Origin of the sequence: Geodermatophilus sp. CPCC 206100, from assembly GCF_048569675.1 — a bacterium.
Lineage (GTDB): Bacteria > Actinomycetota > Actinomycetes > Mycobacteriales > Geodermatophilaceae > Geodermatophilus.
Map to the genome: position 1 here is coordinate 54,759 of NZ_JAQISV010000020.1, position 56,922 is coordinate 111,680.

52 protein-coding genes and 1 pseudogene (2 of these 53 running past the window's edge) are annotated in these 56,922 nt (G+C 75.5%); 28 read left to right on the forward strand and 25 right to left on the reverse strand.

The window, feature by feature from the left end:
- Both PGN05_RS11440 and pdxH read right to left on the reverse strand, forming a co-directional pair.
- Positions 1-1,263, reverse strand: partial view of an MFS transporter gene (locus PGN05_RS11440; protein WP_419752663.1) — the 5' portion only. The gene continues 126 nt to the left of window position 1, outside the view; only the first 1,263 of its 1,389 coding nucleotides appear in the window; the start codon lies at positions 1,261-1,263; the stop codon falls past the left edge of the window.
- Positions 1,260-1,907, reverse strand: coding sequence for a pyridoxamine 5'-phosphate oxidase (gene pdxH / locus PGN05_RS11445; protein WP_419752664.1), 648 nt, complete (start codon positions 1,905-1,907; stop codon positions 1,260-1,262). The genes PGN05_RS11440 and pdxH overlap by 4 nt, the downstream gene beginning before the upstream one ends.
- Before the next feature lie 190 nt (positions 1,908-2,097).
- Between pdxH and PGN05_RS11450 the strand changes: the two genes are divergently transcribed.
- The 6 genes from PGN05_RS11450 (at position 2,098) to PGN05_RS11475 (ending at position 8,645) form a co-directional block, all read left to right on the forward strand.
- A complete protein-coding gene (locus PGN05_RS11450) occupies positions 2,098-3,228 on the forward strand; it encodes a citrate synthase 2 (protein ID WP_419752665.1) in 1,131 nt (376 codons plus the stop codon).
- Positions 3,229-3,272: 44 nt separating this feature from the next.
- Positions 3,273-4,385, forward strand: a complete 1,113-nt coding sequence (serC, locus tag PGN05_RS11455; RefSeq protein ID WP_419752666.1) for a phosphoserine transaminase — start codon at positions 3,273-3,275, stop codon at positions 4,383-4,385.
- A 175-nt stretch (positions 4,386-4,560) separates the two neighbouring features.
- Positions 4,561-5,466 carry a septation protein SepH gene (sepH, locus tag PGN05_RS11460; protein WP_419752667.1) on the forward strand — a complete coding sequence of 302 codons (906 nt, stop codon included), beginning with the start codon at positions 4,561-4,563 and terminating at the stop codon, positions 5,464-5,466.
- A 61-nt stretch (positions 5,467-5,527) separates the two neighbouring features.
- A complete protein-coding gene (locus PGN05_RS11465; RefSeq protein WP_419752668.1) occupies positions 5,528-6,001 on the forward strand; it encodes a general stress protein in 474 nt (157 codons plus the stop codon).
- Positions 6,002-6,087: 86 nt separating this feature from the next.
- Positions 6,088-7,821, forward strand: coding sequence for a PEP-utilizing enzyme (locus tag PGN05_RS11470; protein ID WP_419752669.1), 1,734 nt, complete (start codon positions 6,088-6,090; stop codon positions 7,819-7,821).
- Positions 7,818-8,645, forward strand: coding sequence for a PEP/pyruvate-binding domain-containing protein (locus PGN05_RS11475; RefSeq protein ID WP_419752670.1), 828 nt, complete (start codon positions 7,818-7,820; stop codon positions 8,643-8,645). The genes PGN05_RS11470 and PGN05_RS11475 overlap by 4 nt, the downstream gene beginning before the upstream one ends.
- Before the next feature lie 24 nt (positions 8,646-8,669).
- On the opposite strand, the gene PGN05_RS11480 is transcribed toward PGN05_RS11475, so the two are convergent.
- Positions 8,670-9,476: a TrmH family RNA methyltransferase gene (locus tag PGN05_RS11480; protein ID WP_419752671.1), complete on the reverse strand. Its 807-nt coding sequence runs from the start codon at positions 9,474-9,476 to the stop codon at positions 8,670-8,672.
- Between the two features lie 115 nt (positions 9,477-9,591).
- On the opposite strand from PGN05_RS11480, the gene PGN05_RS11485 reads away from it, so the two are divergent.
- From PGN05_RS11485 to PGN05_RS11500, 4 genes are all read left to right on the forward strand, one after another.
- Entirely contained in the window at positions 9,592-10,314 is a 723-nt protein-coding gene (locus tag PGN05_RS11485) for an ABC transporter ATP-binding protein (protein ID WP_419752672.1), read from the forward strand.
- Positions 10,311-11,078 carry an ABC transporter permease gene (locus PGN05_RS11490; RefSeq protein WP_419752673.1) on the forward strand — a complete coding sequence of 256 codons (768 nt, stop codon included), beginning with the start codon at positions 10,311-10,313 and terminating at the stop codon, positions 11,076-11,078. Before PGN05_RS11485 ends, PGN05_RS11490 begins: the two co-directional genes overlap by 4 nt.
- Before the next feature lie 59 nt (positions 11,079-11,137).
- On the forward strand, positions 11,138-11,698 hold the full coding sequence (locus PGN05_RS11495) for a TetR family transcriptional regulator (RefSeq protein ID WP_419752674.1): 561 nt from the start codon (positions 11,138-11,140) through the stop codon (positions 11,696-11,698).
- Between the two features lie 62 nt (positions 11,699-11,760).
- Positions 11,761-12,723 carry an aldo/keto reductase gene (locus PGN05_RS11500; protein ID WP_419752675.1) on the forward strand — a complete coding sequence of 321 codons (963 nt, stop codon included), beginning with the start codon at positions 11,761-11,763 and terminating at the stop codon, positions 12,721-12,723.
- A 7-nt stretch (positions 12,724-12,730) separates the two neighbouring features.
- Here PGN05_RS11500 and thpR read toward each other — a convergent pair whose 3' ends face one another.
- The 5 genes from thpR to PGN05_RS11525 are packed head-to-tail and all read right to left on the reverse strand — an operon-like array spanning position 12,731 to position 17,060.
- Positions 12,731-13,309, reverse strand: a complete 579-nt coding sequence (gene thpR / locus PGN05_RS11505) for an RNA 2',3'-cyclic phosphodiesterase (RefSeq protein WP_419752720.1) — start codon at positions 13,307-13,309, stop codon at positions 12,731-12,733.
- Entirely contained in the window at positions 13,306-13,707 is a 402-nt protein-coding gene (locus tag PGN05_RS11510) for a hypothetical protein (protein WP_419752676.1), read from the reverse strand. Before PGN05_RS11510 ends, thpR begins: the two co-directional genes overlap by 4 nt.
- A 35-nt stretch (positions 13,708-13,742) precedes the next feature.
- Complete coding sequence (locus PGN05_RS11515) at positions 13,743-15,053, reverse strand: MFS transporter (RefSeq protein WP_419752677.1); 1,311 nt, start codon at positions 15,051-15,053, stop codon at positions 13,743-13,745.
- Positions 15,050-15,484 carry a MarR family winged helix-turn-helix transcriptional regulator gene (locus PGN05_RS11520; protein ID WP_419752678.1) on the reverse strand — a complete coding sequence of 145 codons (435 nt, stop codon included), beginning with the start codon at positions 15,482-15,484 and terminating at the stop codon, positions 15,050-15,052. Before PGN05_RS11520 ends, PGN05_RS11515 begins: the two co-directional genes overlap by 4 nt.
- Positions 15,485-15,539: 55 nt before the next feature.
- Positions 15,540-17,060: an NCS2 family permease gene (locus PGN05_RS11525; RefSeq protein WP_419752679.1), complete on the reverse strand. Its 1,521-nt coding sequence runs from the start codon at positions 17,058-17,060 to the stop codon at positions 15,540-15,542.
- 152 nt (positions 17,061-17,212) lie between these two features.
- Between PGN05_RS11525 and PGN05_RS11530 the strand changes: the two genes are divergently transcribed.
- Entirely contained in the window at positions 17,213-17,467 is a 255-nt protein-coding gene (locus PGN05_RS11530) for a DUF2530 domain-containing protein (protein WP_419752680.1), read from the forward strand.
- Here PGN05_RS11530 and PGN05_RS11535 read toward each other — a convergent pair.
- Positions 17,460-18,281 carry a DUF3027 domain-containing protein gene (locus PGN05_RS11535; RefSeq protein ID WP_419752681.1) on the reverse strand — a complete coding sequence of 274 codons (822 nt, stop codon included), beginning with the start codon at positions 18,279-18,281 and terminating at the stop codon, positions 17,460-17,462. The two genes, PGN05_RS11530 and PGN05_RS11535, sit on opposite strands and share 8 nt — an antisense overlap.
- A gap of 83 nt (positions 18,282-18,364) precedes the next feature.
- On the opposite strand from PGN05_RS11535, the gene PGN05_RS11540 reads away from it, so the two are divergent.
- Entirely contained in the window at positions 18,365-19,924 is a 1,560-nt protein-coding gene (locus PGN05_RS11540; protein WP_419752682.1) for an MFS transporter, read from the forward strand.
- Positions 19,912-20,397, forward strand: a complete 486-nt coding sequence (locus tag PGN05_RS11545) for a DUF2771 family protein (protein ID WP_419752683.1) — start codon at positions 19,912-19,914, stop codon at positions 20,395-20,397. Before PGN05_RS11540 ends, PGN05_RS11545 begins: the two co-directional genes overlap by 13 nt.
- 262 nt (positions 20,398-20,659) lie before the next feature.
- Here the strand turns inward: PGN05_RS11545 and PGN05_RS11550 are convergent.
- Together PGN05_RS11550 and PGN05_RS11555 are read right to left on the reverse strand one after the other, a co-directional pair.
- Positions 20,660-20,845 (reverse strand): annotated as a pseudogene (locus PGN05_RS11550) (cold-shock protein); the annotation flags it as partial.
- Positions 20,846-20,968: 123 nt separating this feature from the next.
- Positions 20,969-21,538: a nucleotidyltransferase family protein gene (locus tag PGN05_RS11555; protein WP_419752684.1), complete on the reverse strand. Its 570-nt coding sequence runs from the start codon at positions 21,536-21,538 to the stop codon at positions 20,969-20,971.
- A 73-nt stretch (positions 21,539-21,611) separates the two neighbouring features.
- Here PGN05_RS11555 and PGN05_RS11560 point away from each other — a divergent pair, with 73 nt between their 5' ends.
- Positions 21,612-22,391 carry an endonuclease/exonuclease/phosphatase family protein gene (locus PGN05_RS11560; protein WP_419752685.1) on the forward strand — a complete coding sequence of 260 codons (780 nt, stop codon included), beginning with the start codon at positions 21,612-21,614 and terminating at the stop codon, positions 22,389-22,391.
- Between the two features lie 71 nt (positions 22,392-22,462).
- On the opposite strand, the gene PGN05_RS11565 is transcribed toward PGN05_RS11560, so the two are convergent.
- The 3 genes from PGN05_RS11565 to PGN05_RS11575 all read right to left on the reverse strand — a co-directional run bounded on the left by PGN05_RS11565 (position 22,463) and on the right by PGN05_RS11575 (position 25,063).
- Positions 22,463-24,121, reverse strand: a complete 1,659-nt coding sequence (locus PGN05_RS11565; protein WP_419752686.1) for an AMP-binding protein — start codon at positions 24,119-24,121, stop codon at positions 22,463-22,465.
- A 76-nt stretch (positions 24,122-24,197) separates the two neighbouring features.
- A complete protein-coding gene (locus PGN05_RS11570) occupies positions 24,198-24,452 on the reverse strand; it encodes a hypothetical protein (protein WP_419752687.1) in 255 nt (84 codons plus the stop codon).
- Positions 24,453-24,535: 83 nt separating this feature from the next.
- Positions 24,536-25,063 (reverse strand): hypothetical protein, encoded by a 528-nt coding sequence (locus PGN05_RS11575; protein ID WP_419752688.1) that lies wholly within the window; start codon positions 25,061-25,063, stop codon positions 24,536-24,538.
- A 70-nt stretch (positions 25,064-25,133) separates the two neighbouring features.
- On the opposite strand from PGN05_RS11575, the gene PGN05_RS11580 reads away from it, so the two are divergent.
- On the forward strand, positions 25,134-27,389 hold the full coding sequence (locus PGN05_RS11580; RefSeq protein WP_419752689.1) for a helicase-associated domain-containing protein: 2,256 nt from the start codon (positions 25,134-25,136) through the stop codon (positions 27,387-27,389).
- A gap of 52 nt (positions 27,390-27,441) precedes the next feature.
- A complete protein-coding gene (locus PGN05_RS11585; RefSeq protein ID WP_419752690.1) occupies positions 27,442-28,725 on the forward strand; it encodes a class I SAM-dependent methyltransferase in 1,284 nt (427 codons plus the stop codon).
- Between the two features lie 13 nt (positions 28,726-28,738).
- On the opposite strand, the gene PGN05_RS11590 is transcribed toward PGN05_RS11585, so the two are convergent.
- Positions 28,739-29,596 (reverse strand): IclR family transcriptional regulator, encoded by an 858-nt coding sequence (locus tag PGN05_RS11590; RefSeq protein WP_419752691.1) that lies wholly within the window; start codon positions 29,594-29,596, stop codon positions 28,739-28,741.
- Between PGN05_RS11590 and PGN05_RS11595 the strand changes: the two genes are divergently transcribed.
- The 4 genes from PGN05_RS11595 to PGN05_RS11610 all read left to right on the forward strand — a co-directional run bounded on the left by PGN05_RS11595 (position 29,595) and on the right by PGN05_RS11610 (position 34,620).
- Positions 29,595-30,743: a cupin domain-containing protein gene (locus tag PGN05_RS11595; protein WP_419752692.1), complete on the forward strand. Its 1,149-nt coding sequence runs from the start codon at positions 29,595-29,597 to the stop codon at positions 30,741-30,743. The genes PGN05_RS11590 and PGN05_RS11595 overlap by 2 nt on opposite strands.
- Positions 30,740-31,597, forward strand: coding sequence for a fumarylacetoacetate hydrolase family protein (locus PGN05_RS11600; RefSeq protein ID WP_419752693.1), 858 nt, complete (start codon positions 30,740-30,742; stop codon positions 31,595-31,597). Before PGN05_RS11595 ends, PGN05_RS11600 begins: the two co-directional genes overlap by 4 nt.
- The gene (locus tag PGN05_RS11605) at positions 31,594-32,829 is read left to right on the forward strand and encodes an FAD-dependent monooxygenase (RefSeq protein ID WP_419752694.1); all 1,236 of its coding nucleotides are present in this window, start codon (positions 31,594-31,596) and stop codon (positions 32,827-32,829) included. The genes PGN05_RS11600 and PGN05_RS11605 overlap by 4 nt, the downstream gene beginning before the upstream one ends.
- A gap of 108 nt (positions 32,830-32,937) precedes the next feature.
- On the forward strand, positions 32,938-34,620 hold the full coding sequence (locus PGN05_RS11610) for a DNA repair helicase XPB (RefSeq protein WP_419752695.1): 1,683 nt from the start codon (positions 32,938-32,940) through the stop codon (positions 34,618-34,620).
- 43 nt (positions 34,621-34,663) lie between these two features.
- On the opposite strand, the gene PGN05_RS11615 is transcribed toward PGN05_RS11610, so the two are convergent.
- On the reverse strand, positions 34,664-36,913 hold the full coding sequence (locus tag PGN05_RS11615) for an ATP-binding protein (protein ID WP_419752696.1): 2,250 nt from the start codon (positions 36,911-36,913) through the stop codon (positions 34,664-34,666).
- Positions 36,914-37,017: 104 nt separating this feature from the next.
- Between PGN05_RS11615 and PGN05_RS11620 the strand changes: the two genes are divergently transcribed.
- Both PGN05_RS11620 and PGN05_RS11625 read left to right on the forward strand, forming a co-directional pair.
- A complete protein-coding gene (locus tag PGN05_RS11620) occupies positions 37,018-37,335 on the forward strand; it encodes a hypothetical protein (protein ID WP_419752697.1) in 318 nt (105 codons plus the stop codon).
- Position 37,336: 1 nt separating this feature from the next.
- A complete protein-coding gene (locus tag PGN05_RS11625; RefSeq protein ID WP_419752698.1) occupies positions 37,337-38,197 on the forward strand; it encodes a CPBP family intramembrane glutamic endopeptidase in 861 nt (286 codons plus the stop codon).
- A gap of 60 nt (positions 38,198-38,257) precedes the next feature.
- Here PGN05_RS11625 and PGN05_RS11630 read toward each other — a convergent pair whose 3' ends face one another.
- The gene (locus tag PGN05_RS11630) at positions 38,258-39,457 is read right to left on the reverse strand and encodes a PLP-dependent aminotransferase family protein (protein WP_419752699.1); all 1,200 of its coding nucleotides are present in this window, start codon (positions 39,455-39,457) and stop codon (positions 38,258-38,260) included.
- 358 nt (positions 39,458-39,815) lie between these two features.
- Between PGN05_RS11630 and PGN05_RS11635 the strand changes: the two genes are divergently transcribed.
- Positions 39,816-41,609: a DEAD/DEAH box helicase gene (locus PGN05_RS11635; RefSeq protein WP_419752700.1), complete on the forward strand. Its 1,794-nt coding sequence runs from the start codon at positions 39,816-39,818 to the stop codon at positions 41,607-41,609.
- A 168-nt stretch (positions 41,610-41,777) separates the two neighbouring features.
- Here PGN05_RS11635 and PGN05_RS11640 read toward each other — a convergent pair whose 3' ends face one another.
- From PGN05_RS11640 to PGN05_RS11650, 3 genes are all read right to left on the reverse strand, one after another.
- Positions 41,778-44,780, reverse strand: coding sequence for a helix-turn-helix transcriptional regulator (locus PGN05_RS11640; protein ID WP_419752701.1), 3,003 nt, complete (start codon positions 44,778-44,780; stop codon positions 41,778-41,780).
- Between the two features lie 86 nt (positions 44,781-44,866).
- Positions 44,867-44,998, reverse strand: coding sequence for a hypothetical protein (locus tag PGN05_RS11645; protein ID WP_419752702.1), 132 nt, complete (start codon positions 44,996-44,998; stop codon positions 44,867-44,869).
- A 144-nt stretch (positions 44,999-45,142) separates the two neighbouring features.
- Positions 45,143-46,450 carry an MFS transporter gene (locus PGN05_RS11650; RefSeq protein WP_419752703.1) on the reverse strand — a complete coding sequence of 436 codons (1,308 nt, stop codon included), beginning with the start codon at positions 46,448-46,450 and terminating at the stop codon, positions 45,143-45,145.
- 312 nt (positions 46,451-46,762) lie between these two features.
- On the opposite strand from PGN05_RS11650, the gene PGN05_RS11655 reads away from it, so the two are divergent.
- Together PGN05_RS11655 and PGN05_RS11660 are read left to right on the forward strand one after the other, a co-directional pair.
- Positions 46,763-48,034, forward strand: coding sequence for an ArgE/DapE family deacylase (locus tag PGN05_RS11655; protein WP_419752704.1), 1,272 nt, complete (start codon positions 46,763-46,765; stop codon positions 48,032-48,034).
- On the forward strand, positions 48,031-48,666 hold the full coding sequence (locus PGN05_RS11660; protein WP_419752705.1) for a metal-dependent phosphohydrolase: 636 nt from the start codon (positions 48,031-48,033) through the stop codon (positions 48,664-48,666). The genes PGN05_RS11655 and PGN05_RS11660 overlap by 4 nt, the downstream gene beginning before the upstream one ends.
- On the opposite strand, the gene PGN05_RS11665 is transcribed toward PGN05_RS11660, so the two are convergent.
- Positions 48,629-48,913 carry a DUF4031 domain-containing protein gene (locus tag PGN05_RS11665; protein WP_419752706.1) on the reverse strand — a complete coding sequence of 95 codons (285 nt, stop codon included), beginning with the start codon at positions 48,911-48,913 and terminating at the stop codon, positions 48,629-48,631. The two genes, PGN05_RS11660 and PGN05_RS11665, sit on opposite strands and share 38 nt — an antisense overlap.
- Positions 48,914-49,019: 106 nt before the next feature.
- On the opposite strand from PGN05_RS11665, the gene PGN05_RS11670 reads away from it, so the two are divergent.
- A complete protein-coding gene (locus PGN05_RS11670; RefSeq protein WP_419752707.1) occupies positions 49,020-50,021 on the forward strand; it encodes a Gfo/Idh/MocA family protein in 1,002 nt (333 codons plus the stop codon).
- A gap of 89 nt (positions 50,022-50,110) precedes the next feature.
- Positions 50,111-50,890, forward strand: coding sequence for a hypothetical protein (locus PGN05_RS11675; protein WP_419752708.1), 780 nt, complete (start codon positions 50,111-50,113; stop codon positions 50,888-50,890).
- A 10-nt stretch (positions 50,891-50,900) separates the two neighbouring features.
- On the opposite strand, the gene PGN05_RS11680 is transcribed toward PGN05_RS11675, so the two are convergent.
- Complete coding sequence (locus tag PGN05_RS11680) at positions 50,901-51,686, reverse strand: DUF72 domain-containing protein (RefSeq protein WP_419752709.1); 786 nt, start codon at positions 51,684-51,686, stop codon at positions 50,901-50,903.
- A 106-nt stretch (positions 51,687-51,792) separates the two neighbouring features.
- Between PGN05_RS11680 and PGN05_RS11685 the strand changes: the two genes are divergently transcribed.
- Complete coding sequence (locus PGN05_RS11685) at positions 51,793-53,199, forward strand: glucose-6-phosphate dehydrogenase (protein ID WP_419752710.1); 1,407 nt, start codon at positions 51,793-51,795, stop codon at positions 53,197-53,199.
- A gap of 131 nt (positions 53,200-53,330) precedes the next feature.
- Here PGN05_RS11685 and groL read toward each other — a convergent pair whose 3' ends face one another.
- The 3 genes from groL to thrC form a co-directional block, all read right to left on the reverse strand.
- Positions 53,331-54,959: a chaperonin GroEL gene (gene groL, locus PGN05_RS11690; RefSeq protein ID WP_419752711.1), complete on the reverse strand. Its 1,629-nt coding sequence runs from the start codon at positions 54,957-54,959 to the stop codon at positions 53,331-53,333.
- 275 nt (positions 54,960-55,234) lie between these two features.
- Entirely contained in the window at positions 55,235-55,435 is a 201-nt protein-coding gene (locus PGN05_RS11695) for a cold-shock protein (protein WP_419752712.1), read from the reverse strand.
- A gap of 200 nt (positions 55,436-55,635) precedes the next feature.
- A protein-coding gene (thrC, locus tag PGN05_RS11700) for a threonine synthase (protein ID WP_419752713.1) crosses the window boundary here: on the reverse strand, positions 55,636-56,922 show its 3' portion. It continues 15 nt past the right edge of the window; 1,287 of the gene's 1,302 nt are visible here — the last part of the coding sequence; its start codon lies beyond the right edge, outside the window; it ends in the stop codon at positions 55,636-55,638.

Here is a 56,922-nt window from a genome sequence, read left to right on the forward strand (position 1 = left end):
CAGCGCGATGACCGCCATCACGACGACGACCACGATGCCGCCGGAGACCATCGCCGCGCTCACCGACGCGGCGCTGGCGATCGCCCCGGCCCGCAGGTCGCCCAGCCGCGGACCGCCCGTGACGACGACGATGAACACGCCCTGCATGCGGCCGCGCATGTGCTCGGGCGCGGCCAGCTGCAGCATCGAGGAGCGCAGGACGGCGGAGACCATGTCCCCCGCGCCGGCGACCGCCAGGCAGAGGACGGCCAGCCACAGCGAGGGCGCCAGGCCGAAGCCGATGATCGCCACGCCCCAGACCGCGATCGCGACCAGCACGACGGCGCCCTGCCGGTCGACCCGCGACACCCAGCCCGAGGTCAGCCCCATGAGCAGCGCACCGATGGAGACCCCGGCGTAGAGCCATCCCAGGCTGTTGGGCGAGTCGGCGTACCGGCCCTCGGACAGCTCCGGGAACACCGCCTGCGGCCAGGCGAAGCACATCGCGACGATGTCGACGACGAAGGTCATGAGCAGCACCGGCTGGGTGCGGAGGAAGACGAAGCCCTCCCCCACCCCGCGGATCGCCGCTCCCAGCCGCAGCGGACCGGCCTCCCGGCCCGGGGGCAGCGACGGCAGCCCGCGCAGCAGCAGCACGGCGACGACGAAGCCGATCGCGTCGACGGTGTAGGTGATGAACAGGTCCCCGACGGCGATCAGGACGCCGGCCAGCAGCGGCCCGACGATGACGCCGACCTGCCGGACGGTCATCGCCAGCGCGTTGGCCGCCGGCACGGCCGGCGCGCCGACCAGGGCCGGGATGACCGCGCTGCGGGCCGGCTGGTTGACCGCGGTGAAGCCCGAGACGCAGGCGGTGAGGACCCAGAGCAGCCACAGGTTGCCGCCGCCGGGCAGCAGCGCCTGGACGGCCAGCAGCGCGCTGGTCACCGCCGAGCCCACGCCGGTGACGAGCATGAGGCGGCGGCGGTCCATCGAGTCGGCGATGGCGCCGCCGAGCAGGCCGAAGACGATCAGCGGGACCAGCGCCACGATCGACGTGACGCCGACCAGCAGCGAGGACCCGGTCAGCGTGAACACCTGGAACGGAACGGCGACCAGCGTCATCTGCTGTCCGAGCATGGTCGCCGTGACACCCCAGAACAGCCGCCGGTAGTGCGGGTTGCGCAGCGGCGTGGTGTCGATGGCCCAGGCGCGGCGCGGCTGCACCGGCACCGGCTCCTCGACCGGCCCGCCACCCTCCACCGGGTCGACCGGGCTGCTCATGGAGCCAGGCGCTGGACCACCCAGCCGCCCCCCTCCTCGTCGTCCCGCACGAACCGCAGACGGTCGTGCAGCCGGTCCGTCCCGCCCTGCCAGAACTCGACCCGCTCCGGGACGACGCGGTACCCGCCCCACACCTCGGGCCGGGGCAGCCGGCCCTCCGGCGACTGTGCGTCGAGCCGGTGCAGCCGCTCGACGAGCTCGTCGCGGGAGTCGACCACGGTCGACTGCACCGAGGCGGCCGCGGCCAGCTGCGCGCCGCGGGGCCGGGGGTCCCACAGGTCGTCGGACGCCGCGGCGCCGATCCGCTCCACCCGGCCGGTCACCCGCACCTGGCGCTGCAGCGCGTGCCACGGGAAGACGAGGGCCGCGCGCGGATTGACCGCCAGCTGCGCTCCCTTGGTCGACGCGTAGCTCGTGCCGAACACGAAGCCGTACTCGTCGTAGCCCTTGACCAGGACGATCCGGGCGTCGGGGGCACCGTCGGCGTCGGCCGTGGCGACCACGACGGCGTTGGGCTCCGGGATGCCGGCGGCCACGGCGTCGCCGAACCAGCGGTCGAACTGCTCGACCCAGGTGGGGGCGAGGTCCTCCTCCCGCAGGCCCTGCCGGTCGTAGTCCCTGCGCATGCGGGAGAGGTCGGGCACGGCCCCATGCTGTCACCGGGCGACGACGGCGGCGCGAGCCGGCCGGGGCCGGCCCCCGGGGCGCGCCCGGGGTCGGCGGAGACGCCTCCGCCCCACCTGTCCTGGGCCTGTCCGCACGGCCTAGGGTCGGGTCGCAGTCGTGCGCCGGACCCGTGCGCGCACGAGTCCCGCGCGCAGAGAGGCATGCGAGATGGCTGACGACTTCACGCCCGGGCTGGAGGGCGTCATCGCCTTCGAGACCGAGATCGCGGAACCGGACAAGGACGGCGGCGCACTGCGCTACCGCGGCGTCGACATCGAGGACCTCGTCGGCAAGGTCACCTTCGGCAACGTGTGGGCGCTGCTGGTCGACGGGAAGTTCGGTCCCGGCCTGCCGCCGGCCGAACCGTTCCCCATCCCGGTGCACAGCGGCGACGTGCGGGTCGACGTGCAGGCCGCGCTGGCGATGCTGGCCCCGTTCTGGGGTTACCGCCCGCTGCTGGACATCAGCTCCGAGGAGGCCCGCGACCAGCTGGCCCGGGCCGCGGTCATGGCGCTGTCCTACGTCGCGCAGTCCGCCCGCGGCATCGGCGTCCCGGCCGTTCCGCAGTCGCGCGTCGACGAGGCCGCGACGATCGTCGAGCGGTTCATGGTCCGCTGGCGCGGCGAGCCCGACCCCCGCCACGTCGCCGCCGTCGACGCCTACTGGACGTCGGCCGCCGAGCACGGCATGAACGCCTCCACCTTCACCGCCCGGGTGATCGCCTCCACCGGGGCCGACGTCGCCGCCGCCCTCTCCGGCGCCATCGGGGCCATGTCGGGGCCGCTGCACGGCGGGGCGCCGTCCCGGGTGCTGCACATGCTCGACGGCGTGGAGGAGGCGGGGGACGCCGACACGTACGTCAAGGACCTGCTGGACAGGCACGAGCGGCTGATGGGCTTCGGCCACCGCGTCTACCGCGCCGAGGACCCGCGCGCCCGCGTCCTGCGCCGGGCCGCCGAGGAGCTGGGCGCGCCCCGGTTCGAGGCCGCCCTGGCGCTGGAGAACGCCGCGCTCAAGGAGCTGCGGGAGCGTCGTCCCGACCGGCCGATCGAGACCAACGTGGAGTTCTGGGCGGCGATCGTCCTCGACTTCGCCGAGGTGCCCAGCCACATGTTCACCTCGATGTTCACCTGTGCCCGGACCGCCGGCTGGTGCGCGCACATCCTCGAGCAGAAGAACACCGGGCGGCTGGTGCGCCCGTCTGCCCGCTACATCGGTCCCGACCCCCGCCGGCCCGACGAGGTCGAGGGCTGGGACACCATCACGACCAAGAAGATCAACGAGCCCGCGCCGGCCTGAAGCAGAGGCCCCCGTCATCCCCACGTAGAAGGCAGTTCCCCTGGATGAGCATCACCATCCCCGCCGACCTCCTGCCGGCCGACGGCCGGTTCGGCTGCGGCCCGTCGAAGGTGCGCCCCGAGGCGCTGGAGGCCCTGGCCCGCAGCGGCGCCTCCCTGCTCGGGACCTCCCACCGCCAGGCCCCGGTCAAGGGCCTGGTCCGGCAGGTGCGCGAGGGGCTGACCCAGCTGTTCGACCTGCCCGAGGGCTACGAGGTCGTCCTCGGCAACGGCGGCTCCACGGCGTTCTGGGACGCCGCGGTGCTCGGGCTGATCCGGGAGCGCAGCGCGCACGGCACCTACGGTGAGTTCTCCGCGAAGTTCGCCTCCGCGGTGGCCGAGGCACCGTTCCTCGCCGACCCGGTGATCGCCGCCGCCGACCCCGGCTCGCTGGCCCTGCCGAAGGCCGCAGCCGGCGTGGACGTCTACGCGTGGGCGCACAACGAGACGTCGACCGGCGTGATGGCGCCGGTGCAGCGGCCCGCCGGGGCCGACGACGCCCTGGTCCTCATCGACGCCACCAGCGCCGCGGGGGGCCTGCCGGTCGACGTCTCGCAGACCGACGTCTACTACTTCGCGCCGCAGAAGAACTTCGGCGGCGACGGCGGGCTGTGGATCGCGCTGATGTCCCGGGACGCCCTCGACCGGGTCGCGGAGATCAAGGCCTCGGGCCGCTGGATCCCCGGCTTCCTCGACCTGTCGATCGCCGTCGACAACTCCGGCAAGGACCAGACGTACAACACCCCGGCGGTGGCGACGCTGTTCCTGCTGGCCGACCAGATCCGGTGGCTGCTCTCCCTCGGCGGCCTGTCCGGGGCGGTGGCGCGAACGCAGGACTCCTCGACCCGGCTCTACGGCTGGGCCGAGCAGTCGCAGTTCGCGACGCCGTTCGTCGCCGACCCCGACCAGCGGTCCTACGTCGTCGGGACGATCGACCTCGACGCGGCGGTGGACGCCGCCGAGGTGGCCCGGGTGCTGCGCGCCCACGGGGTGCTGGACGTCGAGCCGTACCGGAAGCTGGGCCGCAACCAGCTCCGGGTCGGCATGTTCCCCGCTGTCGACCCCGACGACGTCAGCGCGCTGACCGCCTGCATCGACTTCGTCGTCGAGAAGCTGTGACGCAGCGGAGTGCACCGGCGCAGGTTTCCTGCGCCGGCGCACTCCGCTGGGGCCACTCCGCGCCACGCCGGGCGACCTGCCGAGCCGCTCCGCCGCGCGCGGATAGCCTCGCGCCCGGGCTGTCTCTCCCGAGCCGGTTCCCGTCCGACACGTACAGCCCCACAGGAGGTCGCCCATGCGCACGCTGCGCCTCGTGGCACTCTCCGACGACGGGCAGAGCCTCGTCCTGGCCGTGGAGGGGGAGGGCGGCGAGGAGGGCGAGCGCTTCGAGCTGCCCATCGACGAGCGGGTCCGCGCCGCCGCCCGCGGCGACGCCCGCCGCCTGGGCCAGATCGACGTGGAGATCGGCGTCACGCTCCCCCCGCGGGTGATCCAGGCGCGCATCCGCGCCGGCGAGACGCCCGAGCAGGTCGCCGCCGCCTCCGGCATCCGCGTCGAGCGGATCATGCGGTTCGCCCACCCCGTGCTCCAGGAGCGCGAGCGGGTGGCCGAGCAGGCCCGCGAGGCGCGGGTGCGGCTGTCCGAGGGCCCGCCGTCCACCCCGCTGCAGCAGTTCATGTCCGAGCGGCTGCGACTCCTCGGCGCCGACCTGGACGCCGTCCGCTGGGACGCGCACCGCTCCGCCGACGGCACCTGGCAGGTCACCGCCGCCTGGCAGGCCGGCGCGAAGTCCGGCGTCACCCGCTGGGCCTACGACATCCCGGCGCGGACCGTGACCCCGGTCGACGCCGCGACCACCGACTTCGCCGAGGGCACCCGCCTGGTCCGCGTCGTCCCGCACGTGCCCACCGAGCGACCGGCGCCGGTGTACCGCCGGCCGGTCGCCGTGGTGCCCGACGACGACGGCCTGCCCGCGCCCGCCTCGTCCCGGCTGGCCGCCGACGAGGACGACGACGCCCGCCCGGCGCCGCACCCCGACGCCGCGCCCGGCGAGCGTCGCACCGACGCCGCTCCCGATCTCGACGACATCGCCGAGCACGACACCGTCGTCCTGGGCCGCCCCGACGGCGAGGACGAGGACCCGCGGGCCCGCATCCCGGCCTGGGAGGACATCGTCTTCGGGGTCCGCCGGCACCGCTGACCCCCCGCCGGCCGGAACGCCCCCGGCGTGTCCGGCGTTGCACTCCGGGTAGGAGGTGCTCATGTCAGCGTCGGTGTCGATGCCGCTCGGCGGCGTCCAGGTGGGTTCCTACGACAGCTACGAGCAGGCCCAGGCCGCCGTCGACTACCTGTCCGACGAGCGGTTCCCGGTCGAGAACGTCACGATCATCGGCTCGGACCTCAAGCAGGTCGAGCGGGTGACCGGCCGGCTCACCTGGGGGCGGGTCCTCGCCGCCGGCGCGGCCGGGGGCGCCTGGTGGGGCCTGTTCGTGGGTCTGCTGCTCGGCATCTTCGCCGGCGACGGCAGCCAGTGGTTCGGATCGGTGCTGACCGGCCTGCTCATCGGCCTCCTGTTCGGCCTGCTGTTCGCCGCCATGGGGTACGCGGCCACCCGCGGACGCCGGGACTTCACCAGCACCAGCGCGATCGTCGCCGGCCGCTACGACGTCATGTGCAACCCGGCCCGGGCCGAGGACGCGCGGGCGCTCCTGGCCCGGTTCTCGCTGCGCGGCTGATCGACCGCCGGAAACGGCCGCACGACCCTGTTGACAGAACGGGCAGTACCGATACCGTCTCGCGCCACCCCTATCGCGGAGGCGAGATGGACGACGTCCTGGCCGAGCACCCCGCCATCCCACCCGAGGCGCCCCCGCGCCCCGGGTGGTGGCCTCCGGGACCAGGCACGTGGGTGCTGGACCCCAGTCACGTCCCCCGACCGCTGTGCCGCTTCACCGCGGCGGTGTTCCCGGAGGCGTTCATGCAGGGCTTCCGGGAGGGCTACGCCCGGTACGGCAGCCTGATCGAGGCCACCGACGCCGCCGTCGTCGCCGGCTTCCTCTACCACCGGCTGCGCCTGGTGGGGACGCCGGTCCGGAGCGGCAGCGCTCCGACGGAGGAGGGGTTCCGCCGGCTGCTGGAGGAGGTCCCCGCCGTCCAGGAGCGGGTGGCGACCGCGCGGGCGGCCCTCGCCGAGCGCCGATGGCGCGCCGACCTGGACGCGTGGGACACCGCGGTGAAGCCGGCGATGCAGGCGTTGCACCGTGCGCTCAGCGCGGTCAACGTGCGCACCGTGGACGACCCGGGGCTGAGCCACCTCGTCGACCGGTGCGCGGAGGCCCTGGCCGAGGCGTACGTCCAGCACCACCGGTTCGACGCGGCCGCGCTGCTGCCCGTCGGGGACCTCGTGGTGCAGACCGTGCGCTGGACGGGCCTGTCCCCGGCCGAGGTGCTCGGCTGCCTGGCCGGCGCGAGCCCCGTGACGGAGGGCGCCCCGGACGAGCTGGCCGAGCTCGTCGAGGCCCTCCGACAGGACGGCGACGCGGTCGCGCCCGTCCTGGACGAGTGGCTCCCCGCGGAGGAGACGCTGAGCCGGCTGCTCGGCTGGCGGGAGCCGGTGGGGCCCCGCACCGCCGCCTACCTGGGGGCCCTGGCGGCGCTCCCGGTCGACGGCCAGGACGTCGTCGCCGAGCCCGGCTCGCTCGAGGCCCCCGAGCTGGTGCTCGACCGGCTGCGCTGGGCGCTCGAACCGACGGGGCGGCCGGTCGCTGACGCCGCGGAGGAGGTCACCGCCCGGGTGCGGGCCGCGGTCCCCGCCGAGGCACGGGCGCAGTTCGACGACCTGCTCGCCGAGGCCCGGCTGGTCTACCGGCTCCGTGACGAGCGGACCGTCCACGCCGATCGGCTGCTCGGCCACGTCACCCGGGCGGCGGTGCTCGAGGCGGGCCACCGGCTGCACGGGCGGGGAGCGCTCGACCAGCCGGAGGACGCGGTCGACCTCACACCGGACGAGCTGCGGCTGCACCTCCTGGAGGGCCGGGGTCCGACGCGCGAGGAGGTGGCCGAGCGCGTCCGCTGGCGGCGGACGGCGACCTACCGCGACATGCCCGCCGTCCTCGGCCCGCCACCCAGCGGCCCGGTGCCCGCGAGCTGGCTCCCGCCCGAGGCGGCCCGCGTCCACGAGGCCGTCAGCTTCGCGATCGCCGCGATGCTGCGCGACGCCGGGCGACCGCCGGGCGACCGGACCGTCTCCGGCCTGAGCGTGAGCTCGGGCAGCTACGAGGGCACCGCCCGCGTGCTGACGGGCAGCTCCGAGCTCTCCCGCGTGCGGGCCGGGGACGTCCTCGTCACCCCCACCACCGGCCCGGCGTTCAACCTGGCCCTCCCCCGGCTCGGGGCCATCGTCACCGACCGCGGCGGGCTGCTGTCACACGCGGCGATCGTGGCCCGAGAGTTCGGCGTGCCCGCGGTCGTGGGCTGCCAGGACGCCACCACCCGCATCCCCGACGGCGCGCTGGTCCGCGTCGACGGAGCCACCGGCACAGTCACGCTCCTGTGACCCCGGGCTGGCTGCCCCTGTCCGCCGTGGAGGACGAGCACGCGTACGGCGGCAAGGCGGCCGCGCTGGGGACCGCCACGCGGGCCGGCCTCCCCGTGCCGCCCGGGGTGGCGCTGTCGGCCGACCTGGTCGCCTTCGCCACCCGCGACGAGTGCGCCGCGGACGCCGCCGGCGCGGTCCGCGCCGCCGCCCGGCACGTGCCCGGGCCGCTCGCGGTGCGCTCCTCCGTGGTGGGCGAGGACGGCGCGCGGAACAGCTTCGCCGGGCAGCACGTGACCGTCCTCAACGTCGTCCCGCCCGACGGGGTGGTCCGGGCGGTCCGCCAGGTCGCCGCCTCGGCCTGCGCGCCGTCGGCGCTCGCCTACCGCCGGGCGAGGGGCGACCACTCGGCACCGCGCTGCGGAGTGGTGCTGCACCGGCTGGTGACGCCGGTCGTGGCCGGGGCGCTGTTCTCCCGGCACCCGGTCAGCGGTGCCGACGAGCTGGTCGTCGAGGCCGGCTGGGGTCTCGGCGCGGCCGTGGTCGAGGGGCTCGTCGTCCCCGACCGGTTCCGGTTGAGCCCCGACGGCCGGCTGCTCGAGCAGGTGCTGGGCGACAAGGACCGCGCCGTCGTCCCGCAGCCGGGCGGTGGCACCACGGTCGTCGAGGTCCCGGCGGCGCAGGCCGGCCGCCCGTGCCTCGGCCCTGGGCAGCTGGGCGCGCTGGCCGAGCTGGCCCGCCGGTGCGACGAGGTCTTCGGCGGCCCCTCGGACCTGGAGTGGGCCTGGACCGCGGACGGGCCGGTCCTGCTCCAGCGCCGGCCGGTGCCCGCGCCGCCCCGCTGAGAGAGGACCCCCTGCAGCCTCGGCTCAGCGGAGCATCGCGAAGGCGACCGCCGCCGCGGCGGCCACCCCGAGCGAGTCCACGCCCGCCCGCATCGGGATCCGCGCCCGCACCCGCGCGGCCCGCTGCGCCTCCGGGCTGAGTCCCGGCCCCTCCGCGCCCAGCAGCACCGCCGTCCGCGGCGCGGCGCGCGGGTCGACCTCCCCGAGGTCGACGGCGTCGGGCGCCGGGGTGAGTGCCACGGTCAGGTAGCCGGCGTCGTGCAGCCGCGCCAGACCCCCGGGCCAGTCCGGCAGGACGGCGAACGGCAGCGCCAGCACGTGCCCCATCGACACCCGCACCGACCGGCGGTACAGGGGGTCGGCGCAGCGCGGGTCCAGCAGCAGCGCGTCCACGCCCAGCGCCACCGCGGAGCGGGCGATCGACCCCAGGTTCTCCGCGTCGTTGAGTGCCTCGAGGACGGCCAGCCGCCGTGGCGCGGCCGGATCCGGGCCGGTCAGCAGCGCGTCGACGTCGGCGGGCGGGCGCCGGTCGGCCGAGGCCAGCACCCCGCGGGTCAGCCGGAAACCGATCAACTCCGACAGCACCCACTTGTCCGCCTCGTACGCCGGGGTGCCCTCGGGCAGGTCCAGCGCGGCGACCCGGCCGGGCACCCCGAGGACCGCGCGCACGCGGTACGGCGAGGCGAGCAGCCGCTGGACCGCCGGCACGCCCTCGACGATCACCGGGCCGGTGCCGCGCTCGGTGCCCGGCCGGCGGTCGCCGGCCTTGAGGTCCCGGAAGTCGGCCACCCGCCCGTCGCCCGGGTCCATGATCGGGATCGGGGCGGCCACGGCCCGATCCTCGCAAGCCGCGGGCGGGGCGGCGTCGGCGGCCGTTGACGGGCCGAGCGCAACTCATCTAGCGTTGAGTTCATCGGGCGTTGAGTTCTCTCCCCGGGAGGCCCCCGTGACCGACGCCGTCACAGTCACCGACCTCGTCGTCCACCGCGGCTCCCGCCCGGTGCTGACCGACCTGTCCTTCGGAGTACCGCACGGGCAGGTCACCGGGCTGCTCGGGCCCAGCGGCAGCGGGAAGTCCACCCTCATGCGGGCGGTGGTCGGCGTGCAGCAGGTCCGCTCCGGCGGCGTCACCGTGCTCGGGGAGCCGGCCGGCTCGGCGACCCTGCGCCACCGCGTCGGGTACGTCACCCAGGCGCCGAGCGTCTACCCCGACCTCACCGTCCGCGAGAACGCCCGCTACTTCGCCGCCCTGTACGGCCGGGGCGCGCGCGAGGCGGACGCGGCACTGACCGACGTCGGGCTCGCCGAGGCCACCGGCCAGCTGGTCCGCGACCTGTCCGGCGGCCAGCAGGGCCGGGTGTCCCTGGCCTGCGCGCTGGTCGGCGACCCCGAGCTCCTGGTGCTGGACGAGCCCACGGTGGGCCTGGACCCGGTGCTGCGGGTGGAGTTGTGGGCCCGGTTCCACGCGCTGGCCGACGCGGGCACCACCCTGCTGGTCTCCAGCCACGTGATGGACGAGGCGGCCCGCTGCGACCGGCTGCTGCTGCTCCGCGAGGGGCGACTGCTGTTCGACGACACCCCGGAGCAGCTGCGCGCCGCGGCCGGGACGCACGACCTGGAGGAGGCGTTCCTGCACCTGGTGCGGGAGCACGAGGGGGTGCCGGCATGACCACGGCGCTGAGCCCGCGGCTGACCGCGGCGACGACCGGGCGGGTCCTGCGCCAGCTGCGGCACGACCACCGCACGGTCGGGATGATGGTGGTGCTGCCCAGCCTGCTGCTCGGGCTGCTGTACCTGCTGTGGCGGGACCTGCCGACGTTCCCCGGCCAGCCGAGCACCTTCGACCGGGTCGGCCTGACGATGCTCGGGGTCTTCCCCTTCGTCGTGATGTTCCTGGTGACCAGCATCGCCATGCTGCGCGAGCGCACCACGGGCACCCTCGAGCGGCTGCTCACCACCCCCCTGGCCCGGCTGGACCTGCTGCTGGGCTACGGCACCGCCTTCGGGCTGGCGGCGGCGGTGCAGGCGGTGGTGACGGTGACGGTCGCGACCGGCCTGTACGGGCTGGACGTCGCCGGGCCGCTGTGGACGGTGGTGGTCATCGCGGTCGTCGACGCCGTCCTCGGGGTGGCCCTGGGGCTGCTGGCCAGCGCCTTCGCGCGCAGCGAGTTCCAGGCCGTGCAGTTCATGCCGGTCGTCGTCCTCCCCCAGTTCTTCCTGTGCGGCCTGCTGGTGCCGCGGGAGCAGATGGCCGGGTGGCTGCAGGCGGTCAGCGACGTCCTGCCGCTGACCTACGCCGTCGACGCACTGCAGGAGGTCGGGCGCTCTCCGGAGCCGACGGGCACCATGTGGGTGGACGTCGCGGTCGTCGGCGGCGTCGCGGTGCTCGCCCTCGCGCTCGCGGCGGCGACCCTGCGGAGGAGGAGCGGCTGAGCCAGGCCCACCGGCGGCCACCCGGCCGCCGCCCCGGCAACCCCGGCACCCGCGAGGCCGTGCTGGCCGCGGCCCGCGCCGCCTTCGCCGAGCGCGGCTACGAGGGCGCGTCGATCCGCGGCATCGCCACCGCCGCCGGCGTCGACCCGGCGCTCGTGCACCACTACTTCGGCACCAAGGACAAGCTGTTCCTCGCCGCCGTCGAGGCCCCGGCCGACCCCGACGACTTCCTGCCCGAGGTGCTCGCGGCCGCCCCGGACGACCTCGGCGCGGCCGTCGTCGGCATGGTGCTGCGGATCTGGGACGGGCCGGCCCGCCCGGCGATCCTCGCGCTCGTGCGGTCCGCGGTGAACCACGAGTGGTCGGCCCGCCTGTTGCGCGAGTTCCTGCTCGCGAAGGTCGTCCGGCGCGTCGTCGGCTCGCTCGAGATGCCGGTCGCGGAGCGGGAGGCCCGCGGCGCGCTGGTCGCCTCGCAGGTCATGGGCCTGGTCATGGCCCGGTACGTGCTCCGGCTGGAGCCCCTGGCCTCGGCGTCCCGGGAGGACGTCGTGGCCGCCGTCGGCCCCACCGTGCAGCGCTACCTGACCGGGGACGTCGCGCTGCCCGGGCGTCCCCGCTAGACGGAACGGGGCGCGCGGGCCGGCTCTGCGGCACGGAGCGGGGACTGCCAGGGTGGGTGCCCATGGACTACACGCACCTCGGCCGCAGCGGCCTGTCGGTCTCCCGGCTCTGCCTGGGCACCATGAACTTCGGCTGGAAGACCGAGGAGCCCGACGCGCACGCGATCCTCGACCACGCGCTGGACGAGGGCGTCAACTTCGTCGACACCGCCAACTCCTACGGCTTCGACGCCGGCAAGGGGCGCACCGAGGAGGTGCTCGGCGCCTGGTTCGCCCAGGGCGGGCGGCGGCGCGAGAAGACGGTGCTGGCCACCAAGGTCTACGGGTCCATGACCGACTGGCCCAACGACACGTTCCTGTCCGCCCGCAACGTGGTGCGCTCCTGCGAGGCCTCGCTGCGGCGGATGCAGACCGACTGGATCGACCTCTACCAGTTCCACCACGTCGACCTGGCCACGCCGTGGGAGGAGATCTGGCAGGCCTGCGAGACGCTGGTCGCCCAGGGCAAGGTGCTCTACGTCGGCTCGTCCAACCACGCCGCGTGGCAGATCGCCGTGGCCAACGAGGCGGCCGCCCGGCGGCACTTCCTCGGCCTGGTCAGCGAGCAGTCGCACTACAACCTGCTCACCCGGCACGTCGAGCTCGAGGTGCTGCCGGCCGCCCAGCACTACGGCGTGGGCATCATCCCGTGGAGCCCGCTGGCCGGCGGCCTGCTGGCCGGGGTCCTCGCCTCGGAGGGCGGCGAGCGGCGCCGGGCCCGCGAGGAACGGGTGGAGCGGCACCGCCCCGCACTGCAGGCCTACGAGGACGCCTGCCGCGACTGGGGCCTGGCGCCGGCCGACGTCGGGGTGGCCTGGCTGCTGCACCAGCCCGCGGTGACCGCGCCGATCGTCGGACCCCGGACGATGGAGCAGTTCGAGGGCGCGCTCGCCGCCCTGGACCTGACCCTCGACGAGGCACAGCTCGCCCGCCTCGACGAGGTCTTCCCCGGGTACCGGCCGGCCCCCGTGGAGTACGCCTGGTGAGCGGCGGTCAGCCGACCGGCCAGGCGGCCACGCGCGCGTAGCGCGGCGCCGCCCCGAGGGTGCTCTCCAGCAGCTCCACCTCGGTCACCGGCCAGCCCGGCCCGCGGTAGCCGGCCAGCCGGTCGGGGAGGTCGCCGTCGCCGGGCCGCCCCGGCCGCCAGCGCCCCAGGGTGAGGTGGGCGCGGAACGGGCGCTCCTCCACCGGCAGTCCCAGCCCCGCCGCCGCGCGCGCGAGCCGGCCGGCCAGCGCCGCCAGCGCGTCGCCGTCCCCCGTCACGCCGGCCCAGCACACCTGCGGACGCCGGCGGGAGCCGAACCGGCCCCCGCCGGCCAGCCGCAGGGTGAGCGCCGGGGTGGCCGCCACCGCCGGCGCGGCGGCCGCGACCAGGCCGTCGACGTCCGCGGCCGGGACGCCGCCGAGGAACAGCAGGGTGAGGTGCCACCGGTCGGGCGCGGTCCACCGCGGGGCGCCGGGGGCCTCCCGGAGCGGGGCGAGGGCGCGATCGAGGTCGTCCCGGGCCGCGGGCGGCGGCGTGACCGCGAAGAACAGCCGCCGTGCCGCCGGGGGGCCCGGTGCCGCGCTCAGTCGGGCACCACCAGGCCGGCCGCGACGAGCGCTGCCTGCAGCCGCAGGCGTTCGGCGTCGCGGGCCCGCCCCGGCGGCGTGCCGGTCAGGGTGTGCGGCACCTCCAGCAGCTCCGCCGCCTCGACGAGGACGTCGTCGTAGGCCGCCTGCAGCCCGAGCCGGCGCGCCATGGGCACTCCGGCCGGCACCCGCGCCAACTGGCGGGACAGCCGCCGCAGGTCCGCGGCGACGACCTCCAGCGGACGGTGCGAGGGCCGCACCGGCTCGGGGGCGCGCCGGCGGAGGGCGGCCGGCAGCTGGGCCGACCCGAACACCACGCGCGCCAGCCAGCCGAGGAAGGCGACCGAGCCGACCACGCCGGCGACGATCCCCCCGAGGGTGAGCAGCGACGCGACCATGTCGCCTCCGCGGACGACTCGAGGAGTGGTGCGGGTCACGGTACGTCCGGGAGCCGCCCGCCCGCGCGTGGACCGACGTGGAGTGCCAGCCGCGGGGGGACGACGTGCGCCTCCACGCGCACCCGGCGGCCCCGGGCCAGCCAGGCGGCCGCCGCCAGCGCGGCGAGGACGGAGACCGCGCCGCCGAAGATGAACCCCCACGGGGCGCCCAGGTTCTCGGCCAGCCAGCCGATGACGGGGGCGCCCAGCGGGGTCCCGCCCATGAAGCAGGTGAAGTAGAGGGCCATGACCCGCCCCCGCACCTGCGGGTCGACGCCCAGCTGGACGAAGCTGTTGTTGGCCACGCTGAACACCAGGCCGGCCGCCCCGGCGGGCACCAGCGCGATCGCGAAGGCGACGTAGCCGGGCATGAGGCCGCAGGCGATGGTGAACAGCCCGAAGACGAGCGCGGCCCCGACGAGGAACCGCTGCCGGGGGCGGGCGCTGCGCCGGGTCGACAGCAGCGCACCCGCCAGCGACCCCACGGCGAAGCACGTGGAGAGCAGGCCGAACGCCTGGGCGCCCAGGTCGAAGACCTCGCGGGCCATGAGCGCGATCGTCACCTGGTAGTTGAAGGAGAACGTGCCCACCACGAAGGCCAGGGCCATCGCGAGCACCAGGTCCGGGTGTGCCCAGGTGTAGGTCAGCCCCTCGCGCAGCTGGCCCTTGGCCCGGGCCACCGGCGGGCTCGGGTGCAGCTCCCCGGGACGCATGGCCAGCAGCGCGGCGATGGTGAACGCGAAGCTCGCCGCGTTGAGGAAGAAGGCCGGCGCGGTGTCGCCCGACGCGGCGCCGATGAGCAGGCCGGCGAGCGAGGGGCCGACCAGCCGGGCGCCGTTGAAGATGGTCGAGTTCAGGCTCACCGCGTTGGGCAGCAGCTCCGGGCCGACCATCTCCGAGACGAACGCCTGCCGGACCGGCGCGTCGACGGCCGCGACCGAACCGAGCGCGCCGGCCAGCACGAACACGTGCCACAGGGCCACGCCGTCGGTGGCGACGAGCACCGCGAGCACCAGCGCCAGCAGCCCCATGAGGCTCTGGGTGATGACCAGCACGCGGCGCTTGGCGTACCGGTCGGCCAGCACCCCGCCGTACATGCCGAGCACGAGCGTGGGGCCGAACTGCAGCGCGGTCACGAGGCCCAGGGCGATGCCGCTGTCGTCGGACAGCTGCAGGACCAGCCAGTCCTGGCCGATGCGCTGCATCCAGGTGCCGGTCAGGCTGACCAGGTTGGCCGACGCGAAGATGCGGTAGTTGCGGACCCGCAGCGACCGGAACGGGCCGGAGCGGTCAGAGCGCTCGCTCACCCACTCGCCAGCTTGTCCATGATCGCGGACGCCTCGCGCAGCACGGTGCGCTCCTCGGGGGTGAGCTCGTGCAGCCGCTCCGACAACCACGCCTCCCGCGCCTGCGCCTCGGCGTCCAGCAGCTCGCCTGCGGCCGGGGTGAGGTCGATGACCACCTGCCGGCCGTCGGTCGGGTGCGGGCTGCGGGTCACCAGGCCCATGCCCTCCAGCGCCACCACGACCCGTGTCATCGACGGCGGCTGGACCCGCTCGTGCGTGGCCAGCTCGCCCGGGCTCATGGCCCCGTGCCGCTTGAGCGTGGACAGCGCCGCGAGGTGCGTGAGGGTGACCGAGTGGTCGACCCGCTGGTTGCGCAGCCGCCGGGAGAAGCGCATGACCGCGAGGCGGAGGTCGTGGGCCAGCGCCGCGGTGTCGAGCGGGGTCCGGCTCACGACCATTAGCCTAGCTCACGAAGGTCCCGGGGTCGGCCGTGTCCCGGGGAGCCCCTCAGAACAGCTGCTGCAGCGGCTCCAGCGCGAAGTAGACGAGGAACAGCACCGCGATGACCCACATCAGCGGGTGCACCTCGCGCCGCCGTCCGACCACCGAGCGCAGCAGCACGTAGCTGATGACGCCGGCGCCGATGCCGTTGGTGATCGAGTAGGTGAACGGCATGAGGGCGATGGTGAGGAACGCCGGGATGACCAGGGACATGTCGTCCCACTCGAGGTTGCGGATCTGGCTGATCATCAGCGCGCCCACGATGACCAGCGCGGGCGCGGCGGCCTCCGAGGGGACGATCTGCACCAGCGGGGTGAACAGCATCGCGAACAGGAACAGCACGCCGGTCGCCACGCTGGCCAGGCCGGTGCGCGCGCCGTCGGCCACACCGGCGGCGCTCTCGACGTAGGTCGTGTTCGACGAGACGCTGCCCGCGCCACCGGCGGCGGCGGCCAGCGAGTCGACCAGGAGGACCGGCTGGGACCCGGGCAGGTTGCGCTTCTCGTCGAGCAGGTCGCCCTCGGCGCCGACGGCGGTCACCGTGCCGACGGTGTCGAAGAAGTCGGCGATCATGATCGAGAAGACGATGAGCAGGGCGGCGAGGACGCCGATCCGCTCGAACCCGCCGAACAGGGAGAACTGGCCGACCAGCGACAGGTCGGGGGCGCTGACCACCTCCTCGGGGAGCGTGGGCACCTGCAGCGCCCAGCCGCGCGCGTTCTCGGCCCCGTCGGCGCCGAAGCGCGGGCCGATGTCGGCGATCGCCTCGACGACGATGGCCAGCACGGTGGCGACCACGATGCCGATGAGCAGCGCGCCCTTGACCCGGCGGACGACGAGCACGGCGGTCAGCAGCAGGCCGACGACGAAGACCAGCAGCGGCCACCCGGCCAGCTGCCCGCTCACGCCGAAGCTGATCAGCGGGTTCCCGGGCCGGATGACGCCGGCGTCGGCCAGGCCGATGATGGTGAGGAAGAAGCCGATGCCGACCGCGATCGCCGTCTTCAGCTGCGGCGGGATGGCCTCGAAGACCGCCCTCCGGAAGCCGGTCAGCACCAGCACCGTGATGAGCAGCCCCTCGAGCACGACCAAGCCCATGATCTCGGGCCAGGAGAGCTGGGTGGCCGCGTAGACGGCGACGATCGCGTTGATGCCGAGCCCGGTGGCCAGCGCGAACGGGTACCGGCCGACGACGCCCATGAGGATCGTCATGACGCCGGCGATGAGCGCGGTGACCGCCGCGACCGAGGCGAACGGCAGCTCCGCCCCCGTGACGTCGGCCCCGGACAGGATGATCGGGTTGAGCACCACGATGTAGGCCATCGTGAAGAAGGTCGTCACGCCGCCGCGCAGCTCGCGGGTCAGCGTGGAGCGGCGGGCGCTGATCTCGAAGTAGCGGTCCAGGCCGTTCCGCGGCCGGACCCGGGGGCCCTCGCTGCGCCGGGGGGTCCGCACCCCGGCGGCGACGTCGGCCGGCGTGTCGCCGGGGGTGGTGCTGCCCGTGGTCGGGCCGGACTTCCTTGCCATGGACGACTCCCCGGGCGGGTGTCCGGGCGGGGGCGGCGGGGGGAGCGCGCGCCGGCCGACCGGGAGGATCTGCAATGAGCGGCGACAGCGTGCCACACGCGGGTTCCGGGCCCGTGACGGCGGCACGACCGGCGGGGACCTAGGGTCGGGGCGTGCCCGGTCCGACCAAGCAGGCCCCTCCCCCGTTGCACGTGGACACCGTGCGGGTCGTCCTCGCCGGCGCGGCGCTGTGGGCGGTGGCCCTCGTCGTCCTGCTGGTGCTGGGCGACCGCGTCGACCGCGTGTGGACCTGGACCTGCGTCGTCGGCATCCTGCTGGCCGGGGTCGGCCTGGGGGTCATGCGCCTGCAAGGCCAGTGGAAGGACCCCTCCGCAGGGAGGGGCCGTTCCGGTCCGTCACCTAGATGACGTCGAAGGCGCCGGTGTCGTAGCGCGCCGACCTGACCACCTCGGCGGCGTCGTCGGCCACCAGGGTCGCCTGGCTGTGCGCGCCGCAGCCGTAGTCGACGGTGACCACGTGCCCGTCGGCGGGGGCGTACACGTTGGCGCAGGCGCCGTAGCCGGAGCGCAGGGAGCCGGCCAGCGGCAGGAAGAACCCGCAGGTCGCGCAGGGGCCGGGCGCGTGCCGGGCCATCGCCGAGCGCGGGCCGAACTCCCCCGCGCTCCAGCGGGCCGCCGCGTCGCTGCGCCCCTCGCGGGACATCACCCGCTCGCGCCCGACGCCCAGCTCCGTGGCGAGCGCGGCGCCCTCGGGGTCGTCGGCGCTGTCGTCGTCCGCGGTGTAGGCCGGCACCAGCCGGGGATCCTCCTCCGTGGAGGGCAGGACGTCGCCGACCGACAGGTCCCCGGGGCGCAGCCGCTCGTGCCACGGCACCCAGGCCGGTGCCAGCAGCGCCTGCTCGCCGGGCAGCAGCACGACCTCGTCGACGGTCGCGTGCTCCTCGCCGGGCACCCGGGCCAGGGTGACCGCCCACTGCCAGCCGACGTAGCCGGGCAGCCGGCTGGCGAAGCAGTGGGTCACCACCTCACCGAGGACCACCGGTTCCACCGGCCGGCCGCCGGGGCCGGGCTCCGGCAGCTCCGCCGTCACCCCGAGGTGCTCCCCGACCACGTCGGGCGACCCGGCGGTCTCCACCGCCGCCGCCCGGGCCAGTTCGACCGCCGCGGTCAGGACGTCGCTCCCCGCCGGCGCGGGGTCGGGAAAGTCGGCCACGCCGGCCATTGTCCCTGACGCGCCCGACGCCGCCGACGGCGCGGGTGCGGCGTGCCGGCCGCCTGCTCAGGGAGGTGCGGCACGATGGGCGGGTGCCCGGCCCCCACCTGCCCGCCCCCCGGCGCGGCGTCCTGCGCGGCCGGCCGCTGCCGCCCGCGGCGGAGGGGATGGACACCACCCCGATCGACGTCCCGCGACCGGCGACCCGCCCGCTGTCGGCCACCCCGCAGGCCGGCGGGGGCGCCGGAGAGCCACCGCCGCCACCCGGCCCGGGCACCTCCCCGCCGACGGCGCCGCTGCCCCCGCGGAAGGTGACCGTCACCCGCGTCGCCGCCGCGCGCTCCCGGGAGCTGACCGGGGCGGCGGTGCGGCGGGTGCGCGCCGCGAGCCGGGCCGACGGCGCGGGCGAGAGCGGGCTCACCCACCTGCTGTGGGTCAACGCCCTGCACATGGCCGGCGACGCGATGATCGCCGTCTCGCTCGCCGGCACGCTCTTCTTCGCCGCGACCACCGACGCGCAGCGCGGCAACGTGGCGCTCTACCTGCTGGTGACGATGGCGCCGTTCGCGGTCGTCGCCCCGGTCATCGGGCCGCTGCTGGACCGGCTGCAGCGCGGCCGCCGCTGGGCGATGGGCGCCAGCCTGCTCGGCCGGGCCGTGCTGGCCGTCGTCATGGCCACGCACTTCGACGACTTCGTCCTCTACCCCGCCGCCCTCGGCGTCCTCGTGCTGTCCAAGGCGCACAACGTGCTGCGTGCGGCGGTGGTCCCCCGCGTGCTGCCCGGCGCGATGTCGCTCACCTCGGCCAACGCCCGCACCTCGGTGTTCGGGCTGCTCACCGCCGCGGTCTTCGGCGGCCTCGGGGCGGGCCTGGCGTGGGCGTTCGGCTTCGAGTGGCTGCTGTACGCCACCGCCGCGGTGTTCGTGGCCGGCTCGGTGGCCGCCGTCCGGCTGCCCCACCACGTCGACGTCCCCACCGGCGAGGTGCCCGCCGACGTGCTCACCACGGCGCCCCAGCCGGTCGCCGGCGGCCGCCGGCGGCGGGCGGTCAACCCGCGCGTGGTGGTGGCGCTGCGGGCCAACGCCGCCCTCCGCGGGCTCGGCGGGTTCCTGACGATCTTCTCGGCGTTCCTCGTGCAGGCCACGGTGGAGGGCGGGTGGCCGGCCACCCTGGTCCTGGGCGCGGTCGCCGGCGCGGCGGGGGTGGGCAGCGTGCTCGGCACGGCCGTCGGCTCGCGCCTGCACCGGGTCAACCCCGACCCGATCGTGCTGTGGTCGGCGGGGACCGCCGCGGGCATCACCGTGCTCGCCGCGGTCTTCTACAGCCTGCCGATGGCCGCCGTCGTGGCCGGTGTCGCCGCGATCGCCAACGCGCTGGGCAAGGTGGCCCTCGACGCGATCATCCAGCGCGAGGTGCCCGAGAGCCTGCGCGCGTCGGCGTTCGCCCGCTCCGAGACGATGCTGCAGCTGGCCTGGGTGGTCGGCGGCGCGCTCGGCATCGCGCTGCCCCCCACCGGGTGGCTCGGCTTCACCGTCGCCGCCGCACTGCTCGTGCTCGCCGTCGGCCTGGTGCTCTGGGGGCCGCGCCGGCGCACCACCGCACCCGCCGACCCCCTCACGCCGCCGGACGCGGTCCCCGGGTGGCAGCCGTGAGGCGGGCGGCCGGCCCGGCCGCCGTGGTCCTCCTGCTCGCCGGCTGCGGCTCGGAGCCCGCCGGTCCGCAGGACGTCGTCGTGGCGGCCGGGCCGCAGGAGGTCCGCGTCGCCCCGACCCAGTACTGCCTGGACGGGGAGGGGCAGCGCTACGACACCTCGCCGCCGGTCATCGAGGTCTCGCCGGACACGACGATCCGGCTCACCGTGCCCGACGCGGTGGCCGAGCGCGGCTGGAGCGTGCAGGTCTTCGACGAGCAGCTCGAGGAGCAGCTCGGCGAGGTCGAGGTGGACGCCGGGACCACGGTGTTCGACGAGATCACCAGCTCCGACGTCGTCCCGCCGGCGTTCTACCTCGTCATCGTCGAGGACGCCGTCGAGGACTGCGCGGGCCTCAGCGGGGCGTGGCCGGTCGGCTTCCTGCGGGCCGGCGGCGCGGTCGGCGGCACCGCGACCGCCCCACCCCCCGGGTGACCCGGGTATCGCCCTGAGCGTGCGAAGGGTGAGGAGGACGGGGTCCTTCCTCTCAGTGCTCCAGGTCGGTGGCGACCGCGCGCAGCACCGAGGCGACCTTGCGGGCCATCGGCTTGTCGGGGTGCCTGCCGTGGTGCAGGCCGGTGGAGACGTCGTCCAGCAGCTTGATGAGGTCCTCGATGATCGGGACCAGCTCGTCGGGCTTCTTGCGGGTCCGCTCCGCGTGCGCGGCCGTCACCGAGGGCAGCGGGTCGAGCACCCGGACCTGGAGCGCCTGGTCGCCGCGGCGGCCGGCGACGATGCCGAACTCCACCCGCTGGCCGGGCTTCAGCTCGCTGGTACCGGCCGGCAGCGCGTCCTTGTGCACGAAGACGTCCGGCCCGTCCTCACGCGAGAGGAAGCCGAAACCCTTCTCCGGGTTGAACCACTTGACTCTGCCGGTGGGCACGTTGATCCCTCAGTCGTGTCGCGGACGGGCCCGGCACCGCGCCGGGAGGACGACGCGGCACGCCGGCCGCGGTGCGTTCCAGATTAGTCGTCCCCCCGGCGGGTGCCGCGATGGTCGTCGCGCTCAGTCCCCGTCCTCCGGCCGCGCCACCACGTCGAGCCGGGCCAGCAGGATGAGGAAGACGGCCGCGAAGTCGTTCTCCTGGACGTCGCGGTGCACCCGCGCCCAGTCGACCTGCTCCCGCAGTGCCCGCGCCACCGGCAGGAGCCGGGAGTAGTCGCAGTAGTGCTCGTCGAGCGCCATGAGCTTGGTGACCACGATGTCGGTGGCCTCCAGCACCGGCATGTGCACCGACAGCACCGACAGCTCCTCGGCCCGGTCGATGAGGTCCATCTCGACCGGGTAGCCGCAGGTGCGCCACAGGACGTCGACGAACGAGTTGCCCTGGACGACCTTGGTCAGCCAGTCCTCGGCCGGGTCGACGACCTCCAGGCCCGCCTCCGCCAGCACCTTGGCCGCCCGCTCCGACTCGGCGGCGGGGACCAGGAAGTCGGCGTCGTGGTCCGGCTCCGGCGCTCCGCGGACCCAGGCCGCGTACCCGCCGCAGAGGGCGAAGGGCACGTCGCCCTGCTTCAGGGCGACGGCGACGCGCTTGAGGAGGTCACGGATCTCGTCCCGGTCCGAAGGCAGCACGCGGATGCAGCTACCCGGCCTCCGGAGTCACGAACGTCGGTGTGGACGGCGTACCGCGGGGCACTGGACGGTCGTGCGGATCGCGACGTTCAACATCCTCCACGGCCGCTCCCCCGCCGACGACCGCGTGGACGTCGAGCGGCTCGCCGCCGCGGTGAAGACCCTCGACGCCGACGTCCTCGGGCTGCAGGAGGTCGACCGGGACCAGCCGCGGTCGATGGGGGCCGACCTGACCGCGGTCGCCGCCGAGGCGATGGGTGCGGTGGACTCGCAGTTCGTGGCGGCGCTGGCCGGGACGCCGGGCGGCACGTGGATGGCGGCCACCGGGGACGAGCAGCCGGGGTCGGCCAGCTACGGGATCGCGCTGCTCTCGCGGTACCCGGTGGTGTCCTGGCGGGTCGTCCGGCTGCCGGCGCTGCGCACCCGGGTGCCGGTGTGGTTCCGGGGCACCCCCCGGCCGAAGATGGTCGGCGACGAGCCGCGGGTCGCGGTCGCCGCCGTCCTGGAGGGGCCCTCGGGGCAGTTCACCGTGGCCAACACGCACCTGTCGTTCATCCCCGGCTGGAACGCCCTGCAGCTGTCGAAGCTGGTGCGCTCGCTGACCGGCACCCCGGAGCCGCTGGTGCTCATGGGCGACCTCAACACCGAGCGCGGGCAGGCCGTCCGGGTCAGCGGGATGCAGCCGCTGGCGACGGCGCGCACCTTCCCGCTGGAGACGCCGACCCGCCAGCTGGACCACGTGCTGGCCCGCGGGCCGATCACCGCGACCGGCCCGGCCGAGGCGGTCAGGCTGCCGCTGTCCGACCACCGCGCCCTCGTCGTCCCCGTGCGGGTCGGGAGCGACCAGGCATAGGAAGCTCTCCCCCGTCCAGACCCCGGACACGTGGGTAGAGCTTCCTGTCCCTCGACAGGGGGCGGCGGCGCTCAGGCGTTCTGGACGGCGGCGGCGGCCTGCAGGCCGAGCTCCTCGACCGACACCGCGCGCATCTCCACCTTGCGGACCTTGCCGGTCACCGTCATCGGGAAGGCGTCGACGACCTTCACGTACCGCGGGATCTTGTAGTGGGCGAGCCGGCCGGAGCAGAACTCGCGCAGGACCTCCGCCGTCAGCGGCTCCGCCCCCTCGCGCAACCGCACCCAGGCCACGAGCTCCTCGCCGAAACGCTCGTCGGGGACCCCGATGACCTGGGCGTCGACGATGTCGGGGTGGGTGTAGAGGAACTCCTCGATCTCCCGCGGGTACACGTTCTCCCCGCCGCGGATGACCATGTCCTTGATCCGGCCGACGATGTTGAGGTAGCCCTCGCTGTCCATGACCGCGAGGTCGCCGGTGTGCATCCACCGGGCGGCGTCGATGACCTCGGCGGTCTTCTCCGGCTCCTGCCAGTAGCCCAGCATCACCGAGTAGCCGCGGGTGCAGAACTCCCCCGGCGTCCCGCGTGGCACGGTCAGCCCGGTCTCGGTGTCGACGACCTTGACCTCCAGGTGCGGGTGCACCCGGCCGACGGTCGACGTCCGGCGGTCCAGGTCGTCGTCGGCGCCGGTCTGGGTGGAGACCGGTGAGGTCTCGGTCATGCCGTAGCAGATGGTCACCTCGGCCATGCCCATCTCGGCGACCACCCGCTTCATCACCTCGACCGGACACGGGGAGCCAGCCATGATGCCGGTGCGCAGGCTCGACAGGTCGTAGCTGCCGACGTCGGGCAGGGCCAGCTCGGCGATGAACATGGTCGGGACGCCGTACAGCGACGTGCACCGCTCGTCCTGGACCGCGCGCAGCGTGGCGGCCGGGTCGAAGCCGGGCGCCGGGATGACCATCGTCGCGCCGTGGGACGTGGCCGCCAGGTTGCCCATCCCCATGCCGAAGCAGTGGTAGTAGGGCACCGGGATGCAGATCCGGTCGGCCTCGGTGTAACCGCAGCCCTCGCCCACGAAGAACCCGTTGTTGAGCAGGTTGTGGTGGGTGAGCGTGGCGCCCTTCGGGAAGCCCGTCGTCCCCGACGTGTACTGGATGTTGATCGGGTCGTCGGCCGACAGCTGGGTCTCCCGCTCGGCCAGCAGGCCGCGGTCGCCGGCCCGGCCGGTGGCCACCAGCCGTTCCCACTCCGGCGAACCGAGGAACAGCACCTCGCGCAGGTCGGGGCACTCGCCGCGCACCTCGCCGACCATGGCCCGGTAGTCACTGGCCTTGAACTCCGGCGCGCTCACCAGCACCGAGATGCCGGCCTGCGTCAGCACGTAGGCCAGCTCGTGGGTGCGGTAGGCCGGGTTGATGTTGACCAGGATCGCGCCGAGCTTGGCGGTCGCGTACTGGACGAACGCCCACTCCGCGCAGTTGGGCGCCCAGATGCCGACGCGGTCGCCCTTCCCGACGCCGAGCGCGTCCAGGCCGAGGGCGACCGCGTCCACCTCCGCCACGAACTGCGGATAGCTGAACCGGCGACCCGTGGCGCACTCGACCAGCGCCTCGTGATCGCCCACCCGCGCCGCCGTCCGGTCGAGGTTGGCCCCGATGGTGTCGCCGAGCAGGGGGACGGTCGACGTCCCGCTGCTGTAGGACGGCAGCGCGGGCGACGTGCTCACCGCTCGACTCCGCCCTCGTTCCGCTCCTCGGTCGCTGGCGCTCCCTGCGATGCTCGCTCGGGCGTCGCCGCCGCGGTCACCGCTCGCCCGCCATGATCCCGGCGCGGTTGGGCTTGTCGGTCGGGTGGGCGTACCGGAGTCGGTCGGCCGGCAGCGGGAAGTCGTGGTCCTCACCGAAGGGGTTGAGCCCGCCGGCCGGCTCGGCGGTGAACTCGGTCAGCGGCGGGCCACCGTCCACCGACTGCCCCCAGGTGGGCTCCACCAGGTGCGCCTGCTTGCTCTTCCGCTTGGCCATGTCGCCGTTCGCCTCCATGTGCTGGGTGCGGGACACCGCCCGGTGCCCGCGTCGGTGGTCATCTTCTCGGACGGGTACCCCGAACGCACGCACTACGCCCGTCGACGTCTCCGGAGGGGTCAGCGGCGGGCGGGGACGCGGGCGCCGTAGACGGTGGACAGCCCCTCGGCGGTGAGCACCCACTCCCGCGGCCCGACCGGTGCCGCGCGCACCACGGCGCCGTTGAGCTGCTGGACCGCGCGGGTCCGCCAGACGGAGGTGCTGACCAGCCGCAGCCGCACCGGGGCGTCCAGCGGGTCGAGCTCGTCGTACCCCTCGGGCTCGAAGGAGAGCACCGCCGGGCCGGCGATCCGCAGCACGCCGGTCTGCCAGGGCCGCGTGCGCAGCGCCCGCTGCCAGCGCTGGTACCGCAGCAGCGCGCCGGCGCCGGCGACGGCCGCGACGGTGCCCGCGACGACCAGCACGACCACGACCAGGCCGACGCCCGGCACGGTCCGCCCGGAGCTGCCGGCGATGGCCACCAGCGCCGCGCCCAGCAGCACCCCGAGGACGACCGCGATGACGCCGCCGGCCAGCCAGCGCAGCGCCCCGGCCTGGTAGCCGGTGAGCGCGCTGCGGGTCTGCGGGTCCTCGGCGGCCGGGTGCACCCGGTCATGCTGGCGCAGCGACCGGGCCCGCGACGGCACCGGGTGGCGCGCGCGACGTAACTTTGACCGGATGCCTGCCGAACGCCCCGCCACGCTGGCGGCCTGGTTGCGCACCCGCAGCGACGAGCAGCTCGCCGCGCTGCTGGCGGCCCGGCCCGACGTCGCCCGGCCGGCTCCGTCGGACGTGGTGGCGCTGGCCAGCCGGCTGGCCGTGCCGGTGTCGGTGGACCGCGCCCTCGACGAGCTGGACGCCGCGACGCTGCAGGTGCTCGACGTGGTCCTGCTGGCCGGCACCGACGGCGTGGACGCCGCCGAGCTCCTCGCGGCGCTGCCCGACGTGCCCGACGCGGTGGTCGAGCGCGCGCTGGAGCAGCTGGCGACCCGCGCGCTGCTCTGGGGGGACGAGGTGCTGCACGCCCCCGACCCGGTGCGCCGCGCCGTCCGGTACCCCGCCGGGCTGGGGCGCCCGGCGGTGGAGCTGCGGATCGGCCTGCCCGACGACCTGCCCGCAGCGGTCGGCGAGCTGCCGGCCGAGGAGCGCGAGGTGCTGGAGCGGCTGGCCGGCGACCGCCCGGTCGGGCACCTGCCGGACACCGCCGGCATCGCCTCCTCCCCCGCCCGCCGGCTCCTGCAGCGCGGCCTGCTGGCCCGCATCGACGCCCTCAACGTGGAGCTCCCCCGCGAGGTCGGCCTGCGGCTGCGCGGCGACCGCCCCTACGGCCCGCCGCGGCTGCGCCCCGAGCCGGCGGTCGTCGAGCGCGACCCGGCGATCGTGGACCGCCAGGCCGCCGGTGCCGCGCTGGAGACGATCGGCCGGATCGGCGAGCTGCTGGTGCTGCTGGAGGAGGAGCCGGCGGGGCTGCTGCGCAGCGGCGGGGTCGGCGTCCGCGACCAGAAGCGGCTGGCCCGCGCGCTGCACGTGACCGAGCCGGAGGTCGGCTGGCTGCTGGAGCTGGCCTCGGTCGCCGGGCTGCTCGACGTCGGGGGCCCGCACCGCGACGAGTGGCTGCCCACCCGGGCCTTCGACCTGTGGCGCGAGCAGGACCTCGCCTCCCGCTGGGCCACGCTGGCCGCCGGCTGGCTGGACGCCGTCCGGCTGCCGTCGCTGGCCGGCCAGCGCGACGTCGCCGGCAAGGCGGCCAACGCCCTCTCCCCCGACCTGGTCCGGCACACCGCGCCGGCGATCCGCCGTTCCGCCCTCGCCGCGCTGGCCGAGTACCGGCGCGGCACCGGGCTGGCCCCCGAGGACCTCGTCGCGCTGCTGCGGTGGCGCACCCCGCGGCGGGCCGACCGGCTGGCCCCGGTGCCCGACCTGCTGGCCGAGGCCGCCCGGCTCGGCGTGCTGGTCGGCGGGGTGCTGTCCGGCGGCGGGCGCGGCCTGCTCGCCCACGGCGAGGACGGCGCCGCCGACGCGGTGCGCGGGCTGCTCCCCCAGCCGGTCGACCACGTGCTCGCCCAGCCCGACCTCTCGCTGATCGCCCCCGGTCCGCTGGTCGCCGAGCTCGCCGACACCCTCGCCGTCGTCGCCGACGTGGAGTCCTCCGGCGGGGCGACGGTGTTCCGGGTGTCGGAGGGCAGCGTCCGCCGCGCCCTGGACGCCGGGTGGTCGGCCACCGACCTGCACGACTTCCTCGCCCGCGCGTCCCGCACCCCGGTGCCGCAGGCCCTGGACTACCTGGTCGACGACGTCGCCCGCCAGCACGGCCGGCTGCGGGTGGGCGCGATCGAGAGCTACGTGCGCTCCGACGACCACGGGCTGCTGTCCCAGGTGCTCAACGACCGGCGGACGGCGGGCGCGGAGCTGCGCCGGCTGGCCCCCGGGGTGCTGGTGAGCGGCCTGGGCGCCGACGAGGTCCTCACCGTGCTGCGCGAGGCGGGGTACGCACCGGCCGGCGAGTCCCCGGGCGGCGCCGTCCTCACCCGGCCCCCGGCCCGGCCGCGGGCCGCCGGCCGCCGGCCAGGCACCGCGCCCGCCCAGGCACCGCGGCCGCTCACCGGGGAGGAGGTGGCCGCGACCGTCCGGGAGATCCGCGCGGGTGACGCCGCGCTGGCCGCCCGACGCGGCGAGGCGGTCCGGCAGGTCCCCGGCGTGACGACGGCCGGGACCCTGGAGCTGCTCTCCCGCGCCGTCCGGGACGGCGTGCCGGTGTGGCTGGGCTACGTCGACGCGCAGGGCAGCGGCAGCCAGCGGGTGGTGCAGCCGGTCTCGCTGGCCGGCGGCTTCCTGCAGGGCTACGACGAGCGGCGCGGGGAGAGCCGGACGTTCGCCGTCCACCGGATCACCTCCGTCGCGCTGCTCGACGACGAGCAGGCCGCCTCCTCCTGAGCCGTGCGGCAACCGCTTGTCCGACGCAACGGACAGCACGACGCTGCTGGCCATGGCGATCGAGCAGAGTGCCGCCGACCTGCTGGCCACGGCGGTTCGGGGAGTCCTGGGGGTCGGGGAACTGCCGGTGCGGCTGCGGGCGTGGGACGGCTCGGTCGCCGGGCCGGAGGGCACCCCGGTGGTCGCCGTCCACTCCCGCCGGGCGCTGCGGCGGCTGGTCTGGGCACCCGGGGAGCTCGGCCTCGGGCGCGCGTACGTCGCCGGGGAGCTGGAGATCGAGGGCGACGTCTTCGCCACGCTCTCCGCGCTGACGTCGGCCGGCCGGCTGGCCTCTCGCGACGCACCGACCGGGCTGCCGCTCCGCGAGCGCCTGGCGGTGGTCGGCGCGGCTGCCCGGCTGGGCGCCCTCGGCCCCGAGCCGGCCCCGCCGCCCGAGGAGGTGCGCCTGCACCGCGCCGGGCGCCGGCACTCCCGACGGCGGGACGCCGCCGCGATCGCCCACCACTACGACGTCGGGAACGACTTCTACGCGCTGGTGCTCGGGCCGTCGATGGTCTACTCGTGCGCGGTCTGGGAGTCGCCGGCCACCCGCCTGGACGCCGCGCAGGAGGCCAAGCTCGACCTGGTCTGCCGCAAGCTGGGCCTGCGATCCGGCGCGCGACTGCTCGACGTGGGCTGCGGGTGGGGCGGGCTGGCCCTGCACGCCGCGCAGCGGTACGGGGCGCGCGTCGTGGGCATCACCCTGTCCACCGCGCAGGCCGAGCTGGCCCGCCGGCGGGGAGCCGCCGCAGGGCTGGCCGACCGGGTCGAGATCCGGGTGCAGGACTACCGGGACGTCGCCGACGGGCCCTACGACGCGATCGCCTCCATCGGGATGGCCGAGCACGTCGGCGCCGCGGGCATGGCCGGGTACGTCCGCACGCTGCACGACCTGCTCCGTCCCGGCGGGCGGCTGCTCCACCACGCGATCGCCGAGAACGCGGTGGCACCGCGCCGGAACCCGGACAGCTTCATCACCCGGTTCGTCTTCCCCGACGGGGAGCTGCTCGGCCTGGCGCGCACCCTCTCCGCCCTGGAGGGCGGCGGGCTCGAGGTCCTGGACGTCGAGGCGCTGCGCCGGCACTACGCGCTCACGCTGCGCGCCTGGGTGGAGCGGCTGGAGAAGAACTGGGACGCCGCGGTCGCGCTCGCCGGCCCCGGCCGGGCGCGGGTGTGGCGGCTGTACATGGCGGCCAGCGCGCTGTCCTTCGAGGCCGGGAAGATGGGCGTCAACCAGGTCCTGGTCCAGCGGCCCGGTGGCGATCCGCCGCCGCTGCGCCGCCGGGACTGGGTCTGAGCCGGCCGGTCGGTCAGTCCCCGCCCGCCAGGGCGCGGGCGAGGTCCTGCTCGACGTCCCGGGCGGTGAGCGCCAGCGCGGCGACCAGCTGGGGCAGCCGGCTCTCAGAGAACCGCACGCTGGGCATGGAGACCGAGACCGCCGCCTCGGCCGGCTCGCCGGGCAGCCGCACCGCCCGCCCGATGGCGGTGAGCCCGGCCTCGGTGCGGCCGGTGTTGATGGCGAAGCCCCGCGCGCGGACGGTGCGCAGCTCCCGGCGCAGCGCGTCGAGGTCCGGCCGCTCACCGGGGCGGTCGGCCCACTTCTCCTCGGCGTAGAAGGCCTCCAGCTGGGACTCCGGCAGGTCGGCGAGCATGAGCTTGCCGCCGGACACCAGGTGGGCGGGGAAGACCCGCCCCTCTCGGTCTCCCACCCGCAGGGCCTGGCCGCACTCCACCGAGGCGATGAACCGCACGTGGTCACCCGCGAGGATCTGCAGGTTGACCGTCTCGTCGACCCGCTCCACCAGCGCCGCCAGGTGCGGCATGGCGACGGTGCGCAGCAGCGCGGTCCGCGACTGGGAGCGGGCGCCGAGGGAGAGCACCGGGCCCGCGGCGTAGCGCCGGGACCCGTCCTGGACGGCGAAGTCCCGGTAGACGAGCATCGACAGCAGCCGGTGGGCCGTCGAGCGCGCCACCCCGAGCCGCGTGGCGGCCTCGCTGACGCTCATCGGCCCCTCGACCTGCAGGGCCGTCGCCAACTGGAGCGCGTGGTCGACGCTCGCGATCGCGTACGCCGGCTGGTTCTTCACACCAGAATGATGTACCACCGCGAGCAGAACGCGGGTGACGGTGGACGCACCGACGTCCCCCACCGAGAGGATCGCCGCCATGACGCAGGACGTGGCCTCACCGGTCCGGCTGACCGCCCTGGACTCCCCGGACCAGCCGACCCCCAGCGCCGAGCTGGAGCAGCTCTACCGCGGGTTCGAGCAGGAGCTGCTGGTGCCGCTGTGGACCGAGATCGGCGACCTCATGCCGGTGCACCCGCGGTCGCGCGCGGTGCCGCACGTGTGGCGGTGGCAGAACCTGCTGCGGCTGGCCGACCAGGCCGGGCACCTGGTGCCGGTGGGCCGCGGCGGCGAGCGCCGCGCCATCGCGCTGGCCAACCCGGCGCTGGGCGGCAAGCCCTATGCGACCCCGACGCTGTGGGCGGCGATCCAGTACCTGATGCCCGGGGAGAACGCCCCCGAGCACCGGCACACCCAGCACGCCTTCCGCTTCGTCGTCGAGGGCGAGGGGGTGTGGACCGTCGTCGGCCGCGACCCGGTCCCGATGAACCGCGGCGACTTCCTGCCGCAGGCCGGGTGGAACTGGCACGCCCACCACAACGCCGCCGAGAAGCCGATGGCCTGGATCGACGGGCTGGACATCCCGTTCCAGTACGCCACCGAGTCCCAGTTCTTCGAGTTCGGCCGCGACTCGATCAGCGACGCCGAGCGGACGACGCCGGAGCGGTCGCGCTCGCAGCGGCTGTGGGGGCACCCGGGCCTGCGCCCGGTGTCGGCACCCGGGGCCACCCCCGGCACGCCGCTGCTCAACTACCGCTGGGCCGACACCGACGCCGCCCTGACCGACCAGCTCGAGCTGGAGGACGAGGGCTCCCCCGGCACCGTGGAGCCGGGCCACGCCGCGGTCCGCTACACCAACCCGACCACCGGCGGCGACGTCCTGCCGACCATCCGCGCCGAGGTGCACCGGGTGCGCCGCGGCACCGAGACCGCGCCGCGGCGGGAGGCCGGCTCCTCGGTGTTCCAGGTCTTCGACGGCAGCGGCACGGTCACCGTCGGGGAGACCTCCTGGACGGTCGGTCGCGGCGACATGTTCGTCGTCCCCTCCTGGCAGCCGCTGTCGGTCCGCTCCGAGGCCGGCCCGTCGGACTCCGACTCCGGCGCGCTGGACCTGTTCCGCTTCAGCGACACCCCGATCTTCGAGGCCCTGCACCTGGACCGCTCGGCCGTGTCGGACGCGCAGCGGTGAAGCTGGCCACCATCCGCACCCTGGACGGCGCCACCCGCGCGGTGCGGGTCGACGACGAGCACCTCGTCGACCTCGGCGCACCGGACCTGGGCGCCTTCCTCGCCGACCCGGGCTGGGCGGAGCGGGCCGCCGTCGCGGCCGGCGAGGTGTCCCACGTCCGCGGCGCCGCCTACGCGCCGGTGGTGCCCCGGCCCGGCAAGGTCGTCTGCGTCGGGCTCAACTACCGCACCCACATCCTCGAGATGGGCCGGGACCTGCCCGAGTACCCGACGCTGTTCAGCAAGTACGCCGACACCCTCGTCGGCGCCAACGACGAGATCGTCAAGCCGCCGGAGACGACCGCGTTCGACTGGGAGTGCGAGCTCGCGGTCGTCATCGGCGCGCCGGTCCGCCGGGCCACCGGCGCCCGGGCCGAGGCGGCCATCGCCGGGTTCGCGGTGCTCAACGACGTCACCTGCCGGGACTGGCAGTTCCGCACCCGCGAGTGGCTGCAGGGCAAGAACTGGGAGGCCACCACGCCGCTGGGCCCCTACCTGGTCACCCCCGACGAGCTGCCCGGCGGCGTCCGCCCGGTGCTGGGGATCAGCACCCGCGTCGACGGCGAGACCGTGCAGGAGGACAGCACCGGCGACCTGCTGTTCGACCCCGTCGCGCTGGTCGAGTACGTCTCCACGATGACCACCCTGCGGCCCGGCGACGTCATCGCCACCGGCACCCCCGGCGGCGTCGGCCACGCCCGCACGCCCCCCCGCTACCTGGAGGCCGGCTCGACCCTGACCACCGAGATCGAGGGCCTCGGACGCTGCGAGAACCCGGTCGTCGACGACCTGGCCGCCGCGGAGGCCTCGTCGTGAGCGGCGTCGACGCCCTGGTCGTCGGCGGCGGCATCGGCGGCCTGGCCAACGCCCTCGCGCTGTCCCGGAAGGGGCTGCGCGTGCGCGTGCTCGAGCGCGCCGCCGAGTTCGGCGAGGTGGGGGCCGGCCTGCAGATCGCGCCGAACTGCACCCGCATCCTCGACTCGTGGGGCCTGCTCGACGAGGTCCTGGAGCTCGGCGTCCGGCCGGAGAACCTCGTCATGCGGGACGCCGTCGACGGCTCGGTGCTCACCCGCCTCGACCTCACCGACGCCCGGCAGCGGTACGGCTCGCCCTACGTGGTGATCCACCGCAGCGACCTGCACGCGATCCTGCTGCGGTCCTGCCGGGAGGCCGGCGTCGACCTGGTCACCAGCGTGGCCGTCACCGGCTACGAGCACCTGCCCGACGGCGCGGCGGTCGTGCACGAGGGCGGTCGCGAGGAGGCGCCGGTCGTGCTCGCCGCCGACGGCCTGTACTCGGTCGCGCGGCGGCTGATCAGCGACGACGAACCGGTGAGCTCGGCGTACGTGGCCTACCGGGGCGCGATCCCGGCCGACCGGGTCGCCGAGATGGACGTCTCGATGACCGACGTCGTCGTCTACATCGGGCCGCACTGCCACTTCGTGCAGTACCCGCTGCGCGCCGGGGAGATGTTCAACCAGGTGGCGGTGTTCCGGTCGCCGAAGGCGCTGGCCGGCGCGGAGGACTGGGGCACGCCCGACGAGCTGGACGAGGCCTTCGCCGGCACCTGCGAGCAGGTCCGGGCCGGGCTGCCGCTGATGTGGCGGGACCGGTGGTGGCGGATGTACGACCGCGATCCGATCCCGACCTGGGTGACCGGGCGCATCGCGCTGACCGGCGACGCCGCCCACGCGCCGCTGCAGTACCTCGCCCAGGGCGCGGTCATGGCGATCGAGGACGCGTGGGTGCTCTCCGAGCACGTCGGTGCGCAGCGGGCGGCCGGGGAGCTGGACTGGGACGCCGCGCTGGCGAGCTACGAGGCGGTGCGCACCGAGCACTGCCGCCGGGTGGTCAGCACCGCCCGGGTCTGGGGCGAGCTGTGGCACCTCACCGGGGAGCGCCGGGAGGCGCGCAACGCCCTCCTCCGCCGGCGCGACGTCACCGACTACTCGTTCGTGGACTGGCTGTACGGGCCCACGGCCTTGACGCCGGACCAGGAGCCGCCGATGTTCACCCCGGTGCCGCTGGAGCAGCCGGTCGTCGGCTGACGGGAAGGTCCTGTCGGCGGGCGGGGTTACCGTGACGAGGTCTTCGTGACCTCGTCCCTCCCCTGCTGATCGCACCCGTCGGCAGGACGCTGCTGCCGAAAGGTCTCCGTGAACGACGGACCCCTCATCGTCCAGTCGGACAAGACCCTGCTGCTCGAGGTCGACCACCCGCTCTCGCGCGACTGCCGGGCGGCGATCGCGCCGTTCGCCGAACTGGAGCGCTCGCCCGAGCACGTGCACACCTACCGGGTGACCCCGCTCGCGCTGTGGAACGCCCGCGCCGCGGGGCACGACGCGGAGCAGGTCGTCGACGCGCTGGTGCGCTACTCCCGCTACCCGGTGCCGCACGCGCTGCTGGTCGACGTCGCCGACACCATGGACCGCTTCGGGCGGCTGACGCTGGCCAACAACCCGGTGCACGGGCTGGTCCTCACCACCACCGACCGCGCCGTGCTGGAGGAGGTCGTCCGGTCCAAGCGGGTGGCCCCGATGATCGGTGCGCGCATCGACGACGACACGGTCGTCGTCCACCCCTCGGAGCGCGGCCGGCTCAAGCAGGCGCTGCTGAAGATCGGCTGGCCGGCCGAGGACCTCGCCGGTTACGTCGACGGTCAGGCCCACCCGATCGAGCTCGACCAGAGCGGCTGGCACCTGCGCGACTACCAGCAGGAGGCCGTGGAGGGCTTCTGGGCCGGCGGCTCGGGCGTCGTCGTCCTGCCCTGCGGGGCGGGCAAGACGCTGGTCGGTGCCGCGGCGATGGCCGAGGCCCGGGCGACCACGCTGATCCTGGTCACCAACACCGTGGCCGGGCGGCAGTGGAAGCGCGAGCTGATCGCGCGCACGTCGCTGACCGAGGAGGAGATCGGCGAGTACTCCGGAGAGCGCAAGGAGATCCGCCCGGTCACCATCGCGACCTACCAGGTGATCACCACCCGCCGGAAGGGCGAGTACCGGCACCTGGACCTGTTCGACGCGCAGGACTGGGGCCTGATCGTCTACGACGAGGTGCACCTGCTGCCCGCGCCGATCTTCCGGCTGACCGCCGACCTGCAGTCCCGTCGCCGGCTCGGGCTCACCGCCACGCTGGTGCGCGAGGACGGCCGCGAGGACGACGTCTTCTCCCTCATCGGGCCCAAGCGCTACGACGCCCCGTGGCGGGACATCGAGGCCCAGGGCTACATCGCCCCGGCCGAGTGCATCGAGGTGCGCGTCTCGCTCGACGACGACGAGCGGATGACCTACGCCGTCGCCGAGCCCGAGGAGCGGTACCGGATCGCGGCCACGGCGGCGTCCAAGCTGCCGGTCATCCGGCGGGTGCTCGACCGGCACCCCGAGGAGCAGAAGCTGGTCATCGGCGCCTACCTCGACCAGCTCGAGGAGCTCGGCCAGGCCCTCGACGCACCCGTCATCCAGGGTTCGACGACCAACAAGGAGCGCGAGCGGCTGTTCGACGCGTTCCGGACCGGCGAGGTGAAGACCCTCGTCGTCTCCAAGGTCGCCAACTTCTCCATCGACCTGCCCGAGGCGGCCGTCGCCGTCCAGGTGTCGGGCACCTTCGGCTCACGCCAGGAGGAGGCCCAACGGCTCGGCCGGGTGCTGCGGCCCAAGGCCGACGGCCGGCAGGCGCACTTCTACACGGTGGTCAGCCGCGACACCCTCGACAGCGAGTACGCCGCGCACCGGCAGCGCTTCCTCGCCGAGCAGGGCTACGCGTACACGATCGTCGACGCCGACGACCTGGCCGGCCCCGGCGAGGTCAACGGCCCCGACTGGGTCGACGAGGGCGCCTGAGCGGAGTGCCCCGGGCGAGGTTTCCTCGCCCGGAGCACTCCACTCACCCCCGTGTCACCGCCCAGGCGGCGATCTCCGCGCGCGACCGGAAGCCCAGCCGGGTGAGGATCTGCTCGACGTGTGACTCGGCCGTCCGCGGCGAGATGACCAGCCGGGCGGCGATCTGGCGGTCGGTCAGCCCCTGGGCCACCAGGCCCGCGACCTCGCGCTGACGCGGGGTGAGCGGCCCGGACGCCGCGACCGCGGGGGCCGGGCCGGGCTCCGGGAACTCCCCCAACGCCAGCGCCACCGCCGCCGGCCGGTTCAGCGCGCTGCCCTCGGCGTGGCGGGCGGCCCACCGCTGCTCGCCGAGGGCCCGGCGGGCGACCCCGGTCCAGCGCCGATCCGGCTCGGCCAGCGGCGCGGGGAGGGGCGCGGGGATCGACCGCCACACTGCCGCCGCGGCGCCGCACAGCCGGGCGGCGCGGTCGGCGTCCCCGTCGGCCGCCGCGGCCCAGCCCAGCGCGCTGACGCACAGCGCGACGCCGCTGCGGTCGTCGACCTCCCGCATCAGCCGCAGTGCCTCCTGCTCGAGCCGGGCCGCCTCCGCGGGGGCGCCCTGGGCCAGCCGGACCAGCCCGCACCCCCACAGCGCGTGCGAGCGGGTCCAGGGGTCGGCGGCCGCGCCGAGGCTGGTGCCGAAGGCGGCGTCGGCGGCGACGAGGTCCCCGGCGAGCAGGGCGACGACGCCGACGTCGGCCCAGCAGAACGGCGCGGCCGGGTCCCCCCGGGCGTCGGAGGCGGTCGCCGCCGCGCGCAGCAGCCGGTCGGCGGTGGGCAGGTCGCCCCGGAACAGCGCCGCCTGGCCGAGGTACTGGGTGGCGGTCGCCACCACCCCGGGGTCGTCGGCCGCGGCCTGCCGGCCCTGCTCCAGCAGCGGGACGGCGGTCTCCGGGTCGGTCGCCGCCAGCGCGAGGTAGCCGGCCACCACCAGCGCGCGCCCCCGCCCGGGTGCGTCCGCCGGCGCCGCGGCCAGCAGCAGGTCCAGCCAGCGCCGGCCCTCACCGAGGTGACCGCGTGCCTCCCAGTACAGCCACGCGTCGGCGGCCAGCGCCAGCCCCGCCGACGCCTCGCCCGGCGTGCGCAGGCAGTGCTCCAGCGCCGTCGCGAGCTCCGGGTGGACGGCCGCCAACCGGTCGAACGCCGCGACCTGGGCCGGCCCCAGGAACTCCGCGGCGGCCCCGGCCACCCGGGCGGCGACCCAGTCGCGGTGCCGCAGCCGGACCGCGTCGGCCTCGGCGGAGGCGTCCAGCAGCTCGCGCCCGAACGCGCGGACCGTCTCCAGCATGCGGAACGTCGTCCCGCCCGCGGTGCGGTCGACGGCGAGCAGCGAGGCCTCGACCAGCCGGGTGAGGGCGTCCAGCACGTCGCCGGCGGGCAGCGCGTCGTCCGCGCAGACCGCCTCGGCGGCGGTCAGGTCGAACCCGGCGGCGAACACCGCCGCGCGCCGCCACAGCAGCCGCTCGCGCTCGCCCAGCAGGTCGGCGCTCCACGCCATGGTGGACCGGAGCGTCCGGTGGCGTTCGGGGCCGGCCGCCCCGGTCCGGCGGAGCAGGGCGAAGCGGTCGTCCAGCCGGTCGAGCAACTGGGCGGGGGTCAGCGCGCGCAGCCGGACGGCGGCCAGCTCGAGCGCGAGCGGGATGCCGTCCAGGCGCCGGCACAGCTCGTCGAGGGCCGCGTCGTCCGCCGGGGTCAGCACCAGGTCCGGCACCGCCGCCCGGGCCCGCTGCTCGAGGAGCGCGACGCCGTCGGTTCCGGCCAGCGGCGGCACCGCGCACAGCGCCTCGCCGGGCACGTCGAGTGGCACCCGGCTCGTGGCCAGCACCGTCAGCCCCGGGCAGGTGCCGGTGAGGGCGTCGACCAGCACGGCGCAGGCGTCCCGCAGGTGCTCGCAGTTGTCGAGCACGAGCAGCACCCGCCGCGCGCCGAGCACCTCCGCCAACGACGCCGGCAGCCAGCGGCCGGTGCTGTCCCGGACGTCGAGCGCGGCGGCCACCTGCGCCGCCACCAGGGCCGGGTCGGCGACCGCGGTGAGGTCGGCGAACGCGACCCCGTCCGGGTACGACCGGCTCAGCTCGTCGGCCACGCGCAGCGCCAGCCGGGTCTTGCCCACCCCGCCCGGCCCCACGAGGGTCACCAGCCGCGCGCCGCCCAGCAGGCCCCGCAGCCGGCCCAGCTCCGTCCGCCGGCCGACGAACGAGCTGCGCTCGGCGGGCAGCCGCGGCCCCGGTCCGGGGACCGCCCGCCGCGCCATGGCCCGGCACCGTAACGGCCGGGTACGGGTCCGCGGCAGTACCCGTACCGCCGTCCGTAGCCCGCCCGATGTGCGGGCGGCTCCCCGGCGGGAGCGTCGCCGCCGTGGGCGACCGGCGGCACGGCGGAACGGACCTCTACCTGGTGGAGGTCCGCAGCTGCCCGCCGTCGGTGGACGACGCGGTGCGCATGCACGCCGCCCTGCGCGACGCGGTGACCCGGCTCGGCTCGGCCGGGACGGCGATCCGCTGGTGCGCCGCGTGGCTCCTCCCCGACCAGCACCGGTGCCTGTGCCTGCTGCAGGCCGACCGGGAGTCCGACGTCGTCCTCGCCCGCGACCTGGCCGCCCTGACCAGCGCGTCGGTCACCCCGGCCCGCGCGCTGGGCGGAGCACCGCTGCCCCCCTCCGGAAGAAGGTCCTGACGTGTCCACCCTCGACGCACCCCGCCCCGCGCGCTCCGGCTCGGCACCGGGTCCGACCGGCCTCCGCGCCCGGGTCGCCCGGCACCCGCTGACCGCGTTCCTCGTCCTCGTGCTCGTCGTGGGGTGGCCGCTGGTCTCGGTGCCCGCGCTCACCGCGCACGGCGTCCTGCCCGGCGGCGCGCTCCCCGACGCGCCGTTCACCCTGGCGCTCACCCTGCTCGTGATGCTCCCCGCCGCCCTGTGGGTCACCTCGGTCGTGGACGGCCGGGACGCCGTCCGCGACCTCCTCCGCCGCGCGGTGCAGTGGCGGTTCGCGCCCGGGTGGTGGGCCGCGGTGCTGCTGGCCCTCCCGCTGCTGACCCTCGCCCTCGGGGTGGTGTCCGGGCGGGAGCTGCGGACCGGCGAGCTGCTCGCCACGCTGAGCTCGGGCGTCGTCTCGATCGTCACCTCGGTGCTGCTCGTGCACCTGTGGGAGGAGACGGTCTGGGCCGGCTTCTTCCAGGGCCGGCTGGAGCGGCGGCACGGCTTCCTCGCAGCGGCCGCGCTGACCGCCGTCCCGTTCGCCCTGGTGCACCTGCCGCTGCAGTTCACCGGCGACCTCGCGGTCGGCCCCATCGCGACGGCGATCGGCGCGCTGTTCGTCTTCGGCGTCCTGATCCGGCTCATGGTCGGTGCCACCGTGAGGGGCACCGCGGGCAGCCTGCTGGCCGCCGGGCTCGTGCACGCCACCTTCAATGCCGCCAACAACGAGGGCGCGCTGGTGGACGACCTGCTCGGCGGCGGGCAGCCCACCCTGTTCGCGATCACCGCGGCCGCACTGTTCACCGCCGCCGCCCTGCTGGTGCGACGCCGGCCGCGCTGACCCGGCACCCCGCGGCGGTGCGGTGCCCCGGATCCGGACAGCGGATCCGGGGCACCGCCGTCAGCGCAGGGCCGCGCCCAGCCGCGCCATGCCCTCGCCGATGCGCTCGGGCGTGTGCGTGGTGAACGACAGCCGCAACGTGGCGCGGTCCGGCGTCCCCGGGGAGAAGGCGGCACCGGGCACGAACGCGACGTCGTGGCCGAGCGCGTGCCGCAGCAGCTCGGCGGTGTCGACGGCGCCGGGCAGCCGGACCCACACGAACATGCCGCCGTCGGGATCGGTCCAGCTGCTGCCGGCCGGGAGCGCAGCGGGCAGGGCCTCGACCATCGCGTCGCGGCGCCGGCGGTAGGCCGAGCACAGCCGCGCGACGTGGGCGTCGAGGTCGGTGGCGGCGAACCAGGCGGCCGCGGCGGCCTGGTCGATCGTCGAGGTGTGCAGGTCGGCGGCCTGCTTGGCGACGGTCAGGGCCGGCAGCAGCCGCGCCGGCGCCCGCAGCCAGCCGAGCCGCAGCCCGGGAGCCGCGATCTTGGAGAAGCTGCCCAGGTGCAGCACGTGCTCGTCGGCTCCCGGCCAGGCGGCCAGGGGCAGGACGGGCGTGCCCCGGTAGCGCAGCTCGCCGTAGGGGTCGTCCTCGACCACCCACACGCCGTGCCGGGCGGTGAGCTCGACGACCTCGGCCCGGCGGGCGGCCGGCATCGTGCGGCCGGTGGGGTTGGCGAACGTCGGGACCAGGTAGACCAGCGCCGGTCGCTCGCGGTGCAGCGCCTCGGCCAGCGCCTCCGGGTCCATGCCGTGCTCGTCGGTGCGGACCGGGACGACGCGGGCGCCGGCGAGCTGGAAGCACTGCAGCGCCGCGAGGTAGGTGGGGTCCTCCACGAGCACGACCGCGCCCGGGTCCAGCAGAGCGGTCGCGACCAGGGTCAGCGCCTGCTGGGACCCCGACGTGACCAGCAGGTCGTCGACCGTGGTGAGCAGGCCGCGCGCGGTCATCCGGGCGGCGACCCGGGCGCGCAGCTCGCGGTCCCCCTCGGTCGGTGCGTACTGGAGGGCACGCCGGGCCGCCGGGCCCCACAGCACGGTCTCGTAGGCGGCACGCACGCCGTCCAGGTCGAACAGCTCCGGGGCGGGCAGGCCACCGGCGAAGGAGATGACCTCCGGCCGGTCGAGGAGGGCCAGCAGGTCGCGGACCGGCGAGCTGGCCACACCGGCCAGCCGCTGGGCGAGGACGGGGGCAGGGCGGGTGAGGACGGATGAGGACACGGGTGCTCCAGGACGGTCTTCCAGGGGAGGGAGGACGGCGCTGGAGTGCGGGTGGTGTGCCGCTGGCGACCGCGCCGGTCGGGCTTCCTGGTCGAGGAGCCAGGACGAGCGTACGGCCTGCGAACGCCCGGCGCCGCCCGGTTCCCGCCGTCGCCGGTGCGTGGCGGGACGGCTGGGGAGCCCGGGACCCGCGGGGCGTGACGTGCCGGTCCTCCCCGCGACATGACGATCCCCACACCCGCCGCATCGGCCCAGCTCAGGGGCCTGCCACACACCGCCATACGTCGGCCGCGGGGAGGCGCGCCGGAGGTGGCCGGTTGGGCGTGTCGTCCCCGGCCCCACGACAATGGCGGACGACATGGGGAGTGCAGCACGAGCGGAGGCCCTGGGCCCGCAGACGACCAGCCGACCGCTCCGGGCGTGGCAGCAGGCCGCGCTCGACAGGTACGAGGAGGCCACTCCGAAGGACTTCCTGGTCACCGCGACCCCGGGCGCGGGCAAGACGACCTTCGCCCTCACCCTCGCCGCGCGGCTGCTCGGCCGCCGCGAGGTCGCCCGCGTCGTCGTCGTCTGCCCGACCGACCACCTCCGCCTGCAGTGGGCCGACGCGGCCGACCGGATGGGCATCGTCCTGGACCCGGGCCTGACCAACGCCGTCGGCCCGGTGCGCGCCGGGACCCAGGGCTACGTGACGACGTACGCGCAGGTCGCCGGCAAGCCGATGCTGCACGCCGCGCGCGCCACCGCGGTGAAGACCCTGGTCATCCTGGACGAGGTGCACCACGCCGGTGACGGCCTCTCCTGGGGTGAGGCCGTCGAGGAGGCCTACGGCTTCGCCGCCCGCCGGCTCTGCCTCACCGGGACGCCGTTCCGCACCAAGCCCGACGAGCGCATCCCCTTCGTCCGGTACGAGGAGGACTCCTTCGAGGGCGACGACGGCCAGGGCGGCGTCGGCCTGGTCAGCCGTGCCGACTACACCTACGGCTACAAGGAGGCGCTGGCCGACAACGTCGTCCGGCCGGTCGTCTTCGCCGCCTACACCGGCACCTCGCGCTGGCGGAACTCGGCCGGTGAGGTGGTCGCCGCGTCGCTGTCGGAGGCCGGCACCCGCTCGGTGGAGATGCAGGCCTGGCGGACGGCGCTGGACCCCAAGGGCCAGTGGGTGCCGCACGTCATCGCCGCGATGGACGACCGGATCACCCACCTGCGCGAGAACGGCATGCCCGACGCCGCGGGGCTGGTGCTGGCCAGCGACCAGGACGACGCCCGCGCCTACGCCAAGATCGTCCGCCGGGTCACCGGCAAGGCGGCCGAGGTCATCCTGTCCGACGACCCGAAGGCGTCGAAGAAGATCGAGCGGTTCGCCACCGGGTCCGCCCGGATCGCCGTCTGCGTGCGGATGATCTCCGAGGGCGTCGACGTCCCGCGGGCCGCCGTCCTGGCCTGGATGACCTCCTACCGGACGCCGCTGTTCTTCGCCCAGGCCGTCGGCCGCGTCGTCCGCTCCCGGGCGCCGCACGAGTCGGCCACCGTGTTCCTCCCCGCCGTCCGGCCGCTGCTCACCCTCGCCGCGTCGATGGAGGAGCAGCGCAACCACGTCATGCCCCCGCCGAAGACGGTGCAGGGCGACGAGCTCGACCTCGAGCCGCTGCCGCCCAAGGAGAAGGACCCGAACACCGTCCAGCAGTGGGAGGCGCTGGAGGCCGACGCCCGCTTCGCGCACGTCCTGTCCAGCGGGACCGCCCACACCGGCGAGGGCCGCCCCGCCGCGGCGCCCCTCGGCGACGAGGAGGAGGAGTTCCTCGGCATCCCCGGCCTGCTCACCGCCGAGCAGACGGCGTCGCTGCTGGCCAAGCGGGACGACGAGCTGCGGGTGCGCATCGCCCAGCGGGCCCACCACGAGGACGACGACGCCGGCCTCTTCCCCGTCGAGGACCACCCGGAGGAGACCGACGCCGGCCGCTCGTGGCGGGACGCCGCCGAGCTGCGGCGGGAGATCAACCGGCTGGTCAGCCGGGTGGCCGCGCGCACCTCGCAGCCGCACTCGGTGGTGCACACCCAGCTGCGCCAGCACGTGCCCGGGCCGCCGTCGGCCTCGGCGTCGGTCGACGTCCTCCGCGCCCGGCGCGAGCGCCTCCGCACGATGCTCTGACCCTGCGGTCCTCCGGACCGCACCGCGGCCGCGCCGCCGACCTCGACGAGCCCGGGGCAGGTGCCTCCCCCGCGACGCTCGTGCTCTGCCCACGACGGGGGGCAGAGCACGAGCGTGCGCGGTCCTCCTCCTGCCGGGGCGGACCGCGCCGTCACCGAGGGCGACGCGTCAGCGGGCCGCGGCGTCGGCGTCCGGCAGCAGGCCGCGGGAGGCGGCCAGCGCGACGGCCTCGGTGCGCCCGCCCGCGCCGAGCTTGGCCAGGATGTTGCTCACGTGGACGCTGGCCGTCTTGTCGCTGATGAACAGCTCGGCGCCGATCTGCCGGTTGGTGCGGCCCCGGGCGAGCAGGCGCAGCACCTCGGTCTCCCGGGGGGTGAAGACCGCCGCCGTGTCCACCAGCCGCCCGGCGCCCGGCAGGTCCAGCGCCAGCCGGCCCCGCCGGGCGAGCGCGACCAGCGCGCCCTGCAGCGGCGCCGCGCCCAGCCGCACCGCGACCTCGGCGGCCGCGCGCAGCTCCTCGGCCGCGCCGGCCCGGTCGTCGGTGGCCAGCAGTGCCTCGGCCAGCCGCCGGCGCGAGCGCGCCTGCTCGTAGACGTGGCCGAACCCGAACCCGAACGCGTCGACCGACGCCCGCCACAGCTCCGGCTCGGCCCGGCCGGCCAGGCGCGCGGTCTCGGCGACGACCCGCGCCTCCCAGGCGGCTCCCTCGGCGCCGTACCCGCCGAACGCGTCGCGGTGGTCGGTGAGGGCCGACCGGGCCAGCTCGGCGAGCTCCTCGCCCTCGGTCCCCCACCGGCGCGCGCCCGCCTCGTCCCCGCCCAGCCGGGCGGCCGCCGCGGCGTCGGCCACCGGCGCCAGCGCCATCGCGACCAGTCGCACCACGGCCAGCCGGTCCACGCCCCACAGCGCGGTCACCTGCGCGACCGCCGACCGCGCCCGGTCGGCGGCCAGGGCGGCGTCCCCCGCCCAGGACGCGAGGTCGACCTCCGCCCCGGCGGTGGCCAGCAGCAGGAGGACGTGCGCGTCGAGCCGCGCCGCGAGCCCGCGGGCCCACGCCACCCGCTCGGCGGTCGCCGGATCGCCCCGGCCCACCTGCACGAGCAGCCCGGCCGCCCGGACGTGCGCCGCCATCTCCGGGACCCGCGCCAGCTCCTCCGCGAGCTCCAGGCTGCCGTCCCAGTCGCCGGAGACGTACCGCGCGACCACGCCCAGGTGCCGCAGCTCCGCGGGGTAGAAGGCCCACTCCGCGCCCAGCGTCCGCGCCCGCGCCAGCCCGGCGTCGATCCAGGGGAGCGCCTCGGGCAGGTCGCCGTGCTCGAAGGGGACGACCGCGAGGTTGAACAGCACCCGCATCTCGACGTCGGTGTCGCCGGAGCGCCGCGCCCGGGCCAGCGCCTCCTCCAGCCGGGCCCGCACCGCCGACCGCGACCCGAAGCCCCGGACCCGGGCCAGCGACACCGCGGTGTCGGCCCAGGCGCTGTCCAGGCCGAGCGCGTCGGCGGCCGTCAGCGCCTCGTCCGCGGCGGCGTCGCCCTCCGCCCACCGGCCCAGGTCGTAGCTGGTCCGCGCGTGCGTGGCCGCGGCCCAGGTGCGGACGACGGACGGCGGCGTCGACGGGACCAGCTCCATCGCCCGGCCGGACTCGCGGTGGGCCGCGGCCTGGTCCTCGATCCGGCCCAGCGCCTGGGCGAGCGTGTAGTGCGCGCGGGCCCGGGTGGCCGGGTCGCCGTCCGGGCCGAGCAGATCGAGGGCCGCCCGCAGCAGGGCCACCGCCCGGTGCAGCTCACCGCCCCGCCGGGCCGCCGCCGCGGTGTCGAGCAGCAGCGCCGGCTGGTCGCGTCCGGCCCGCGGGGCGGCGTCGGGCACGGCCGGCCACAGCGCGAGGGCGGCCTCCAGGTGCTGCAGCTGCTCGGCGGGCGCCCCGACCCGGCCGGCCTCCTCCGCCGCGGCCAGCGACGCGGAGAACGCGCCCGGCAGGTCGTTGCTGCCGCGGGCGTGGTGGGCGAGCTCGGCGGCGGTGCCCGCGCCCGGCGTCGCGGCGAGGTGGTCGGCGACGGCCGCGTGCACCCGGACCCGCTCCCCCGGCAGCAGGTCGGCGAGGACCGCCTCGCGCAGCAGCGCGTGGCGGAAGCGGTAGCGGCCATCGGCGGAGACGACCAGCAGGTGGCGGTGCACCGCCTCGGCGAGCGCTGCCTCCAGGTCCGCGGGCGCCAGGCCGCTGACCGCGGCGACGAGGTCGTGGCGGACCTGCCGCCCGGCCACGGCGGCCACCCGGAGCACCCGCTGCGCGGCCTCGCTCAGCTGCTCGACCCGCGCCAGCAGGACGTCGGTCAGCGCGATCGGCAGCGTCTCGCCCGCCTGCCCGGCGGCGAGCAGCTCCTCGGCGTAGAAGGCGTTGCCCTCGGCCCGGGCGACGACGTCCTCGACGGTGCGGTCGGGCACTCCGCCGGCCAGGCCGCGCACCAGCTCACCCACCGCGTCGTCGGCCAGCGGCCCCAGCTCCAGCCGCTCCACGCCGGGCAGCCGCACCAGCTCGGCCAGCAGCGGGCGCAGCGGGTGGCGGCGGTGCAGGTCGTCGGCGCGGTAGGACACGACGAGGGCCACCGGCTCGTCGACCAGCCGGGCGAGCAGGTAGCGGAGCAGGTCACGGCTGGAGCGGTCGGCCCAGTGCACGTCCTCCAGCACGACCAGCAGCGGGGTCTGCGCCGCCAGCTCGGTGAGGAGCGCGGCGACCGACTCGAACAGCTGCAGGCGGCCGTCGTCCAGCTGCGGGCGGGGACCCAGGTGCGGGCGGAGGCGGCCGAGGTCGGCGGCCTCGCCGGCCGGCGGCTCGGGCGCGGTGGCCGGGGCCCGGCCGCCGAACAGGCCGGCCAGCGCCGGCTGGCCTGCTGCGGTGAACGGCTCCCCGGTGACCGGGCGCAGGAGGTCGACGAAGGGGAGGTAGGGCAGCCCGACGTCGCCGAGGTCGACGCAGTGGCCGGTGAGCACGCGCACGCCGCGGCCGGCCGCTCGCGCGGTCAGCTCGTCGAGCAGCCGGGTCTTGCCGACGCCGGCGTCCCCGGCGAGCAGGACCCCCGCGGTGCGCCCCTCCAGGGCACGGTCGACCGCGGCGAGCAGCCGGGTGAGCTCGTCGTCCCGGCCCACCAGCGGTCGGTCGTCCCACTGCGGCACGAGCGTGATCGTGTCAGAAGGACCCTCCTGCCCGGCCGGGAGGCGCTCGTCAGGCCGGCCCCCTGCAGGGGGCAGGGGGTCCTTCCTCAGCTCGCCCGCCGCGAGCGGCGGGTGAACCAGGAACCGCGCTGGGTGCGGGTGCCGCGGCCGATCTGCTGGAGCACCTCGCGCCGGTAGGCCAGCTCGGCCTCGAGGCCGGGGTTCGGGTAGGTCGCCATGACCGTCTCCTCCGTCGTCTGTGTCGGACGACGTCGACGGTCGTGCTGAGGGGGACCCGCGGGCATCGGGCGGTCGGGCAGTCCTCGAGCGCCGGCCGGTCCTGAGATCGGTCTGAGGTCGGTCTGAGGTCCCTCAGACCGACCTCAGCGCAACTCGGTGCCCTTGGTCTCGGTGAGGGTGAGGATGACGACGAAGGCGATCACCGCGGCGACGGCGACGTAGACGAAGAACACCAGCGGATAGCCGGCCCCCGACAGGGCGGTGATCACCAGCGGTGCGGTGCCGCCGAAGGTCGCGACCGTGAGGTTGTACCAGGCACCGATGCCGGTGGCCCGCAGCTCGGTCGGGAACAGCTCGCTCATGATCGCGGGGGCGATCGAGGCGAGCAGCGCGTACAGCCCGAGACCGGTGCAGAACACCACGATCAGGGAGAACAGGTTGTCCCTGACCAGCAGCGACAGCGGGACGATGAGCACGGCGTAGGCGGCGGACCACACCAGCATCTGCGGCTTGCGGCCGAAGCGGTCCGACATCGCACCGAACGGGTAGCACAGCGCGACGAACAGCGCGGTGCCGATGGAGAGGGCGACGAAGACGTCCCCGTCGTCGGCACCCCGGAACTTGATCGCGAACGGGGTCAGCGCGCTGAAGAACGTGTAGTACGACAGCGTCGACAGCATGGTGAAGGCGATCAGCTGGCCGACCGCCTTGGGGTGGTGCCGCAGGGTCTGGCGCAGCGGGTCCTTGGTGGCGCGGGCCTTGGCCGCGTTCTCCTCGAACTGGTCGGTCTCCTGCAGCGAGCGACGCAACCAGAGCCCGGCGAAGCCGAGCAGACCGCCGACGGCGAAGGCGATCCGCCAACCGTAGGACTGCAGCTGGTCCTCGGTGAGGACGTTGGTCAGCAGCACGCCGAGCAGCGAGGCCAGCAGCAGGGCGGTCCCGGTGGAGATGTAGAAGAAGGCCGAGTAGCGGCCGCGGCGGGACGGCGGCGCGATCTCGGCCAGGTACGCCGAGGCGTTGGAGACCTCGCCGCCCAGCGACATGCCCTGGGCGATGCGGGCCAGCAGCAGCAGGATCGGCGCGAGCCAGCCCACCGCCTCGTAGGTCGGCAGGATGGCGATGACCATCGACCCGCCGGCCATCAGCAGGATCGTCAGCAGCATCCCGGCCTTGCGTCCGCGCAGGTCGGCGAAGCGGCCGAGCAGCCAGCCGCCCAGCGGCCGGAAGAAGAAGGCCAGCGCGTAGGTCGACGTGGCGCCCACCAGCGCCAGCGCCTCGTTCTCCGACGGGAAGAACTGGACGGAGAAGTAGACGACGAAGGTCGCGTAGACCGTCCAGTCGAACCACTCGACGGCGTTGCCGATGCTCGCCGACACGAGCGTCTTGACCGGCAGCCGGTGCGGCTCCTCGACGGCCGTCGTCCCCGTTCCGTGCTGCACCGCGCCTGCCATGGGTCGCTCCCGACGTCGCCCGGTCCCTTCCGGGGACGACGGTAGGCGGGGTCCCCGGGGGCGGCACGTCGAGCGGCGAGGGTCCGGACCGGGTGACGGCCGCCTCGCGGCGAGTTGCACAACGCGGCTCCAGGCCCCCGACCGAGATCGGGGCGGTAGTCCGCGGAGGCGGTATCCAATTGGCACCCGGGGGCACGATGCACCCGGTCCGGACGTCGTCGAGGCTACCCGCGCCGCGGCGCCCTCACACGGCCGAGCGGGGTCGGAACGGGAGACGCTCGTCGCGCCGGCGCGCGTGCCAGACTCCGCGGCGTGCCGGACCTGACCGACGGAGAGGCCCGCGTCCTCGCTGCCGTGGACGAGACGTGGCTGGTCGAGCGGCTGCGCGCCCTGGTCGCGATCCCGTCGGTCGGTGGGACCGCCGCCGAGAGCGAGGTGCAGCACCTGGTCGGCGACTGGCTCGACGAGCTCGACTGCGCGGTGGACCGGTGGCCGCTCGACCTCGCCGAGGCCGCCACCGCCGCGGACGCCCCCGGCCAGGAGGTGGCCCGCACCGAGGCGTGGGGCGTCGTCGGCACCGTCCCGGCCGCCGAGGACGGCGTCCCGGCCCTGGTGCTCTCCGGCCACACCGACGTCGTCCCGGCCGGGGACCGCGCGCTGTGGCCGGGCGACCCGTTCGACCCCCGGATCGCCGGCGGTGCCGTGCACGGCCGCGGGGCCTGCGACATGAAGGCCGGCGTGGTCGCGTCGCTGGCGGCCCTGGCCGCGGTGCGGACGGCGGGCGTCCGGCTGGCCCGTCCGGTGGCGGTGCACGCCGTCGTCGGCGAGGAGGACGGCGGGCTCGGCGCCTGGGCGACCCTGCGGCGCGGGCACCGGGGCGACCTGTGCGTCATCCCCGAGCCCACCGCCGGCGCCGTCGTCACCGCCAACGCCGGCGCGCTGACCTTCCGGCTGGAGGTGACCGGTCTCTCCGCGCACGCCGCCCACCGCGACCGGGGGGTGAGCGCGCTGGAGCTGTTCGAGGAGGTGCACGCCGCGCTCCGGGAGTTCGAGGCCGAGCGCCAGCGCGACGCCGACCCGCGGTTCGTCGACGTCCCCCATCCGTACGGCATCAACATCGGCCGCGTGCAGGCCGGGGACTGGGCCAGCTCGGTGCCCGACCGCCTGGTCGCCGAGGGGCGCTACGGCGTCCGGCTGGGTGAGCCGGTGGCCGAGGCCCGGGCCGCGTTCGAGGCCCGGCTGGCCGCGGTCTGCGCGGGCTCCGCCTGGCTGGCCGCGCACCCGGTCCGGCTCACCTGGACCGGCGGCGCCTTCGCCAGCGGCTCGCTGCCCACCGGGCACCCCCTGCTGCCCGCCGTCCGGGCGGCGGTCGCCGACACCGGGGCCGGCCGGCCGCCGGAGCGGGCCATCCCGGCCGGCAGCGACCTGCGGCTCTACGCCGCCGCCGGCATCCCGACGCTGCACTACGGCCCGGGCGACCTGCGGCTCGCCCACGGCCCGGAGGAGCGCGTGCCGGTCGCCGAGCTGGTCACCGCGGCGCGGGCGTTCGCCCTGCTCACGGTGCGCACGTGCGGTGTGGCATGACGCTCGTCGGCTTCGACGCGTGGGCGCAGCTGGCCGGCGACTCCCCCACCTCCCGCACCGAGTGGGCGGCGGTCGTGGCGGCCTGGGCCGAGCCGCACCGGCGCTACCACGACCTGGCCCACCTGGCCGCCGTCCTCGGGCTGGTCGGGCAGCTCGCGGACGCGGCGACCGACCCCGACGCGGTCCGGCTGGCCGCCTGGTACCACGACGTCGTCTACGACCCCCGCCGCGGCGACAACGAGCAGGTCAGCGCGGAGCGGGCCCGCGCCGGGCTGCGCGGGCTGGTGGCCGAGGCCCGGGTCGAGGAGGTGGTGCGGCTGGTGCTGCTGACCGCCGGCCACGACCCGGCGCCGGACGACGCCGACGGCGCGGTCCTGTGCGACGCCGACCTCGCGGTGCTGGCCGGCCCACCGGCGGCCTACGCCGCGTACGCCTCGGCGGTCCGCGAGGAGTACGGCCACCTCTCCGACGCCGAGTTCACCGCGGGGCGCACCGCCGTCCTCGAGCAGCTGCTCGCCCTCCCGGCGCTCTACCGGCTGCCGGCCGTGGCCACGGAGTGGACGCCGCGGGCCCGGGCCAACCTCGCCGCCGAGCTCAGCCTGCTCCGGCGCCGGTCCGCCGGGCCTTCTTGACCCGCAGCCCGGCGGCCACGAGCCGGGCCAGCAGCTCCCGCGCGCCCACCGCCTCGGCGCCGGCGGCCACCGCCACGGCGTGCAGCTCCTCCGGCACGTCGTAGTGATCACCCTGGAACGCCCGCCGCGGGATGCCGAGCTCGGCGGCGACGAAGACGTGCAGCTCCTCGTAGGAGACGTCGCTGACCAGGTGCGACCACCGCCGGCCGCGCCAGTGCCACGCCGGGGTGTCGATCAGCACGGCCACGCCTGGCAGTGTGCCCGCACGTCCGGCGGGACGCGCAGGTGCGCGGCGCCCACGTCGACCCGGACGGCGACCTGCTGCGCTTCGGCTCCCCGTTAGCGTCTGCCGGGTGACTGCAGAGATCCGCTGGGGCATCGTGGGGCCGGGGCGCATCGCCGAGAGCGTGATGGGCGACTTCGCGCACGTCCCCGGCGCCCGGCCGGTGGCCGTGGCCTCCCGCTCCCTCGACCGCGCCACCGCGTTCGCCCGGCAGCACGGCATCGAGCGCGCGCACGGCTCCTACGCCGACATCCTCGCCGACCCGGACGTCGACGTCCTCTACGTGGCGACGCCGCACCCGCAGCACGCCGCGATCGCGCTCGCCGCCATCGACGCGGGCACGGCCCTGCTGGTGGAGAAGGCGTTCACCGCCACCACCGCCGGTGCCGCCGAGGTCGTCGGGCGGGCCCGCGAGCGCGGCGTGTTCGTCATGGAGGCGATGTGGACCCGCTTCCAGCCCGCCGTCGTCCGGCTGCGGGAGCTGATCGCCGAGGGCGCGATCGGCGAGGTGCGCTCGGTGCAGGCCGACCTCGGCGTGGCCCGCGAGTACGACCCCCGCGACCGGCTGTTCGCCCTCGAACTCGGCGGCGGTGCGCTGCTGGACCTCGGCGTCTACGTCGTCTCGTTCGCGCAGATGCTGCTCGGCACCCCGGACACGGTGCGGGTGGCCGGGTCCCTGTTCCCGACCGGGGTCGACGCCGAGGCCGGCCTGCTGCTGGGCTACGACGACGGGCGGACGGCGACGCTCACCGCGTCGCTGCGCCACCCGACGCCCGGCCAGGCCCGCGTCTTCGGGACGACGGGCTGGATCGACGTCCTCCCCCGCTTCCACCACCCGGACACGATCGTCCTGCACCGGGCGGGCGGGGAGCCCGAGACGATCACCCGGCGCCCGACCGGCACCGGCTACGCACACGAGCTGATCGAGGTGACGGAGTGCCTGCGGGCCGGGCGCACCGAGAGCGCGGTCATGCCCCTGGCCGACACCCTCGCCGTGCAGGACGTGCTCGGGCGAGCGGCCGACGCGCTCGGGGTCCGGCACGCCGAGGACCCCGCCGTCCTGCGTGTCTGACGGGACCAAGGTCCTCAAAGGTTGAAGTTCTGGTCGGCGCTGCCGATGAGTGGAGTGACTCCACCCACCGACCCCGCAGGGAGCCGACCGTGTTCCTCCTCTCCGGCATCACCGCACTGGCCGCCAAGTGCGCATCCGCTTCCACCGTCGCGCAGGTGGCCACCGGCCTCGGCATCGCCGTCGCCGGCGTGACCGGAGCCGGCGCGGCAGGCGTCCTGCCCGCCCCCGTCCAGGACGGCGTGGCCGGCGCCATCGAGGCGGTCACCCCCTTCGGCGTGCCGTCCTCCGACGACGCGACCGCCGACCCGATCGAGACCGACGACTCGGGCCTCGACGGACCCGGCGACGGCCCCGGCGACGGTCCCGGGGCCGACCCCGGCGAGGTCCCCGCCGCCGCGACGCCGACCGGGCCGGGGACCGACGACGACGGGACGCCGGACCGGGGCCGCGGGGACGCCGGCGAGACCGACGACTCCGGCCTCGACGGCTCCGGGGACGACAGCACCGACGACGAGGGCTCCGACGACGACGGCACGCCCGACCGGGGCCGTGGGGACGCGGGCGCCGCCGCGCCCAGCACCGGCGCGAGCCGCTCGGACGACCCCGAGCGCCGGGCCCGCGAGGCGGAGGAGCGAGCCCGCCGGGACGCCCAGCGCGCCGCCGAGGAGGCAGCGGAGGAGGCCCGCGAGGCCGCCGAGGAGCTGCGCGAGACCGAGAAGCGGGCCCGCCGGGACGCCCAGCGCGCCGCCGAGGAGGCGGCGGAGGAGGTGCGGGAGGCCGGCGAGCGGGCCCGCCGGGACGCCGAGCGGGCCGCCGAGGGCGACCGCTCCGGGCACGGCGGGGACGACCGCGACCGCGACGACGAGTGACCGGGGTCCGCTACGCGGCGTCCCAGGCCAGGCCCGAGGCCTGCTCGGGGGTCGGCACCCGGGACGGGCTGCGACCGGTCCGGCGCACGGCCTCGGCGAAGGCCACCGCGTCGACCACCGCGGCTCCGCCCGGGTCGTTGTTGAAGTAGACGAGCACGTCCTCGTCCGCTGCCCAGGTCGCCGCGAGCCGCTCCGCCCACAGCTGCAGGGTCTCCACCGGGTAGCCCCAGCCGTCGGCGCCGGTGTGCAACCGCAGGTAGCCCCACCCGGCCGTCCGCCACAGGGGAGCCACCGGCTGCTCGGCGCGGTCGGCCCAGCACAGCGCCGCTCCGTAGCGCTCCAGCAGTGCCCGGACCTCGTCGGTCCACCAGCTGTCGTGCCGCGGCTCGACCGCCACGCGGGTGCTCGGCGGGAACTGCGCGAGGCAGTCCCGCAGCAGGCCCACGTCGGCCTTGAGCGTCGGCGGCAGCTGCAGCAGGACGGCGTCGAGCCGTTCCCCGAGCCCGGCCGCGCGCTCCATCAGCCGGCCGACCGGCTCCTCGGGCTCTCGGAGCCGCTTCACGTGGGTGAGGAACCGGCTGGCCTTGACCGCCCAGCGGAAGTCGTCGGGGGTGCGGGTCCGCCAGGCCTCGAACGTGGTCCGCTCGGGCAGCCGGTAGAAGGCGTTGTTGCTCTCCACCGTGGCGAAGTGGGCGGCGTGGTGCTCCAGCCACAGCCGCTGCGGCAGGCGCTGCGGGTAGAAGCGCCCGCGCCAGTCGCGGTACTGCCAGCCCGACGTCCCGATGACCACCGCCACGCGGTCTCCCTACCCCTCGCGGGCCCGGCTCCACGCGCACCGGACGGGTGACACCGGCGGCGACGGGGCAGGAGGTGCCGGGAACCCCCGGCCCGAGAGGAACCCCGTGACCGACCTGCCGCCCACCGTCTTCGTCCTCTTCGGCGCCACGGGCGACCTGTCCCGGCGGATGGTGCTGCCGGCCTTCGCCCAGCTCGCCGAGCGCGGTCTGCTGCCCGCCGACTGGCGGCTGGTGGGCAACGGCCGCGGCGACGTCTCCCACACCGACTTCGCCGAGCTCGCTCACGACGCCGTCGAGGAGTTCGGCCGACCGCTGGACGACGGCGCGTGGGAGGAGTTCGCCGGCCGGCTCCGCTTCGCGGGAGGCGGCTTCGCGGAGTCCGACCCCGGGAGCCTGCTCGACGTGCTCGCGGAGGCCCGCGACGAGCTCGGCGGGGACCCGCAGCTCGTGCACTACCTCGCCGTCCCCCCGTCGGCGTTCGACGGGCTGACGCGGGGCCTGCAGGAGCACGGGCTGACCGAGGGCGCCCGGGTGGTCTACGAGAAGCCCTACGGGACCTCCCCGGAGTCCTTCGCCGAACTCGACGAGCTGGTGCTGTCGGTGCTCGACGAGGACCAGGTCTTCCGGATCGACCACTTCCTGGGCAAGGAGGGGACGCAGGACCTCCACGTGCTGCGCTTCGCCAACGGGCTGTTCGAGCACCTGTGGAGCCGGGAGCACGTGTCCCAGGTGCAGATCGACGTCCCGGAGGACCTCGACGTCGCCCAGCGGGCCGAGTTCTACGACGCCACCGGCGCGGCCCTCGACATGCTGGTGACCCACCTGTTCCAGCTGGCCGCCGAGGTGGCGATGGAGCCGCCGGCCAGCTTCTCCCCCGCCGACCTGCTGCAGGCCCGGGAGGCCGTGCTGTCGTCCTTCCGCCCGCTCGACCCCGGTGAGGTCGTGCTCGGCCAGTTCGACGGCTACACCGACATCGACGGCGTGGCCGACGACTCGGCGACCGACACCTTCGTCGCCGCGCGGCTGTGGGTGGACACCGACCGGTGGCGCGACGTGCCGTTCGTGCTGCGGACCGGCAAGCGCATGGCGGCCAGCGAGCAGCGGGTCAGCCTGCTGCTGCGCAAGCCGGACGGGCCGGTCGAGGCGATCCCCGGGCACGGCAACGTGCTGTCTCTGTCGCTGTCCGGCTCCGGGGCGGTGGACCTCGCGCTGGTCGCCAAGCGGCCCGGTCCCGATCTCGCCCTGGCCCGCGCCACCGCGACGCTGGAGCTGGCCGACGTCCCCGGCGGGGAGCCGCTGCCGCCCTACGCCTCACTGCTGCACGACGTCCTGATCGGCGACCGCTCCCTGTTCACCAGCAGCGCGGGGCTGCGCAGCGCGTGGGCGGCCTTCGCCCCGCTGGCGCAGGACCGCCCGCCGGTGCACCGGTACGCACCCGGCTCGTGGGGACCGGCGGAGGCGCAGGCCCTGGCCGGACCGGGCGGCTGGCTGCTCGGCGACGGCGGGGACTGAGCGCCGCCGCTCCGCCGGACGCCGACAGGGGCGGCCCGCCGAAGCGGACCGCCCCTGCAGGTGACGGACTGGGGCTACGTCGCAGGGACCCACGGCGCGCGGAGCGTGTCGTGGGGGGCGACGTGGTCCTCTTAGAAGTCCATGCCGCCCATGCCGCCGTCGCCACCCGGCATGGCCGGGGCGGCCTTCTCCGGCTTGTCGGCGATGACGGCCTCGGTGGTGAGGAAGAGCGCCGCGATCGAGGCGGCGTTCTGCAGCGCCGAGCGGGTCACCTTGGCGGGGTCGATGATCCCGTTGGCGACCAGGTCCACGTACTCGCCGCTGGCGGCGTTGAGGCCCCAGCCGGTCTCCGAGTTGCGGACCTTCTCCGCGACGACGCCACCCTCGAGGCCGGCGTTGATGGCGATCTGCTTCAGCGGCGCCTCGAGCGCGACGCGCACGATGTTGGCACCGGTGGCCTCGTCACCCGTGAGCTCGAGCTTGTCGAACGCGACGGCCGTGGCCTGCGCCAGGGCGACGCCACCACCGGCGACGATGCCCTCCTCGACGGCGGCCTTGGCGTTGCGCACCGCGTCCTCGATGCGGTGCTTGCGCTCCTTGAGCTCGACCTCGGTCGCGGCGCCGGCCTTGATGACGGCGACGCCACCGGCCAGCTTGGCCAGGCGCTCCTGCAGCTTCTCGCGGTCGTAGTCGGAGTCCGACTTCTCGATCTCGGCGCGGATCTGGTTGACCCGACCGGCGATCTGGTCGCTGTCGCCGGAGCCCTCGACGATCGTCGTCTCGTCCTTGGTGACGACGACCTTGCGGGCGCGGCCGAGCAGCTCGGTCCCGGCGGACTCCAGCTTGAGGCCGACCTCCTCGCTGATGACCTGGCCACCGGTGAGGATGGCGATGTCGGTCAGCATGGCCTTGCGGCGGTCACCGAAGCCGGGGGCCTTCACCGCGAGGGACTTGAAGGTCCCGCGGATCTTGTTCACGACCAGGGTCGCCAGGGCCTCGCCCTCGACGTCCTCGGCGATGATGGCCAGCGGCTTGCCCGACTGCATGACCTTCTCCAGCAGCGGGAGCAGGTCCTTGACCGAGCTGATCTTGCTGTTGACGACGAGCACGTACGGGTCGTCGAGGACGGCCTCCATGCGCTCGGCGTCGGTGACGAAGTAGGGCGAGATGTAGCCCTTGTCGAAGCGCATGCCCTCGGTGAGCTCGAGCTCGAGGCCGAAGGTGTTGCTCTCCTCGACGGTGATGACGCCTTCCTTGCCGACCTTGTCCATCGCCTCGGCGATGAGCTCGCCGATGGCCGGGTCAGCGGCGGAGATCGACGCGGTGGCGGCGATCTGCTCCTTGGTCTCGACGTCCTTGGCGGTCGAGAGGAGGTACTCGGTGACCGACTCGACGGCCTTCTCGATGCCCTTCTTCAGGGCCATCGGGTTGGCGCCGGCGGCGACGTTGCGCAGCCCCTCGCGGACGAGGGCCTGGGCGAGCACGGTGGCGGTGGTGGTGCCGTCACCCGCGACGTCGTCGGTCTTCTTGGCGACCTCCTTGACCAGCTCGGCGCCGATCTTCTCCCACGGGTCCTCGAGCTCGATCTCCTTGGCGATGCTCACACCATCGTTGGTGATGGTGGGGGCACCCCACTTCTTCTCGAGGACGACGTTGCGGCCCTTGGGACCGAGGGTCACCTTGACGGCGTCGGCGAGGGTGTTCATCCCGCGCTCGAGGCCGCGGCGAGCCTCTTCCTCGAAGGCGATCATCTTGGCCATGTGGTGATGTCCTCCATGCATGGATCGCTGCACGGCCGGGTTCGGCGCCCGCGACGGACGACACCGGTGGTTGGGCACTCCGTCGGCCCACACACCCGTGCCTCACCGCATCCGACCTGATTGGCACTCGGCACTGTCGAGTGCCAACCGAGAGTCTGGCACTCGACCCTGCCGAGTGCAAGAACGGGGGGTGGGCGGCCGCTGTTCCAGGCCCCCGGACACGACCGAGGCCCGGCCCCCTCGCGGGGAACCGGGCCTCGGCGGGACGTCGGGACTCAGGCGGTGCGCACGCCGTCGGCCTGCGGTCCCTTCTCGCCCTGGACGACCTCGAAGGTGACCCGCTGGCCCTCGTCGAGGCTCTTGTAGCCGTCCATCTGGATGGCCGAGTAGTGGACGAAGACGTCCTGACCGCCGTCGACGGCGATGAAGCCGAAGCCCTTCTCGGCGTTGAACCACTTCACGGTGCCCTGTGCCACGTGTGCTCCCACGTTTCGTGCGGCGGACGACCCCCGAACCAGGGGCCGGGTCTCGCTCTTCCGCCCGTCGAACACGAACGTGGAACGCGAACCGCGGCAGAACGTACAGCACGAAAGGCGAGGTGAGAGCAACCTCACCCACGCGTTCACCGGACGGGGGACGCCGTCCCCCGTCCGGGTTCGCCGCGAACGCTACTCGGTCACCCGATGAGGCCCGCGGCCCGCACCGACCTCAGCGACGGCTCCACCCGGTGGGTCGGGCCGACGACCGGCTCCAGCGGGTCGAGGGTCTTGAGCCCCTCGCCGGTGTTGAGGACGACGGTCTCCTTCGCCGGGTCCAGCCGGCCGTCCTCGACCAGCTGGCGGAGCACCGCGATCGTCACCCCGCCGGCGGTCTCGGCGAAGACGCCGGTGGTGCGGGCGAGGTCGCGGATGCCCTGCACGATCTGCTCGTCGCCCACCTTGCCCACGGCTCCGCCGGTGCGCCGGATCGCGTCGAGGGCGTAGGGCCCGTCGGCGGGGTTGCCGATGTTCAGCGACTTGGCGATGCCGGTCGGCTTGACCGGCTTGACGACGTCCCAGCCGTTGTCGAAGGCGGTGGCGATCGGGTCGCAGCCGGCCGACTGGGCGCCGAAGATCGTCCACTCGCTCGCCTCGACGATCCCGGCGGCGGTGAGCTCGCGGAAGGCCTTGTCCACCTTGGTGAGCAGCGATCCCGAGGCCATGGGGATGACGACCTGGGCCGGGATCCGCCAGCCGAGCTGCTCGGCGATCTCGTAGCCCATCGTCTTCGAGCCCTCGGCGTAGTACGGCCGCACGTTCTGGTTGACGAAGGCGGTGTCCTCGAACTCGTCGGTCTCGGCGAGCTCGCTGGTCAGCCGGTTGACGTCGTCGTAGGAGCCGTCGACGGCCACCAGGGTCTGCCCGTAGACCGCCGACTGCACGACCTTGCCCGGCTCCAGGTCGCTCGGGATGAACACGAACGACGGGATGCCGACCCGCGCCGCGTGTGCGGCCACCGAGTTGGCCAGGTTGCCGGTCGAGGCGGCGGCGATCTTGGTGTAGCCCAGCCGCTTGGCGGCGGTGGCCGCGAGGCTGACCACCCGGTCCTTGAACGAGTGGGTCGGGTTGGCCGAGTCGTCCTTCACCCACAGCCCACCGGTGATGCCCAGCTCCGCGGCGAGCCGGTCCGCGCGCACGAGCGGGGTCAGGCCCGGGTCGAGCGAGACGCGACCGGCCGGGTCCTGCCCGACCGGCAGCAGCGCCACGTAGCGCCAGATGTTCTGCGGGCCGGCCTCGATCTGCTCGCGAGTGACCGCCCGCATGAGCTCGGGGTCGTAGTCGACCTCGAGCGGGCCGAAGCACTCGGCGCAGGCGTGCTCGGCGACCAGGCCGAAGGTGGCGCCGCAGTTGCGGCACACCAGCCCGCGGGCCGGACACGGCGGGATGGGGCCGCCGGCGCTGGAGTCGGCCTGGACAGAACCGGG

Excerpts from the sequence above, each read along its gene's own strand:
- PGN05_RS11535 (WP_419752681.1), bottom strand. The coding sequence starts at position 18,281 with ATGGCCGGCGTGGCCGACTTTCCCGACCCCGCGCCGGCGGGGAGCGAC.
- sepH (WP_419752667.1), top strand. The coding sequence starts at position 4,561 with ATGCGCACGCTGCGCCTCGTGGCACTCTCCGACGACGGGCAGAGCCTC.
- PGN05_RS11585 (WP_419752690.1), top strand. The coding sequence starts at position 27,442 with ATGGCGATCGAGCAGAGTGCCGCCGACCTGCTGGCCACGGCGGTTCGG.
- serC (WP_419752666.1), top strand. The coding sequence starts at position 3,273 with ATGAGCATCACCATCCCCGCCGACCTCCTGCCGGCCGACGGCCGGTTC.
- PGN05_RS11580 (WP_419752689.1), top strand. The coding sequence starts at position 25,134 with ATGCCTGCCGAACGCCCCGCCACGCTGGCGGCCTGGTTGCGCACCCGC.
- PGN05_RS11470 (WP_419752669.1), top strand. The coding sequence starts at position 6,088 with ATGGACGACGTCCTGGCCGAGCACCCCGCCATCCCACCCGAGGCGCCC.
- groL (WP_419752711.1), bottom strand. The coding sequence starts at position 54,959 with ATGGCCAAGATGATCGCCTTCGAGGAAGAGGCTCGCCGCGGCCTCGAG.
- PGN05_RS11635 (WP_419752700.1), top strand. The coding sequence starts at position 39,816 with ATGGGGAGTGCAGCACGAGCGGAGGCCCTGGGCCCGCAGACGACCAGC.
- PGN05_RS11590 (WP_419752691.1), bottom strand. The coding sequence starts at position 29,596 with ATGGCGGCGATCCTCTCGGTGGGGGACGTCGGTGCGTCCACCGTCACC.
- PGN05_RS11645 (WP_419752702.1), bottom strand. The coding sequence starts at position 44,998 with ATGGCGACCTACCCGAACCCCGGCCTCGAGGCCGAGCTGGCCTACCGG.
- PGN05_RS11465 (WP_419752668.1), top strand. The coding sequence starts at position 5,528 with ATGTCAGCGTCGGTGTCGATGCCGCTCGGCGGCGTCCAGGTGGGTTCC.
- PGN05_RS11525 (WP_419752679.1), bottom strand. The coding sequence starts at position 17,060 with ATGGCAAGGAAGTCCGGCCCGACCACGGGCAGCACCACCCCCGGCGAC.
- PGN05_RS11660 (WP_419752705.1), top strand. The coding sequence starts at position 48,031 with ATGACGCTCGTCGGCTTCGACGCGTGGGCGCAGCTGGCCGGCGACTCC.
- PGN05_RS11500 (WP_419752675.1), top strand. The coding sequence starts at position 11,761 with ATGGACTACACGCACCTCGGCCGCAGCGGCCTGTCGGTCTCCCGGCTC.
- PGN05_RS11510 (WP_419752676.1), bottom strand. The coding sequence starts at position 13,707 with ATGGTCGCGTCGCTGCTCACCCTCGGGGGGATCGTCGCCGGCGTGGTC.
- PGN05_RS11615 (WP_419752696.1), bottom strand. The coding sequence starts at position 36,913 with ATGGCGCGGCGGGCGGTCCCCGGACCGGGGCCGCGGCTGCCCGCCGAG.
- PGN05_RS11595 (WP_419752692.1), top strand. The coding sequence starts at position 29,595 with ATGACGCAGGACGTGGCCTCACCGGTCCGGCTGACCGCCCTGGACTCC.
- PGN05_RS11490 (WP_419752673.1), top strand. The coding sequence starts at position 10,311 with ATGACCACGGCGCTGAGCCCGCGGCTGACCGCGGCGACGACCGGGCGG.
- PGN05_RS11650 (WP_419752703.1), bottom strand. The coding sequence starts at position 46,450 with ATGGCAGGCGCGGTGCAGCACGGAACGGGGACGACGGCCGTCGAGGAG.
- PGN05_RS11450 (WP_419752665.1), top strand. The coding sequence starts at position 2,098 with ATGGCTGACGACTTCACGCCCGGGCTGGAGGGCGTCATCGCCTTCGAG.